Here is a 55,967-nt window from a genome sequence, read left to right on the forward strand (position 1 = left end):
AGCGCCGGCAGGACCTGCTTGTCGACGAATCGCTGATCGAAGCCTTCTACGATTCCATCGTGCCGGCCGACGTGATCGACCTGCGCGGCTTCGAGCGCTGGCGCCGCGACGCCGAGCGCGACAATCCGAAGCTGCTGCACCTGACACGCGAACAGCTGATGCGGCACGAGGCGGCCGGCGTCAGCAGCGAACGCTTCCCGGCGAAGATGGATCTGCTCGGCCAGCGCCTGAAACTCGAATACCGCCACGAGCCGAATGCGGCCGACGACGGCGTCACGCTGACCGTACCGCTGACGCTGCTGAACCAGATTCCGGCGGCGCGGCTGGACTGGCTGGTGCCGGGCCTGATCGAGGAAAAGGTGGTGCAGCTCGCGAAGACGATTCCGCCCAAGCTGCGTCACCGCATCCAGCCGATCAGCGGCTTCGTCGCCGACTTCCTCGCCCAGCCGCACGACCAGTCGGAGCCGCTGGTGAAGGTGCTGGCGCGCGCGATCGAGGTGTACGTGAGCCTCAAGCTGCCACCGGACGCGATCCGCGCCGAAAACCTGCCGGCGCACCTGATCATGAACATCCGCGTGATCGACGAGCACGGTCGCGTGCTCGGCCAGTCACGCAATCTGGCCGAGCTGCGCACGCGGCTGAAGGACGAGGTGGCGCGCCGCTTCGAGCAGGCGCGCATTGCGCTGCCGACGGTGTCGTCATCCGCAGCGCCGGTCGCGCCGCCTCCGAAAGACGTTGCGCCTGCGCAGCTGCCCGCTGCCGACAGCAAGGCAGTCAGCGCGCGCGGCAGCATGGCCGACGCACTGGCCGCGCTCGGCGCGCGCGACGCCGTTGCGAAAGCGCCGGTGCCGCCGCCGGCCGCGAAGAAGGGTCGCGCCGAGCCTGCACCGCAGGTGGCCCCGGCCGCTCAGGCGGCGGGCGAGGGCCGCTACACGAGCTGGGCCTTCGGCGAACTGCCCGAACTGATGGAGGTCGAGGTTGCCGGTCGCATGGTGATCGGTTTTCCGGCGCTGCAGGACGATGGCGACGCGGTCAGCGTGCGCGTGTTCGATACGCCGGAAGCGGCGCACGAGGTGCACCGCCGCGGCCTGCGCCGGCTGTTCGCGCTGGAGCTGCGCGACCAGGTCAAGTTCATCGAGAAAAGCCTGCCCGGCCTGCGCGACATGGCGATGCAGTTCATGAACCTGGGCAGCGAAGCCGAACTGCGCGCGCAGCTGGTCGCCGCCACGCTGGAACGCTGCTGCATGATGGAACCGTGGCCGCAGGACGCCGCCGCCTTCGCCACGCGGCGCGACGAAGCGCGGCCGCGCATATCGCTGGTTGCGCAGGAGATCGGCCGGCTGGCAGGCAGTGTGCTCACCGAATACGCCGCGCTGAACAAGAAGCTGATCGCGCTGAAGGCGCACCCCGACGCTGGCGCCGACATGCGCGCCCAGCTCGACGCGCTGGTCGGCAAGCACTTCATCGAGCGCACGCCTTTGGAGCGGCTGACCCACTATCCGCGCTACCTGAAGGCGATCGCGCTGCGCATCGACAAGTTGCGCGCTGACCCGGCGCGCGACGCGCGCGCGATGGCCGACTGGGCATCGCTCGCCACGCTGTGGGAGCGCGAGCGCATCGCCCGTGCGCGGGCGGGCGTGAGCGATCCCTTCCTCGATGAATTCCGCTGGCTGCTCGAAGAGCTGCGGGTGAACCTGTTCGCGCAGGAACTGCGCACGCCGGTGCCGGTCTCGGTCAAGCGGCTGCAGAAGATCTGGGAATCGCGCTCGCACGGGTGAGTCGGCGACGCTTCCGGATGTGGGCGGCTTCGATACAGACTGTTATCGCGAGCAAGCTCGCTCCCACGAAGTCCCGGCTTCGGTCTTTTGTGGGAGCGGCCTTGGCCGCGACTGGGCCGCTGCGGTCCGCCGGCTTCGGCACAGGCCGCAGTCGGGGTCAGAAGACCCCTCCCACAGAACCCGGGCACCGGCCTCGGATCGGGCGCGATCCCCGTGGGAGCGGCCTTGGCCGCGACGCGGCGGACCCTCATCCGCCGACCTCGATAACTGGAGATGTCCGAATGCCCGTCGATGACCGCCTGCGCACCTTGATCTCGGCTTTCGAGACGCTGACACCTGCCACCGTCGACACGCTCGCCGCGCTCTACGCCGATGACGCGCACTTCCGCGACCCGTTCAATGACGTGCGCGGTCGCTCCGCGGTGGCGCGCATCTTCAGCCACATGTTCGAACAGGTCGAGGCGCCGCGCTTCGAGGTGCACTCGGCGATGAGCGAGGGCGACGCGGCGTGGCTCGAATGGACCATGCACTTCGTCATGCGCGGTCGTGCGCAGGCCATCGTCGGCGCGACCCGGCTGCGCTTCGACGCGCAGGGCCGGGTGGCCGAACACCGCGACTACTGGGATGCGGCGCAGGAACTGTACGAGAAGCTGCCGCTGATCGGCAGCGTGCTGCGCGCCATCCGGCGACGTCTCGCCGCCGGATAGGCCAGCGCGACCTTACTGCTTCGGGCTGTTGTTGCCGCCGGCCGCGTCGAGGCGCCGCGCTTCTTCCGGACTGACGATTTCGAAGATCGCCACCACCTTGCGCACGCCCGAGGTCGAGGCGGCGACTTCCTTTGCGGCCTTCGCTTCGGTTTCGGTCAGCAGGCCCATCAGATAGACCTTGCTCATTTCGGTCACCACCTTGACGTGGTTGGCCTTGACCCGTTGCGAATCGAGGATGCGCGCCTTCACCTTGGAGGTGATCAGCGCGTCGTTCGAGCGCTGGGTCAGCGAGGACACGCCGGCGATCTCGGTTTCGTTGCTGACACCGCGCACGTTCGGCACCTCGCCGACGATGGCGGCGGCTTCGGCGCGCGTGGCTTCGTCGGCGACCTGACCGGTCAGCAGCACGTTGCGGTTGTAGCTGGTGACGCTGACATTGGCGCGGCTGCCGAGCTTTTCGCGCAGGCGGTTGCTGGCGCGCAGTTCGATGCCTTCGTCCTCGACCTGGGTACCGCTGGTGCGGCGGTCAAGCGCCGACATGACGGCAGTGCCGGCACCGGCGGCGACCACCGGGAAGCAGCCCTGCAATACGGGCACCGAAACGCCGATCAGGGCGGCCAGCAGCAGCGGGCGGGTGAAGGAAACGGTTTTGCGGGTTTTTGTCATCATTCGGTTCCTAGAAGCATGCAGTCGATGCCGTCGCACAGGCAGTGCAGGGTGAGCAGGTGAACTTCCTGTATGCGTGCCGTGCGTTCGGCCGGCACACAGATGTGGATGTCGCGATCGGTCAGCAGTTCCGCAATGCGCCCACCGCCGCGACCGGTCAGCGCGACCACGCGCATTTCGCGCTCATGCGCGGCGTCGATCGCGGCAATCACGTTGGCCGAGTTGCCGGAGGTCGAGATCGCCAGCAGCACGTCCTGCGGCTGACCGAGTGCCCGCACCTGCTTGGCGAACACCTGCTCGAAGCTGTAGTCGTTGGCGATGGCGGTCAGGATGGAGCTGTCGACGGTCAGCGCGATGGCGGCCAGTTCGGGGCGTTCGCGTTCGTAGCGGCCGACCAGTTCGGCGGCGAAGTGCTGGGCGTCCGCCGCCGATCCGCCGTTGCCACAGGCGAGTATCTTGCCGGTGGCCATCAGGCTTTCCACCATCAGCTCGACCGCGTCGGCAATCGGCGCGGCGAGGACTTCGGTGGACGAGAGCTTGGTTTGCGCGCTGTCGATGAAGTGCTCGGAAATGCGTGAAACCAGATTCATGAGAGCTCGCAGCGTTGGGTGTGGCCGGAGTGTACCAAGATCGGCCCGGCAGGCCGTCTTTGTGAAGCCTTCTTGCAGTCCGATACCTGCGCTTGCAATTCGGTCGGGGCGCGACGGCCCTCAGCGACGCAGTTCGATCCAGACGTCGACGCGCAGCCGTTTCCAGGGATCGGGGTCGGGCGTGAGCGCGCCGATGCGCGCGCTGAGCCGGGCGCCAGCGTCCATCTCGTCGGCCGCTTCGAAGTTGGCGGCCCGTGGCAGGTAGCCGATCATGACGCCGCGCCAGAGCACCTTTACCGCGCGTGTGTCATAGCGGTTGCCCGGTTCGCGCTCCAGCGTCAGCGCATCGCCCACCGTGAGCTGCGGCCACACTTCGGCCAGCCGGTGGTACTGCGCGCCGGCCAGCGGCGAGCGCTGTGCCAGCAGGCGCAGGCCGTCGGCCTGTGCGCCGACGCAGACGAGTGCAAGCAGGGCGCTACAGACCGAACGCATCACGTATCCAGTCGATGCTGGCGGCGTCGAGCGCTGACAGCGCGATCACGTCGAAGCGGGCAGGGCGGGCCTGTGCGCGGCGCCCCTGTTCGGCGAGCCAGTGCTGTGCGGCGCGGATCAGCCGCGCCTGCTTGACCGGGCCGACGCTGGCTGCGGCCCCGCCGAAGCGGCCGTCGCGCCGCATGCGCACCTCGACGAACACCAGCGTGTCGCCGTGTTCGCACACCAGATCGAGTTCGCCATCGCGCCAGCGCAGATTGCGGCCGAGCACACGCAGGCCCTTCGATTCGAGAAAGCGGGCCGCGAGTTGCTCGGCGGCAGCGCCCTGCTGCGCGCGGGCACTCATCGGCGCTTGTGGCGACCGGCAGCGACGCTCAGAATGGCGGGCCGCCTGCACTCCGCCGCCCGATGGACACGCCCGATCTTCCTGTTTCCACCCACGACGACACTCCATCCGAATTCAGGACATCGGCATTGTATGTCGTCGGCACACCCATCGGTCACCTGGGCGAACTGTCGGCGCGTGCCATCGGCGCGCTGCGTGCCGCCGACCTGATCGCCTGCGAGGACACGCGGGAGACCTCGCGGCTGGCGCGTCACCTCGGCCTGCGCGCGCAGTTGATCGCGGTGCATGAGCACAACGAACGCAGCGGCGCCGAACGGCTGATCGCGGCACTCGCCGACGGCAAGCGCGTGGCACTGGTGTCGGACGCCGGCACGCCGGCGGTGTCGGATCCGGGCGCGCGTGTCGTGCGCGCGGTGCAGGACGCCGGTTTCCGCGTCGTGCCGGTGAGCGGGCCCAGTGCGGCCGTGGTGGCGCTGTCGGCCAGCGGCCTGCTCGATGCGCAGTTCCGCTTCGTCGGCTTCCTGCCGGTCAAGTCGGCGGCGCGCCGCCGGATGCTGGAGTCGCTGCGTGACCAGGACTGCGCGCTGGTGTTCTATGAAGCGCCGCATCGCATCGTCGACTGCGTGGCCGACATCGCGGCGGTGATGCAGCCGGAGCGCGAACTCGTGATCGCGCGCGAACTGACCAAGCTGTTCGAACAGATCGTGCGCCTGCCGGTGGCCGAGGCGCCGGTCTGGCTGGCGGCCGACGCCAACCACCAGCGTGGCGAATTCGTGCTGCTGCTGTCCGGCGCGCAGCCGGAAGAGGGGCTGGATGCCGCCGCGCAGCGCACTCTGGACATCCTGCTCGACGAACTGCCGCCCAGTCGAGCGGTGAAGGTGGCGCAGGCCATCACCGGGGCACCGCGCAAGCTGCTGTACGACTACGCGATGGCACACGGCGTCGATGCTCCGCAGGACGACGAAGCCGACTGATCCGCCTGCGGTCGCCGCCGATCCGTGCCGGCGCCCCGCCGCGGTTGGGCCGGGGGACGACTATGCGGGATAATCGTGCGCTACACCCCGTCGGCGTGGCGCCGGCAGGGATCGCTGACTGGATTGGAACGCCCTTGAATCGACTGACCCTCACCCGCCCCGACGACTGGCACCTGCATCTGCGCGATGGCGCAGCCCTGACGGCGGTGCTGCCGGACACCGCGCGCCGCTTCGCGCGCGCCATCGTGATGCCGAACCTGCGCCCGCCGGTGACCACCGTGGCGCTGGCCGGCGCCTACCGCGAGCGCATCCTGGCGGCGCACGCAGCCACGCCGGGCCTGCCAGCGTTCGAGCCGCTGATGACGCTCTACCTGACCGACAACACCTCGCCGGACGAGATCGATCGCGCCTGTGACAGCGGCTTCGTCAAGGCGGTGAAGCTCTACCCGGCGGGCGCCACCACCAATTCTGATTCCGGCGTGACCGATGTGGCGCGCTGTGACGCCGCGCTGGCGCGCATGGCGGAACGCGGCCTGCCGCTGCTGATCCACGGCGAAGTGACCGATGGCGACGTCGATGTGTTCGACCGCGAGGCGGTGTTCATCGAGCGCGTGATGCGCCCGCTGCTGGCGCGTCACCCGGCACTGCGCGTGGTGTTCGAGCACATCACGACGAAGGACGCGGCGGAGTTCGTTGCCGCGGCCGGCGACAACATCGCGGCCACCGTCACAGCGCATCACCTGCTGATGAACCGCAATGCCATCTTCGCCGGCGGCGTACGGCCGCATCACTACTGTCTGCCGGTGCTGAAGCGCGAGGTGCATCGCCAGGCGCTGGTCGCCGCGGTCACCTCCGGCAACCGTCGCTTCTTCCTCGGCACCGATTCGGCGCCGCACGCCAAGGGCGCCAAGGAAGCCGCCTGCGGCTGTGCCGGCTGCTACACCTCGCACGCCGGCATCGAGCTGTACGCCGAAGCCTTCGACGCCGTCGGCGCGCTCGACCGGCTGGAAGCCTTCGCCAGCTTCAACGGTCCGGACTGGTACGGCCTGCCGCGCAATACGTCGCAGATCACGCTGGTCCGTGAGTCGTGGGAGGTCAAGGCCAGCCAGGAATTTGCCGATGGTGATGTACTGGTGCCGCTGCGCGCGGGTGAGCGCGTGGCCTGGCGAATCGAGTGAACCCATCCATGACACGACACCTGCGCCTTCTGCTGCTGCCGCTTGCGGGCCTGCTGGCCGGCTGCGAGATCGACAACGCGGCCTTCATGATCGAGGGCAAGGAACACGCCCTGATCATCAACCGCGAGAAGCCGTATTTCTGGAGCGACCAGTACGAACTGGCCGTGATCGTGTCGCGCATGCCCACCTGCCAGCGCCGCTTCGACATGAAGCCGGCGCGGCTCAACACCGCCGTCGTCACCGTGTTCGACGGCGGCGAGCCCAACCGCTACATCCTTCGTCAGGGCTCCAGCCGCTGGTATGCGGTGAACACCACCGACTGCGTGTTCTCGGTGATCGACAAGCCGGCGACCGAACCGCCGGCCATCGGCACTTTCCGCAAGAAGGACGAGCAGTTCACCTTCGTGCCGGTCAAGGCGGCGGCGAGCGGCTCCTGAGCGCGACGCTGGCAGGCCGCGTCGGCAGCGGGCCGCTGCACGCGGGCGTTCGTCATCTGCTGGCTCGCCTGCCCGGGGCCACGCCTCCACTGGCTGCGGAACTGGATGTGCTCGCCGCCGAGGTGGGGCGTCCGGTGACCCACCGCGGCCTGCCCATCTCCTTCGTTGCGGACGCGGCTGCGGAAGGCGGCTACGAAGCCCGCATCGCTGCCACCGGCCGTGTCGCCACCCGCGATGCAAACTGGCACGACCTGTTCAACGCGCTGGTCTGGCTGCGCTACCCGCGCATCAAGGCGGCGATGAATGCGCGCCACTGCATCGAGATCGAGAACCGCCCCGGCGGCGATCGTGGCCCGGTGCGTGACGCGCTGACCCAGTTCGACGAGGACGGGCTGGTGCTGGTGACCGACGATGCGGCGCTGATCGATGCACTGCGTTCGCACCGCTGGCGCGAGGCGCTGCTCGAGCGGCGCGGGTCGGTCGAACGGGCGGCGCTGCACGTGATCGGCCACGCCCTGATGGAAAAGGCGCTGGCACCGCACTTCGGCCTGTGTGCGAAAGCACTCTACATGCATGCAGACGAAGTGCCGTCGGGTCACGAAGCGCTCGACGGCTGGCTGGCCGGCCGTATCACCGGTGGGCGTTGGCCGATTTCGCCGCGCGACCTGAAACCCTTGCCGGTGCTCGGCCTGCCCGGCATGACTTCGGCGAATACCGATCCCGCCTACTTCGACGACACCCGCCAGTTCAGGCCGCTGCCGGCGATGCGACGGTAGCTCGATAGACGGTTGCGGCCTTCATCGCGAGCAAGCTCGCTCCCACGGGAAACTCCGCTCTGACGGCGGAGGGGACGTGCTTCTCGTGGGAGCGGCCTTGGCCGCGACGCGGCTTTGGCAAGTCGCCGGCTCCGGTGCAGGCTGCTATCGCGAGCAAGCTCGCTCCCACTGTCTTCGGCACAGGACCGGGCGAGGGATCTTTATGGGAGGCCGCCTTTGCTGCCGACAGCACCTCGAGCCGGCGCTGGGCACATGTCACCGCTGCTGTCGGGGTCAGAAGACCCCTCCCACAAGAACCCCCTCGCTGGCAACGGTTCGGGCGCATTCCCTGTGGGAGCGGCCTTGGCCGCGACGCGGCCCGTATAAGCCGCGGCCCTCGTTACAGGCCGCAATCGCGAGCAAGCTCGCTCCCACAAACCTCGCGGGCTCCAATTCCCGCCGCTAGCGCCGCGCCGTTACGGCCGCAGATCGGCGACGAATCTGCCCAGGCGTGACAGTCCTTCCGTCAGATCGTCGGTGGAGGCGGCGCAGGACAGGCGGACGTGGCGTTCCGGGTCGAGTTCGCTGAAGTCGCGTCCGGGTGTCAGCGCAACGTGGGCCTCCTGCAGCGCGCGCTGGCAGAAGGTCCACGCATCCAGCCCGGTGTGGCGCACGTCGAACCAGGCGTAGAAGGCGCCGTCCGGCGGCACGTCGACCGGCAGGCCGATGCCGGCCAGGCCCGCGATCACCTGTGCGCGGCGCCGTGCGAATTCACTGCGGCGCGCCTCGCAGACGGCGATCGACTCCGGCGTGAAGCAGGCCAGCGCGGCGAACTGCGCGGGCGTAGGCGGGCAGATGTAGAAGTTCTGCGCCAGCCGTTCGACCACCGGCACCATCGCCTCCGGTACCACGCACCAGCCGAGGCGCCAGCCGGTCATGCCGAAGTACTTGGAAAAGCTGTTGATGACGAAGGCGTCCGGATCGCTGGCGAGCACGGACTGCGCCGGTTGCCCCTGCACATCGGCGTCCTGCAGGTTCAGATAGATTTCGTCGATGATGCGCCATGCATCGTGGCGGCGCGCCCAGTCGCAGATCGCCGCGAGCTCGGCCGGCGGCACCGCGGTGCCGGTCGGATTCGACGGTGTGGCCAGCATGAGCCCGCGAGTGGCATCGCTCCAGTTCGCTTGCACGGTTGCCGCATCGAGCTGGTAGCGCGTAGCGGCGGTCGTCGGAACGAGTTTCACGCGTGCGCCGAAGCTGCCGAGAAACTGCCGGTTGCAAGGGTAGGACGGGTCGCCGACGATCACCTCGTCGCCCGGATCGACCAGCGCCGCGGTGACCAGCAGCAGTGCGGCGGAGGCGCCGGCGGTGACGACGATGCGCGAGGCGGGGATGTCGAGGCCGTGCATCTGCCGGTAGAAGCCGGCGATGGCCTGTCGCAGTTCGGGCAGGCCAAGCGCCGCCGTGTAGGGCATCGGGCGGCCGTCCATCAGATCGCGCATCGCGCGGATGACCGCCGGTGGCGCGCCGAAGTCGGGTTCGCCGATGTTCAGCTTGATCACGCGATGGCCCTGCGCTTCGAGTGCGGCAGCCTGCTTGCCGATCTCCATCGCGAAGAAGGGCGATATCGACTGAGCGCGTTGCGATGCTTTCATGCGACCCATCATCTCCACATGTAGTGCCTGCCTGTCGCAGCAAAGAAAAAGGCGGCCCGCGGGCCGCCTCCTTCATTGCCCGGCCGGGCTCAGGCGAGGCGGCCGTGGCACTGCTTGTACTTCTTGCCCGAGCCGCAGGGGCAGGGGTCGTTGCGACCGACCTTGGGGCCGGCGGCAGCCGGCTGCGCCGGCGCGTTGTTGCCGGCCGGTGGCGCCAGCGGGTCCACACCTTCGCCGGCCATCGACGGGTCGAAGTCGGCGTGGGTGAAACGCATGTTGTCGAGCGGCGGCGGTGTCGGTTCGCTTTCCTCGATCTGTTCGGGCGAGCGGATTTCGACGTTCATCAGCACGCGGGTGACTTCGCCGCGCACCTGATCGAGCAGGCTTTCGAACAGTTCGAAGGCTTCGCGCTTGTACTCCTGCTTCGGGTTCTTCTGCGCATAGCCGCGCAGATGGATGCCCTGGCGCAGGTGGTCGAGCGCGGCGAGGTGTTCACGCCAGTGACTGTCCAGACTCTGCAGCATCACGTTGCGTTCGAACTGGCTGAAGGAATCGCCACCGACCAGTGCGACCTTGACCGCGTACTGCTCGTCCGAAAGGTCCTGCGCGCGCTTGAGCAGATCTTCGTCGGCGAGGTTGGGCTCGGCCGACAGCCATTCCGCGAACGGCGTATCGATGCGGAACTCGGACAGGAAGGCGGCCTGGGCACCGGCCAGATCCCACTGTTCCTCGACGCTCTCGGTTGGCACGTACTGGCGGAAGGTGTCTTCGAGCACGCTGTGGCGCATCGCGGTGATGGTTTCCGAAATGTTCTCGGCTTCGAGCAGCGCGTTACGCTGTTCGTAGATCACCTTGCGCTGGTCGTTCGACACGTCGTCGTATTCGAGCAGCTGCTTGCGGATGTCGAAGTTACGCTGTTCGACCTTGCGCTGCGCCGACTCGAGCGAGCGATTCACCATCGCGTGCTCGATCGCTTCGCCCTCCGGCATCTTCAGCCGCAGCATGATGGCGTTCAGTCGTTCGCCGCCGAAGATGCGCATCAGCGGGTCTTCCAGCGACAGGTAGAAGCGCGACGAGCCCGGGTCGCCCTGGCGGCCGGAGCGGCCGCGCAGCTGGTTGTCGATGCGGCGCGATTCGTGGCGTTCGGTGCCGATGATGTGCAGGCCGCCGGCGGCGATCACCTGTTCGTGCAGGGACTGCCATTCGCTGCGCAGCTTCTCGACGCGCGCGGCGCGATCGGCGTCGCCCATGCTCTGGTCCTGCTCCAGCGCCTGCACCTGCTTCTCGACGTTGCCGCCGAGCACGATGTCCGTACCGCGACCGGCCATATTGGTGGCGATCGTGATCACGCCCGGGCGGCCGGCCTGGGCGACGATTTCCGCCTCGCGTTCGTGCTGCTTGGCGTTCAGCACCTGATGCGGCAGCTTTTCCTTGTTCAGGAGACCGGACAGCAGCTCCGAGCTTTCGATCGAGGTGGTACCGACCAGTACCGGCTGTCCCCGCTCGTGGCAGTCCTTGATGTCGGCGATCACCGCGGCGTACTTTTCCTTGGCCGTGCGATACACCAGGTCGTTCATGTCCTTGCGGATCATCGGCCGGTGGGTCGGGATCACCACGGTTTCCAGACCGTAGATCTGGTGGAATTCGTAGGCTTCGGTGTCGGCGGTACCGGTCATGCCGGCCAGCTTGCCGTACATGCGGAAGTAGTTCTGGAAGGTGATCGAGGCCAGCGTCTGGTTCTCGGCCTGGATCTGCACGCCTTCCTTCGCCTCGACTGCCTGGTGCAGGCCGTCGGACCAGCGGCGGCCCGGCATCAGACGACCGGTGAATTCGTCGACGATGATGATTTCGCCGTTCTGCACCACGTACTGCTGGTCGCGGAAGTACAGGTTGTGCGCGCGCAGGCTGGCGTAGAGGAAGTGCACCAGCGTGATGTTGGCCGGTTCGTACAGGCTGCGGCCGGCTTCGAGCAGGCCGTGCTGGACCAGGATCTCTTCCGCGTGCTCGTGACCTGCTTCGGTCAGCAGCACGGTATGCGCCTTCTCGTCGACCCAGTAGTCGCCCGGGCCGTCCTCGACCTCGCAGCGGGTGAGCAGCGGTGCGACCGCGTTGAGCTTCACATAGAGGTCGGTGTGGTCGTCGGCCTGACCGGAAATGATCAGCGGCGTGCGCGCCTCGTCGATCAGGATGGAGTCCACCTCGTCGACGATGGCGAAGTTCAGACCGCGCTGAACACGCTCGCCCTGCGAGTACACCATGTTGTCGCGCAGGTAGTCGAAGCCGAATTCGTTGTTCGTGCCGTAGGTGATGTCCGAGGCGTAGGCGGCCTGCTTCAGGTCGTGCGGCATGCGTGACAGGTTCACGCCGGTCGTCATGCCGAGGAAGCCGTAGAGCCTGCCCATCTGTTCGGCATCGCGGCTGGCGAGGTAGTCATTCACCGTCACCACATGCACGCCCTTGCCGGACAGCGCATTCAGATAGACCGGCAGGGTCGCGGTCAGCGTCTTGCCTTCGCCGGTGCGCATTTCGGCGATCTTGCCCGAATGCAGCATGATGCCGCCGACCAGCTGCACGTCGAAATGGCGCATGCCGTGCACCCGCTTGCTCGCCTCGCGCACCACGGCGAAGGCTTCGGGCAGCAGGTCGTCGAGGGTTTGCCCGTCGGCCAGACGCTGCCGGAACTCGGCGGTCTTGCCGGTGAGGGCTTCGTCACTCAATCCGGACAGTTCGGATTCCAGTGCGTTGATGCGGGCGATGACCGGACGGTATTTCTTCAGCAGGCGATCGTTGCGGCTGCCGAACAGCTTGGTGAACAGGGATGCAATCATCGAAGACAGAAGCCCGGCGCGGGCAAACCGATGTCGGAAAAGACGGCGATTCTAGCATGTGCCCGTTGGCAGCCCCGTGACGGCAGGGGCGCCGGGCCGGCGCTGCGGGAGGCTTGCCCGACGTGGCCCGCCTTCAGTGCGGGTGGGCGTCGACGGATGCCTGCCGCGCATTTGCGGGCAGCGCCTTGCGCGCCAGTTCGAGGAAACGGTTGGGGTTCTGCGCGACGTCCTTGACGCGCACTTCGAAGTGCAGGTGCGGGCCGGTCGAGCGACCGGTGCTGCCGACCTCGGCGATCTTCTGACCCCGCCGTACCAGGGTGCCGGGCGTGACCAGAAGCTTGCTGGCGTGCGCGTAGCGGGTGACCAGATCACGTCCGTGATCGATCTCGACCATATTGCCGTACTGCGGATGGAAACTGGCCGTGGTTACGACGCCCGCTGCCGCAGCGATGATGGGCGTTCCGACCTCGGCGACGAAGTCGACGCCCTCGTGCATCGCACGCGAGCCGTTGAAGGGATCGATACGCCAGCCGAAACCGGAGGCGTTCCAGGTGCCGCCGTTGACCGGCAGAGTGGATGGCACCAGAGACAGCGTGGCCTGATCGAGCAGCAGTTCCGATTCGATCACGCCGAGGTAGTCGTCCTGCTGCGCCAGTAGATCGGAGAAGTGCTTCATCTGCGCTTCGAGTTCGTCCGCCGACAGCGTGTTCTCGTTGATCAGCGGGCCACCGCGACCGGGCGGGGCGCTGTTGACGACCGGTTCGGGCGCCTTGACGCCGGCGAGCTTGGCCAGCCGGGTGCCCAGCGTGTCGAGCTGTATCAGCTGGGCCTGCATCTGGCCGAGCTTGACCGCCATCGTGTTCAGGTTCTCGCGCACGAACTGTTCGCTGCGCTGGATTTCCTCGTTGCGCGCTGCGGTGATGAGCTCGTCGATCACCGGCAGTCGCCACTCGCTGGCGTGCTTCAGCGTGATGAACGAGAACGCCGAGGCGAGCATGAAAACGAGTACGGTGAATGCGAACAGTGCGCCCGCGAGGTGCCACGGCCGGATGGTGATGGCCTTGGCGGTTGTCAGGCGGTCGGAAACCAGAATAATCTGCACATCCGCTCCCTAAGTCTTCTTATGTCTGCCCGCCGCCTGCACGACCATCTCAATGCACAGGACTCGCTGGCAAATCTGGCGTCACACGTCAGGCAGATCGCCCGCGTGCAGAGAGCCTACGAAAAATTCCTGCCAACCGAACTGACGGAGGTCAGTCGGGTGCTGAACGTGAAGCAGGGTGTCGTGGTGGTCAGCGCTTCGTCTGGCGCTGTTGCCCACCGGCTGAAGCAGTTGCTGCCCAGCGCAAGGCTGGCACTGCAGGAAAGTTGCGGCGAGGTTACCGAAGTCAGGGTGAAGGTGCAAGCATTTGATCCGCCTCGGATTACTGCGCCAGTCTCACCCCGGCCGGTCAGCGAATCGGCGCGTCGGGAACTGCTTTCCGGGGCTGCGGCGCTCGACCCGTCGAGCCCGCTGCGCAGCGCGCTGGAGCTGCTGGTCGCCCGCGCAAAGGCTAGAGGATGATCACGCGTTCCAGCAGGAACAGCGCAAGGATGCCCAGCGTGGCTATCACCGCGTAGCGGAGCAGCGTCCAGGCGAAATTCAGGTAACGCTGGTCACGCGTCAGCACATAGCCGAGAAACGATGCGCCGACGGTGATGATCAGCAGGATGCCGATCAGGCGCAGTATGAGCACGTGCCGCTCAGGCGAAGGCGGGCGCCGAGCCGGCGTCGTCCACCAGCGGACGGTACTGGTTCGATACCGCGGACGGCGTCTGTGCCGGCTGGTCGAAGCTCGCCCACTCCCAGGCACCTTCCTGTGCAAGCAAGGCATGCAGCAGCGCGTTGTTCAGCGCGTGGCCGGACTTGTGCGCGCTGAAGGCGGCAAGCAGCGGATGGCCGAGGATGTACAGGTCGCCGATGGCGTCCAGCACCTTGTGCTTGACGAACTCGTCGGCGTAACGCAGGCCGTCGCTGTTGAGTACGCGGTACTCGTCCATCACGATCGCGTTCTCCAGGCTGCCGCCCTGGGCGAGGCCGTTCTGTCGCAGGTACTCGACCTCGTGCATGAAGCCGAAAGTGCGCGCACGGGCGACGTCTTCGATGTAGGACTGGTGGGCGAAATCGACCTTGACCTGGGTGCCGGTGCGTTCGATCGCCGGGTGGCGGAACTCGATCGAGAATTCCAGGCTGAAACCTTCGTACGGGTCAAGACGCGCCCACTTGTCACCGTCCTTCACCTCGACCGTCTGCAGCACGCGGACGAACTTCTTCGCCGCTGCCTGCTCGACGATGCCGGCCTGCTGTATCAGATAGACGAAGGTGGAGGCCGAGCCGTCCATGATGGGCAGTTCGGGCGCGTCGACATCGACGAACACGTTGTCGACACCAAGACCGGCAAGTGCGGACATCAGGTGCTCGACGGTCGAGATCGTGGCGCCGTCACGACCGATGCAGGAGGCCAGCCGCGTGTCGCCGACGGCGTGCGGGTCGGCACGCAGTTCGACCGGCGGCGTCAGGTCGACACGCCGGAACACGACACCGGTATCGGCCGGAGCGGGGCGCAGTTCGAGATTGACCTTGAGGCCGGAGTGCAGACCGACGCCGGTGGCGCGGACGATTGAGCGAAGGGTACGTTGCCGGATCATGGCAGACAGGACGACTGAAAGCGAAAGTTCAAGTTTACCTCACCTCCGCGTCACGCCCCTGTAACAGGGCGTATCCGTCCGGCCGGGCGGCCGGACGGGTGCAGCACAGCCGGTATCAGTCCGCCTGCTTGCGCAGGAAGGCCGGAATATCCAGCGTTTCGACGCCGTTGGCGCGCATCGCTTCGACCGCGCTCGATGCGGTACGGCCGCCGCGGCCGCGCATCACGGCCGGGATGTCGAGGTGCGAATAGTCGGTGCCCATCGCGGCAGCCGGCATGGCGACGTCGTCGGTACCGGTGCGGATGATGGTCATCGGCGGCTTGCTGCTCATCGCGCGCGGGGCGCCGAGGCCGGTGGCGACCACGGTCACGCGCAGGCGGTCTTCCATCGAATCGTCGAACACCGTGCCGAAGATGACGTGGGCGCCTTCGGCGGCGAAGGCACGCACCGTTTCCATCGCGTCCTTCACTTCCTTCATCTTCAGCGAGCGGCTGGCGGTGATGTTGACCAGCACGCCACGCGCGCCGGACAGTTCGACACCTTCCAGCAGCGGGCTGGCGACAGCCTGTTCGGCAGCGATGCGTGCGCGGTCCATGCCGGCGGCTTCGGCCGAGCCCATCATCGCGCGGCCCATTTCACCCATCACCGTGCGCACGTCCTGGAAGTCTACGTTCACCAGGCCCGGGATGTTGATGATTTCGGCGATGCCGCCGACGGCGTTGCGCAGCACGTTGTCGGCGGCCTTGAAACCGTCTTCCAGGCTGGCGTCCTCGCCGAGCACTTCCATCAGTTTCTCGTTCAGGACGACGATGAGGGAGTCGACGTGGCGGGCGAGTTCGTCGATGCCGGATTCAGCGGCGCGCATCCGGTTTTCGTAATCGAAAGGCTTGGTGACGACGGCGACGGTCAGGATGCCCATCTCCTTCGCCACTTCCGCGACGATGGGGGCAGCGCCGGTGCCGGTGCCGCCGCCCATGCCGGCGGTGATGAACACCATCTCGGCACCGCGCAGCTGGTCGGCGATGTGTTCGCGGTACTCCTCGGCGGCGGTGCGGCCGACTTCAGGCTTGGCGCCGGCGCCGCGGCCGTTCTTGCCGAGCTGGATCTTGACCGGGGCGAGGTTGCGGGTGAGTGCCATGCCGTCGGTGTTGGCGGCGATGAATTCGACGCCGTTCACACCTTCACGGATCATGTGATCAACCGCGTTGCCACCGGCTCCACCAACGCCGATCACCTTGATCACCGCACCCACCGGTTCCTTGTCGAGAATCTCGAACATATCCGCCCTCCTGTTTTCCACGAACGCCTCCGAGCCTGAAGGCTCTTATGGCTACAAAACGCGCGCCACCACTAGATTTAGTGATTGCGCGCAAGTATACGACTAAACTTAGTGCAACGCATGCCGTAGATGCCGTTTGCGTCCCGAATTTCAGAAATTTCTTTCGAACCAGGAGCGCATGTTGGCCAGCACCTGACGTACGTTCCTCGTTTCGCGCGCAACCTGCCCGCGACGACGCTGCGCAGCGCCTTCCATCACCAGTCCGATCGCTGCCGCGTAACGCGGATGGCGCACCACGTCGGCGAGGTTGCCGCTGCATTCGGGCACGCCGACGCGCGACGGCAGGTGGAACACGTCCTCGGCCAGATCCGCCATGCCGCGCATGGTTGCGCTGCCGCCGGTCAGCACGACGCCGGACGACAGCAGTTCCTCGTAGCCGCTGCGTCGCAGCTCGGCCTGCACCAGTTCGAACAGTTCCGACACGCGTGGCTCGATCACGTCGGCCAGCGCCTGACGCGACATGCGGCGCGGGCCGCGGTCGCCAATGCCCGGCACTTCGATCATGTCCTCGGCGTCGGCCAGTGCCGACATCGCCACGCCGTAGCGCAGCTTGATGTCTTCCGCCTCGGCGGTCGGCGTGCGCAGGGCCATCGCGATATCGTTGGTGATCTGGTCGCCGGCGATCGGGATCACGGCCGTGTGGCGGATCGCTCCCTGGGTGAAGATGGCGATGTCGGTGGTACCGCCGCCGATGTCGATCAGGCAGACGCCCAGATCCTTTTCGTCCTCCGACAGCGTGGCCTGGCTGGAGGCCAGCGGCTGCAGCACGAGGTCCACCACTTCGAGGCCGCAACGGCGCACGCACTTGATGATGTTCTGCGCCGCCGACACGGCGCCGGTCACGATGTGCACGCGCACTTCGAGTCGCTTGCCGCTCATGCCTATCGGCTCGCGCACGCCGTCCTGGCCATCGATGATGAATTCCTGGGTCAGCGTATGCAGGATTTCCTGATCGGCCGGAATCGGCATCGCGCGCGCGGTTTCGACCACGCGTTCGAGGTCGAGCCGGGTGACTTCCTTGTCCTTGATGGCGACCACGCCATTGGAGTTGAAGCTGCGGATGTGGCTGCCGGCGATGCCGGTGAAGACTTCGCGCACCTTGCAGTCGGCCATCAGCTCGACCTCCTGGATCACGCGCGAGATCGAATCTACGGTGGCTTCGATATTGACCACGACACCCTTCTTCAGGCCCTGCGCCTCCTGGGTGGCGAGGCCGAGAATGTCGAGTCGCCCGTCGCTGCCAAGTTGTGCGACGACGGCCGAGATTTTCGACGTGCCGATGTCGAGGCCGACGATGAGGTCCTTGCTGTCTCTTGTCATGGTCTGTCCTGGTGTTCAGTGCTGCTCATTCGTATTGCGTAGCCGTTCGGGTAGCGCAGATCGGCGTAGATCACTTTCTGCGCGCCGCGGCGCAGGATTTCCGGCTGGGTATTGACGTAGCGCGCGAGCCGTTCGGCGATCGGCGACTTCTCCTCCTCGCGACCGAGCTCGAGCCGCGTTCCGTCGTCGAGCTGCAACTGCCAGGCCTGGCGGCGCGTCAGCACGAGCTTGTTGATCTGCCGCTCCATCGGCGCCAGCAGATCGCTCCATTCGAGGTGGCGGGCCAGCATGCTGGCCGAGTCCTCGTCCGGCCCGATGAACAGCGGCAGTGCCGCTTCGTGTTCGGCCACGAACAGTTCGCCCTGGGCATTGACCATGCGCGCCGGCACGTTCGGCGGCACCCACCAGCGTGCGACCGCAACGTGCTCCTCGATGTCGATTTCCAGCGAGCCGGGCCACACCCGGCGCACCGTGGCGTGGCGCACCCAGGGCAGGCTTTCGAACACGGTGCGTGCGCGCTCGATGTCGGTGGTGAGAAAGCTGCCGGTGACGGCGCGCCGCGCGGCGTCCTCGATCTGCGCGGCACTCACGTTGGCCGGTGCGCGCGTCAGCGTCACCGACTGCAACGGCAGCACCGGCATGCGGGTGACCATGATCACCAGCGCATAGCCGATCGCCGCACTCGCCAGCAGCAGGATCACATCGGCGATCATCGTCAGCGCGCGCGGGCTGTCCCACAGGCCGCCGTCGTCGCGGCGCTGCGTGGCCTTGTTGCGCGCTGAGGGCTTTTTAGCCAAGGCGGGCCGACTCCAGGATGCGCAGGCACAGTTCGCCGAACTCGATGCCGACCGCACGTGCGGCCATCGGCACCAAGGAGTGCGAAGTCATGCCCGGAGAGGTGTTGATTTCGAGCAGCCAGGGGCGGCCGTCCTCGCCCAGCATCAGGTCGGCGCGGCCCCAGCCGCGGCAGTCGATCAGCCGCGCAGCGCGCATCACCAGATCCTGGATCTCCTGTTCGAGGTCGGCGTCCAGCCCGCTCGGGCAGTGGTACTTCACGTCGTCGGTGAAGTACTTGTTCTGGTAGTCGTAGTTGCCCTGCGGCGCTTCGATACGGATCAGCGGCAGTGCCATGTCGCCGAGGAAGGGCGCGGTCAGCTCGCGGCCGCTGATGAACTGTTCTGCCAGCACCAGCGGATCGCAGCGCGCGGCCTTCTCGTAGGCGCCTTCGAGATCCTCGATGCGGGTGACCTTGGTGGCGCCGACGCTGGAGCCTTCGCGTGCCGGCTTCACGAACAGCGGCAATCCGAGTTCGTTCGCCACGGCGCGGAAATCGCTGCCGGCGTGCAGCAGCTTGTAGCGCGGCGTCGGCAGGCCGGCCGACAGCCACACCATCTTCGTGCGCCACTTGTCCATGCCGATCGCCGACGCCATCACGCCGCTGCCGGTATAGGGAATGCCGAGGCATTCGAGCGCGCCCTGTATCGTGCCGTCCTCGCCACCGCGGCCGTGCAGCGCGATGAAGGCGCGGTCGAAGCCGTCGCGCTTCAGTTCCCACAGGTCGCGCTCGGCCGGATCGAAGGCGTGGGCGTCCACGCCCTGTTCCTGCAGCGCGGCCAGCACCGCACTGCCCGACATGATGGAGATTTCGCGTTCGGCGGAGCTGCCGCCGAACAGCACGGCGACCTTGCCCAGTGCGGCGGTGTCGTGGGTACTCATTTCTGGATGTCCTGTGCGAATTTTGTGGGCAGTTGCCCGATGGAGCCCGCGCCCATGCCGAGCACGACGTCGCCGTCGCGTACCGTGTCGAGCAGGGTCTGCGGCAACTCGTTGATGTCTTCGACGAATACCGGTTCGACCTTGCCGGCGACGCGCAGCGCGCGCGCCAGCGCCCGGCCGTCGGCGGCGACGATGGGCGCTTCGCCGGCGGCATAGACTTCGGTCAGCACCACCGCGTCGGCGCCCGACAGCACGCGCACGAAGTCTTCGAAGCAGTCGCGGGTGCGCGTGTAGCGGTGCGGCTGGAAGGCCAGCACGATGCGCCGGCCGGGGTAGGCGCCGCGCGCCGCTTCGAGCGTGGCGGCCATTTCGACCGGGTGATGGCCGTAGTCGTCGACCAGCGTGAAGCTGCCGCCGGCCGGCAGCGCGATTTCGCCGTGCCGGGTGAAACGGCGGCCGACGCCCTTGAATTCGCCGAGCGCGCGGACGATGGCGTCGTCCGACACGCCGACCTCGTTGGCCACGGCGATCGCGGCCAGCGCGTTGCGCACGTTGTGCAGGCCGGGCAGGTTCAGCTCGACCGGAATGCGGGTGGTCGTGCCATTGACGCGTACTGCGTCGAAGATCATCCGGGTGCCGTCGGCCCGCACGTTCTCGGCGCGCACCTGGGCATTCGGATCGAGGCCGTAGCGGATGATCTGTTTCGGCACCTGCGGAATGATGTCGCGCACATTCGCATCGTCAGCGCACAGCACCGCGACGCCATAGAAGGGCAGACGGTTCAGGAAGTCGACGAAGGCCTGCTTCAGTTTCGAGAAGTCGTGGCCATAGGTGTCCATGTGGTCGGCGTCGATATTCGTCACGACCGACACGACCGGCGACAGGAACAGGAAGGAGGCGTCAGACTCGTCGGCTTCGGCCACCAGGAACTCGCCGGTGCCCAGGCGCGCATTGGCACCGGCCGAATTGAGCCGGCCGCCGATGACGAAGGTCGGGTCCAGTCCGCCTTCGGCCAGGCAGCTGGCAATCAGCGAGGTGGTGGTGGTCTTGCCGTGGGTGCCGGCGACCGCTACACCCTGCTTGATGCGCATCAGTTCGGCCAGCATCTGCGCACGCGGCACGATGGGAATCTGCCGCTCGCGTGCGCGTACGACTTCGGGGTTGTCGGCGCTGACCGCAGTCGAGGTGACCACCGCGTCGGCACCGGCGATGTTGTCGGCGGCGTGACCCTGCACCACGCGGGCGCCCAGCGCGGCGAGGCGGCGCGTGACCGCGTTGTCGGCGATGTCCGAACCGCTGACCACGTAACCCTGGTTCAGCAGGACTTCGGCGATGCCGCTCATGCCGGATCCGCCGATACCGATGAAATGGATGTGGCTGATCTTGTGTTTCATTTCTGTTGTCCTTGCGCGAGTGCTGCGCAGATGTCGGCCACCTGGGCGGTCGCGCCGGGGCGGGCGAGGGCGCGGGCGCGCTGCGCCATGTCGAGCAGGCGGGCGCGGTCGAGCGAACGGATGAAGGTGGCCAGCGCGCCGGCATTCAGCGCCGTCTGCGGCATCAGTTCGGCCGCTCCGGCGTCGGAGAGAAAGCGCGCGTTGCCGGTCTGGTGGTCATCGACCGCGTGCGGCAGCGGCACCAGCACCGAGGCGACGCCGGCTGCCGCCAGTTCGGCGACAGTGAGCGCGCCGGCGCGGCAGATGACCAGGTCGGCCTGCGCGTAGGCGCCGGCCATGTCCTGGATGAAGGGCTGCAGCGTGCCGCGGACGCCTGCCGCAGCGTAGGCTGCCTCGAGCGCCGGCATATTGCGTTCGCCTGCCTGGTGGATCACCTGCGGGCGCTCGGTTTCGGGAATCTGCGCCAGTGCCTGCGGCACCGTGTCGTTCAGCACCTGGGCGCCCAGGCTGCCGCCGACCACCAGGATGTTCAGCGGGCCGCTGCGACCAGCGAAGCGCTCGGCCGGTGACGGCAGCGCGGCGATGTCGGCGCGCACCGGATTGCCGGTCCACTCGGCTTTCGGCAGTGCATCCGGAAAGCCGCCGAGCACGCGGTCGGCGACGCCGGCCAGCACGCGGTTGGCCAGTCCGGCGACCGAATTCTGTTCGTGCAGCACCAGCGGAATGCCGCGCAGTGCGGCCATCATGCCGCCGGGGAAGGTGACGTAGCCGCCGAGGCCGAGCACCACCTGCGGCTTCACGCGGCCGAGCACGCCGAGCGCCTGCCAGAAGCCGCGCAGCAGATTGAGCGGCAGCATGAGCTTGCGCAGCAGGCCCTTGCCGCGCAGCGCGGTGAAGCGGATGCTCTGCAGTTCGTAACCGCGCGGCGGCACGATGCGCGCTTCCATGCCGTCTGCGTTGCCCAGCCAGACGATGCGCCAGCCGCGCGCGCGCAGTTCGTCGGCCACCGCGAGGCCCGGGTAGATGTGGCCGCCGGTGCCGCCCGCCATGATCAGCGCGGTGCCGCTCATCGACGGTTCTCCCAGTCGATGCGCAGCAGGATGGCCAGCGCGACGCAATTGACCAGGATGCCCGAGCCGCCGTAACTCATCAGCGGCAGCGTCAGCCCCTTGGTCGGCAGGATGCCCACGTTCACACCCATGTTGATGAAGGCCTGCACGCCGAACCAGATGCCGACGCCCTGGGCGACCAGCCCGGCGTAGGCGCGTTCGAGCAGCAGGGCGCGCCGGCCGATGGCGAAGGCACGGTGCACCACCAGCGCGAACAGGCCGATCACGGTTGCCACGCCGACCAGCCCCAGTTCCTCGCCGATCACGGCCAGCAGGAAGTCGGTGTGCGCTTCGGGCAGGTAGAGCAGCTTCTCGACGCTGCCGCCGAGGCCGACGCCGAACCACTCGCCACGGCCAAAGGCGATCAGCGAGTGCGTGAGCTGGTAGCCCTTGCCCAGCGGGTCGTTGTTGAACGGATCGAGAAAGGCGATGAAGCGGCCCCAGCGCAGTTCGTTGAAGCGGATGATCAGCGCGAAGCCGACCAGCGCCACCACGCCCAGCGAGAAGAACAGCTTGCCGTTGATGCCGCCGAGGAAAAGCATGCCGAAGGCGATCAGCACGATGACGACGAAGGCGCCGTAGTCGGGTTCGGCCACCAGCAGTGCGCCGACCAGCAGGATGACCAGGGTCATCGGCACGAAGGCGCGACGGAAGGAGTGCATCTCCGGCAGCCGGCGCACGATGTAGCTGGCCGCGTAGAGCACGGTGAACAGCTTCACCAGTTCGGACGGCTGCAGGTTCACCGGGCCCAGGTTGATCCAGCGGCGCGAGTTGTTCACCACGCTGCCGATGCCCGGAATCATCACCAGTACCAGCAGCACGATGCCGCCGAGGAAGAGCCACATCGACCACGCCTGCCAGGTGCGGATCGGCACCTGAAAGGCCATCAGCGCCGCAACGCCGCCGATGGCGAGGAACACCGCCTGGCGGATCAGGAAGAACTCCTGCTTGTTGCCGGTGAAGCGGCTGCTGTCGGCGACGGCGATCGACGCCGAGTACACCATGACAAGACCGATCAGCAGCAGCGCGACCGCCGGCCACAGCAGCCAGGGGTCGAGTTCGGCCGGTTTCGGCGACTCGCCGAAGCGCGACGAATCAAGTCGCATGCTGCCGCTCATGAGCGCGCTCCTTCGGCCGCGATGCGACGCGCTTCGGTGATGAACACCTCGGCGCGGTGTGCGTAGTTGCGGAACATGTCGAGGCTGGCGCAGGCCGGCGACAGCAGCACCGCGTCGCCCGCCTGCGCGGCGGCGAAGGCGGCGCGGGTGGCTTCTTCCAGTGTGGCGAAGCTGCGGTGAGAGACGCCGTGGGCGGTGAGCACTTCGGCGATGGCTGGCGCGTCACGGCCGATCAGCGCGCAGAAGCGCGCGTGGCGTGCGCATACCGGGCCCAGCGGGGCGAAGTCCTGTCCCTTGCCGTCGCCGCCGAGGATGATGGCCAGCGGTCGGCCAAGCCCTTCGATGGCTGCCACCGTGGCGCCGACATTGGTGCCCTTGGAGTCGTCGATGAAGCGCACGCCGCCAGCGTCCAGCACGGTTTCGACGCGGTGCGGCAGGCCGGTGAAGTCACGCAGTGCGCCGACGCAGCGGTCCAGCGGCAGGCCGATCGCCTCGCACAGCGCGAGCGCGGCGAGCGCGTTGTGTGCGTTGTGGCGGCCGGCCAGCTTCATGTCGTCAAGTGCCAGCAGCGGCTCTGCACCGCGCATCAGCCAGACGCCGTCGCGCTCGGCGAGGCCGTAGTCGCCGGCGGCCGGTGCACCGTCGCCGAATGCGATGACGCGCGCGCTGGCGCGGCGCATCGCCGCCACCCATGGGTCGTCGCGGTTCAGCACCTGCACCGTGTGCGCGCCGAAGATGCGTGCCTTCTCGGCCGCGTAGGCAGGCATGCCGCCCGGGTGACGGTCGAGGTGGTCCTGCGTCACGTTGAGTACGGTGGCTGCGTCGGCGTCCAGCGTGTCGGTCGTTTCGAGCTGGAAGCTCGACAGTTCGAGTACCCACGCGTCGGGCACCGTGCCGGCGTCGAGCACGCGCATCAAAGCGTCGAGTGCGGCCGGCGAAATATTTCCGGCCACCTCGGTGACCAGGCCGCAGGCGCGGCACAGCGCGCCGGTCAGCGTGGTGGTCGTGGTCTTGCCGTTGGTGCCGGTGATGGCGATCACCTTCGTACGCTCACGCCAGCCGAGGTCGCGCAGCGCGCGCGCGAACAGTTCAATTTCGCCGACCACTTCGATGCCGCGGCGTTTCGCCTCCTGTACGAGAGGTTCGTGCGGCGCCAGACCGGGCGACAGCGCGAGCAGCGCGATGCCGTCGAGCAGGCTGTGGTCGAACTGGCCGCAGCGCAGTTCAGCCGCCGGAATGTCGCGTGCCAGCGCCTCGACCCCGGGCGGCGCGGCACGGCTGTCGGCCACACGCAGCTCGGCGCCCTGGCGGGCGCACCAGCGTGCCATGGCCAGGCCGGATTCACCGAGGCCGAGGACGAGGACGTGGGTGCCGAGGAGACTCACTTCCGCGCCTCCATCGCGTCGCCCGCCGGGCCGCCCCAAGGGCGAGCGCAGCCCCCCCGGCGGGGGCGAGGCCAGGGTTTCGCTGCGCACGCGCAGCGCAGGCCGAGCGGGTCGGCTGTGCAAAGCCGACCCTGTGCGAACGAAGTGAGCGTGGGGGTCGTCATTTCCAGGCCGGATTCACCGAGGCCGAGGACGAGGACGTTGGTTCCGAGAAGGCTCATCAGCGCAGCTTCAGGGTGGAGAGGCCGAACAGAACCAGCATCAGCGTGATGATCCAGAAACGCACGACCACCTGTGTTTCCTTCCAGCCGCCCAGTTCGTAGTGGTGGTGCAGCGGCGCCATGCGGAAGATGCGCTTGCCGCCGGACCACTTGAAGTAGAGCACCTGGATCATCACCGACAGCGTTTCGGCAACGAACAGGCCGCCCATGATGAAGAGCACGATCTCCTGACGCACGATCACCGCCACGGTGCCGAGCGCGGCGCCCAGTGCCAGCGCGCCGACGTCGCCCATGAACACTTCGGCCGGGTAGGCGTTGAACCACAGGAAGCCGAGACCGGCGCCGCACAGCGCGCCGCAGAAGATGGCCAGCTCACCGGCGCCGGGAATGAAGGGCACCCCCAGATAGCGCGAGAACACCGCGTTGCCGGCGACGTAGGCGAAGATCGCGAGCGCGCCGCTCACCATTACGGCCGGCATCGTGGCGAGGCCGTCGAGGCCGTCGGTCAGGTTCACTGCGTGGCTGGTGCCGACGATGACGAAGTAGGTGAGCACCATGAAGCCGATGGCGCCGAGCGGGTAGGCCACGGTCTTGAAAAAGGGCACGATCAGTTCGAGCTGGGCCGGTACCTGGGCGGTCAGACCGAGGTACACCGCCGCCCCGGCGGCGAACACCGAGGACCAGAAGAACTTGGGCTTGGCCGGCAGGCCCTTCGGGTTGCGATGCACCACCTTGCGCCAGTCGTCCACCCAGCCCACGGCGCCGAAGCCCAGCGTGACGACCAGCACCACCCAGACGTAGCGGTTCGACAGGTCGGCCCACAGCAGCGTGGTGACACCGAGCGCGATCAGGATCAGGGCGCCGCCCATGGTCGGCGTGCCGGCCTTGGTCAGATGCGATTTCGGGCCGTCGTCACGCACCGCCTGGCCGATCTTGTACTCGGTCAGCTTGCGGATGAGCATCGGGCCGAACATCCAGCAGATGGCCAGCGAGCTCATCATCGCCAGCACGGCGCGCAGCGTGATGTAGTTGAAAACGTTGAATGCGCGGATGTCCTGCGCCAGCCAGCGGGCAAGTTCAAGAAGCATGGTTGTCCTGTCCGGTGTGTGCGAGCAGCGCCTCGGCGACGCGTTCCATGCGCATGAAGCGCGAACCCTTCACCAGCACCGTGGTGCGGGCGTCGAGCTGCGGACGCAGCGCGTCGGCGATCGAGGCGTGATCGGCGTAGTGGAGGGCGCCGGTGCCGAAGGCGGCGACGGCGTGCGTGGTGGCTTCACCGAGCGCGTGCAGCGCGTCGATGCCGCGTTCGCGCGCATAGGCGCCCGCTTCGCGGTGGAATTCGGGGCCCTGGTCTCCGACCTCGCCCATGTCGCCGAGCACCAGGATGCGCCGGCCTGATGCGGAGGCGAGTACGTCGATGGCGGCGCGCACGGAATCGGGGTTGGCGTTGTAACTGTCGTCGATCACCGTGCTGCCGGCCAGTCCGACGCGTACCTGCTGGCGGCCCTTGACGCCTTCGAAGCGGTTCAGCGCCCACACCACGGCGGCCATGTCGGCACCCGCAGCCAGCGCGGCAGTTGCGGCGCACAGCGCGTTGCGTGCGTTGTGCAGGCCGGGCACGCGCAGCACGATGCGGGCGGTGCCGAAGGCGCCGCGCAGGTCGAGGCGGTAGCCCAGGCCTTCCGGCGTGGCGGTGGCGAACACTTCGGCGGCGTGGTCGAGACCGAAGCGCAGCACGCGCCGTGCCGCGTTGCGGCCGCACCAGTAGCCGGCGAAATCGTCGTCGGCATTGACCACGGCGATGCCGTCCGCACCGAGTGCATCGAACACGTCGCCGTTCTCGCGTGCAACTTCGGCCACGCTGTTCATGAATTCGAGGTGTTCGCGCTGGGCGTTGTTCACCAGCGCGACGGTCGGCCTCGCCATGCCGGCCAGCCACGCGATCTCGCCGGGATGGTTCATGCCCATCTCGATCACCGCCATGCGGTGCGTCGCGCGCAGGCCGAACAGCATCAGCGGCACGCCGATGTCGTTGTTCAGATTGCCGCGCGTGGCCAGTACCGCGACATCCGGATTCCAGCCCACGCTGACCGCGTGCGCACGCAGGATGGCGGCGATCATTTCCTTCACCGTCGTCTTGCCGTTGCTGCCGGTGACGCCGATCAGCGGCAGCGTGAAGCGGTTGCGCCAGGCGCGGGCGATGTCGCCCAGTGCGGTGCGGGTATCGGCGACACGGATCAGCGTGCCCGTGGTGTGCGCGCAGTCGGCGGCGATCACCGCGGCGGCGGCACCGGCTGTCTGCACGTCGGCGATGAAGTCATGCGCGTCGAAGCGTTCGCCGCGCAGCGCGACGAACAGGTCGCCGGCCTTCACCGCGCGGCTGTCGGTCGAGAAACCGGCGATGTCGACGTCGGGCCCGCTCAGCGTGCCGCCGCAGGCCGCAGCGACGTCGGAGGCCTTCCACAGTGCGTTCATTGCACGCCTCCGCGGGCGGCGAGGGCGGCAGCGGCCTGGTCGGCGTCGGACCAGGGCGTGCGCACGCCCATGCGTTCCTGATAGTGCTCGTGTCCCTTGCCGGCGATCAGCACGACGTCGCGTGCGTCGGCGGTGCTGATGGCGGCGCGTATCGCGAGCGCGCGATCGACCTCGCGCAGCACGTCGGCACAGGCCGGCAGCCCGGCGGCGATGTCGTCGAGGATGGCATCCGGGTTTTCGCTGCGCGGATTGTCCGAGGTGATCCAGGTGCGGGCAGCGTGTTCGTAGGCGACGGCGCCCATCAGCGGCCGCTTGCCTGGATCGCGGTCGCCGCCGCAGCCGAACACGCACAGCAGTCTGCCGCGCCGTGCTTCGGCCACCGGCTGCAGCGCGCGCAGAGCCTGCTCCAGTGCGTCCGGCGTGTGTGCGTAGTCGACCACGACCAGCGGCTCGCCATGGCCGCCGAGCCGCTGCATGCGGCCGGGCGGCGGCAGCAGTTGCCCGGCGACGCGTGCGGCATCGGCCAGCGATACGCCGGCATGCAGCAGGCTGCCGGTGACGGCGAGCAGGTTCTGGATGTTGAAGCGACCGACCAGGGCGGCGTCGACATGCGCCCGCTCGTTGCCGTGCTCGATGTCGAAGCGCAGGCCGTACGCCAGATCGGCGTTGTGGGCGCGCAGTCCGTGCACGCCGGGCGGAAGCTCGGCGTCGAGCGCGCAGCCGGTGACCGGCAGCCGCGCGGCGACTTCGCCGGCCAGCGAGCGGCCGAAAGCGTCGTCGGTATTGATCACCCCGGCACACAGGCCGGGGTGGGAGAACAGGGTGGCCTTCGCGGCCGCGTAATGCTGCATGTCCGGGTGATAGTCGAGGTGGTCGCGGGTCAGGTTGGTGAACACTGCGGTGTGGATCCGGACGCCGTCGATGCGTCCCTGGTCGAGGCCGATCGACGACACTTCCATCGCGCAGGCGCTGGCGCCCGCAGCACGCAGGTCGGCCAGGGTCTGGTGCACGCTGACCACGTCCGGCGTGGTGTTGAGCGATTCCGACAGCTGGCCGGGCAGACCGCTGCCCAGCGTGCCGATGACGCCGCAGCGGGTGCCGAGCAGATCCATGGCCTGGGCGACCCACTGACTGACCGAGGTCTTGCCGTTGGTGCCGGTGATGCCGATCACGTGAAGTGCGGAGGAGGGGCGGTCGAGCAGATCGTCGGCGAGCGCGCCGGCGTGACTGCGCAGCGAAGCGACCTCGATCACCGGCACTGCGGCGGCTGTCGGCGCACCGCCCGCTTCGCACAGCACCGCGCAGGCACCGCGCTCGATGGCGGCGTCGATGAAGCGACGGCCGTCGGTGCGTTGGCCGGGCAGGGCGAAGAAGAGGTCGCCCGCCTGCACCTGACGCGAATCGGCGCGCAGCGCGCGCGGCACGACGCCGCGGCGCGACAGCGTGTCGCGCACGCGGGCGATGACGGCGGAAGCGCTGACGGTGCTCACCAGCCCTCCTTGCCGGTGGCGCTGTTGCGCGCCATCTGCAGCACCGGTACCGGTGCGTCCGGCGGTACGCCGGTGGCGCGCAGCGTGGCGTTCATGATGTCGGAGAACACCGGGGCGGCGACCTGACCGCCGTAGTGCATGCCGTTGGACGGTTCGTCGATCATCACCGCAACGATGTAGCGGGGGTCGGACACCGGCGCGAAGCCGACGAAGGACGCGATGTACTTGTTCGCGTAGCTGCCGCCTTCGAGCTTGTGTGCGGTACCGGTCTTGCCAGCGACGCGATAGCCCGGAATCTGTGCCTTCGGCGCCGTGCCGCCGGCGCCGGCGGCCATTTCGAGCATGCGCCGCACTTCGCGCGCGGTCTGTGCCGAGAACACCTGCAGGCCGTTGATCGGCGGCGTGTCGACGCGGGTCAGCGACAGCGGGATCAGGTCGCCGTCGCGGGCGAATACGAGATAGGAGCGCGCCATCTGCATCAGCGTGACCGACATGCCGTGGCCGTATGACATCGTGGCCTGCTCGACCGGCTTCCAGCTGCTTGCCGGGCGCAGGCGGCCACCGGCTTCGCCGGGGAAACCGAGGCGCAGTGGCGAGCCGAAGCCGAGCTGATCGTAGGTCTGCCACATTTCGGACGGTTTGAAGGTGCCGGCGATCTTGGCCACGCCGATGTTCGACGACTTCTGGATCACCTCGGCCAGACTGAGCGTGCCGTGCGGGTGTGCGTCGCCGATCGAGTGACGGCCGAACGTGAGCTTGCCGGCGCAATCGACTGGCGTGTCGAAGGTGTAGCGGCCGCTTTCCAGCGCCATCGCGGCGATGAAGGGCTTGATCGTCGAACCCGGTTCGTAGGTGTCGGTGAAGGCGCGGTTGCGCAGCGGCGGGCCGGACAGCTGTTCGCGGTTGTTCGGGTTGTAGGTCGGCCAGTTGGCCAGCGCCAGCACTTCGCCGGTGCGCGAATCGACCACCACCGCGCTGCCCGCGCGTGCCTTGTGTTCGCTGACCGCCTGCTTGAGCCGGCTGTGCACCAGGAACTGCAGACGGGTATCGATGGCCAGCCGCACGTCGCCGCCGTCGCGCGGCGGCGCCAGCACTTCGACGTCCTCGACCACGTTGCGGCGGGCGTCGGTGATCACGCGTCGCGAACCGACCTTGCCGGTGAGCGGACGGTTCATCGCCAGTTCGATGCCTTCGAGACCGTTGTCGTCCATGCCGGTGAAGCCGACCACGTGCGCGCTGACCTCGCCGTGCGGGTAGTAGCGGCGGTATTCGGGTTCCGAGCGGATGCCCGGCAGCTTCAGTGCCAGCACCTGTTTCGCGACGTCCGGTGGCACCTGCCGCTTCAGGTAGCTGCGCCCCCGGTTTTCCGGAATCTTGCGCGCGACCTCGCGGTGATCCATGCCGAGCAGATCCGCCAGCTGGCGGATCTGCGCCGGCGTGAGCTTCTCGGCGCCGATGTCGCGCGGATTGGCCTTGGCATCGGTACGCGTCGGGCGCGATTCGGCGACGATGGCCGACACCTGGGTGCTCATTGCCAGCACCTGCTCGTTGCGGTCGAGCACGCGGCCGCGCGAAGCCGGCGTCGGCAGTACGCGCGAGAAGCGTTCCTCGCCCTTGCGCTGATAGAACTCGTCGTTGACCACCTGCAGCCAGAAGGCGCGGGCAACCAGACCGCCGAACAGCGCCATCATGACCACCAGCATCAGGCGGGCGCGCCAGGCGGGCAGCAGTTCGGCGAGCAGCGGGTTGTGGGCGAACTTCATTGTCCGGCCTCGGATGGGTCGATGACGATGACGCGATCGCGTTCCGGCGCGCGCATCTTGAGCTTGGATTCGGCCAGGCTGGCGATGCGCGCGTGCGCCGCCAGCGAGCCCTGTTCGATCTGCAGCTGACCCCACTCGGTTTCGAGCACCCGCATGCGGGTGAGCTCGCGCTCGAGTTCGGTGTGCAGCGCGCGCGAGCGGTGCTGCGACGACACCAGCGCGATGGCGCTGATGACCAGCGTGGCGATCAGTACGAAGTTCAGGCGCAGCACGTCAGGCCACCTTCTCGGCCACGCGCAGCGTGGCGCTGCGCGCGCGCGGATTGCGCGCGACTTCGTCGTTGCCGGCGCGGAAGCGGCCGATCAGTTTCATCGTCGGCTTAGGCAGCTGGTCGGCGCGCAGCGGCAGGTTGCGCGGCGGCTGCGGCGGCGAGGCCTGGTCGGCCATGTAGCGCTTGACGATGCGGTCTTCCAACGAGTGGAAGGAAATCACCGCCAGCCGGCCGCCCGGTCGGAGCGCGGCCAGCGCCTGCGGCAGCACTAGCGAAAGCTCTTCAAGCTCCTGATTGATGAAAATCCGTAGAGCTTGAAAGCTGCGCGTCGCCGGATGCTGGCCCGCCTCGCGCGTGCGGACAGCGGCCGCCACGATCTGGGCAAGCTGGTATGTGGTGTCGACAGGCCGCTCGCTCCGAGCAGCAACAATCGCCTTTGCAATCGCTGAAGCAAACCGTTCTTCGCCATAGTCCCTGATGACCTCCCTGATGTCTGCTTCGTCGGCGCGGGCGAGCCACTGCGCCACTGTTTCGCCCCGGCTGGTGTCCATGCGCATGTCCAGCGGTGCGTCCTGCCTGAAACTCATGCCGCGCGCCGCTTCGTCGAGCTGCGGTGACGACACGCCGATGTCGAGCAGCACGCCATCCACGCCGTGCACGCCCAGTTGTTCGAGTACTGCACCCATTTCCGCAAAGCGCGCGTGCACCAGCGTGAAGCGCGGGTCGGTAATGGCCTGACCGGCGGCGATGGCCGACGGATCGCGGTCGAGCGCGATCAGCCGGCCACCCGGACCCAGGCGCGCGAGCAGCGCGCGGCTGTGCCCGCCGCGACCGAAAGTGCCATCGACGTAGACGCCATCGGGACGCACCGCCAGTGCGTCGAGCGCCTCGGCGAGCAGTACGGGGATGTGTTCCATCTCAACCCCGCCCGAACTTCTGCGAGGAAGGAAGCGCCGACCCCTCGGAGGGCAGCGAACGGAGTGAGCGTGGGGGCACGAGCGCCGCCCGCCGGGCCGTCCCAAGGGCGAGCGCAGCCCCCTCGGGGGGCAGCGAACGGAGTGAGCGTGGGGGCACCATTCTCAGAGCCTGAAGGAACTGATGACTTCAGACGGCAGGGGCACTGCGCCTTCGCGGGCGTCGCGCGCAGCCGCCTCGGCGTTCCAGCGGCCTTCGTCCCACAGTTCGAAGCGGTTGCCGCGGCCGACCAGCATGACGCCCTTGGTCAGGCCGGCGCGTTCGCGCAGGTCGGCGCCGAGCAGCAGGCGGCCGGCGCGATCGATGGATTCGTCGCGCGCATTGGCGGTGAAGCTGAGCTTGAAATCGTTGCTGGCCTGATCGAGGTCGGGCAGCTGGTCGAGGCGGGCGAGCAGAGCCTCGAATTCGGGCAGCGGGTAGAGAAGGATGTGCTCGCGGGTGCGCGCCGTCATCACGATCTCGCCCTCGCACATGTCCATCAGCTTCTTGCGCGGACGAGCGGGGATGACGATGCGGTGCTTGTCATCCATGGTGAGGCGGGTCGTCCCGTAGAACATGCGCGTGCCCGTGTAAGCCCGTCAGCAGCGACGGGCTGGAGTGGCGGTCAGAGTCGTCTTTCCCACAATCACTCCACTTTTTATCCAATATTGCTCCACTTTAGCCATCAAGCAGCGGGTGGTCAATAGCTGGAATGCGCCAAATCTATTTCTGCAACAAGGACTTAGCGGTAATATTCCACAAAGTCGTGAAATAAAAACCCTTTGTTTTTAATGGGATAGAAAATGAACTGAATGTGCGGTGTGAACAGATGCCCGCGCCATGCCGCTTCGTGGGGCGAAGTGGACGAAAGTGGGGCGGGTGTGCAGCCGAGTGGGGGAAATGCGGGAGGCTGGCCGGGCAGGAGTGGAAGTCCGCCTGTAAGCCGGGTTCTGTTGTGCGCGAACGCACCGGCAACCATTCATCTGGGCGACGTGTTACCACGCCGCTCGAGCAGCCTACCCGGAAGCGACGCGAGCCGCGTCATGGCTTCCCTATTTGGCCTTGCCCCGGATGGGGTTTTGCATGCCGTGCACGTTGCCGCACACGCGGTGGGCTCTTACCCGGCGTTGCCGCCCGCCCGAAGGCGCACCATTTCAACCTTGCCTGTGCCTTGCGGCCATCGGCGGTATGTTTTCTGTTCCACTTTCCGTCGCCTTGGGCCGCGCTTTCACGCGGCTTGCTGCGCCCGGCCGTTAGCCGGCATCCTGCTCTGCGGGGCCCGGACTTTCCTCCGCGCTTGCGCGCCGCGGTTGCCCGGCGGACTTCCGGCGCGGATTCTACCGCACCGCAACCTGCCGCCCCGGACGATCAGGCGTTGACCGGCTCGGCCGCGGCCTTGTGCAGCGCCGCGAACGTGTCGGCGTCCACCGCCGCGCTGAACAGGAAGCCCTGGAACTCGTCGCAGCCCTGCTGCAGCAGGAAGTCGCGCTGCGCCGTCGTTTCGACGCCCTCCGCCACGACCGAGCGCTGCAGGCTGTGCGCCAGCGCGACGATGGCGCGGGCGATCGAACAGGCGTCCGCTTCGTCAGGCAGGTCGGCGACGAAGGCGCGGTCTATCTTGATGCAGTCGATCGGGAAGCGCTTCAGGTAGGCGAGCGACGAGTGGCCGGTGCCGAAATCGTCGATGGCAATGCGCACGCCAAGCGCGTTGAGCGCGTGCAGCAGTTTGACCGAACGCTCGGGGTGATCCATCAGCAGGCTTTCGGTGATTTCCAGTTCAAGCGCGTCGGCTGCCATGCCGCTGTGTTCGAGCACGCGGCCGACCTGGTCGGCAAAGCCGCGATCGGCCAGCTGACGGGCCGACACATTGACCGACACACTGATCGGCGGCAGCCCGGCCTGGAGCCAGGCGGCGTTCTGGCGGCAGGCGGTTTCGAGCACCCACAGGCCGATCTGCACGATGAGGCCGGTTTCTTCCGCCATGCCGACGAACTGGCCCGGCGACAGCAGGCCGCGCTGCGGGTGCTGCCAGCGCAGCAGCGCTTCGCAGCCGACGATGCGTGCCGTGCCACCAGCGACGCGTACCCGCGGCTGGTAATGCACGACCAGTTCGCCGCGTTCCAGTGCTTGGCGCAGGTCCGCCTCCAGCGCCAGCTGCTGCGACGAGCGCCTGCTCATGTACACCGAGTAGAACTCGTACTGGTTCTTGCCCTTTTCCTTGGCGCGATACATCGCGAGGTCGGCGTTCTTGCGCAGGGCCTGCACGTCTTGTCCGTCGGTCGGGTACTGACTGATGCCGATGCTGGCGGTGACCGAGTAATCGCGTTCGTCGATGGCGATCGGACGGCCGATCTGTTCGAGCACCTTCTGCGCAACGGTGGCCGCCTCGCTGTTGGCTTCGATGCCTTCGATCAGCACGACGAACTCGTCGCCGCCCAGGCGGGCGACGATGTCGGTGTCCCGCAGCGAGGCGCGCAGGCGCTGCGCCACCTCGACCAGCACCAGATCGCCGGCGTCGTGGCCCAGCGTGTCATTGATGATCTTGAAACGGTCGAGGTCGATGAACATCAGCGCGAGCCGTGTGTCCAGCGCATGGGCGGCGACCAGCGCGCGCTGCAGTTCGATCTGGAACAGGGCGCGGTTGGGCAGGCCGGTCAGTTCGTCGTAGTGGGCGAGCTGGCGAACGCGCTCTTCCGCGTCGCGGCGTTTGGATACGTCCATCACCGTGCCGTCGATGATGACCACCTCGCCGCTGGCGTCGCTGACCGGATTGCCGCGCTCATGTATCCAGCGCTGACCGCGGCCCGGGACCTGGATGCGGTACTCGGCCTCATAGGGCCGGCCCTCGCTGCGCGCCGCCTTCCACGCCGCTTCGATGCGACCGCGGTCGGCATCGGCGATGCGGTCGAGATAGTCGCCCCATGCGGGCATCCAGCCGCCGTCGTCGCCTCCGAGCATGCGCCGCGCCTGGTCCGACCACTCGGTCTGTCCACGATCGACGCGGTGCGACCAGCTGCCCACTTCGGCCAGACGCTGCGCCTCGCGCAGGCTGGCTTCACTCGTGCGCAGATCGAGTTCGACCTGCTGCGACTCGCGCAACATGCGTCGCGTCAGCATCACGCCGACGACCAGCGACAGGCTGCTGACCACCAACATTGCCACGTTGAGGCCGCGGTGTATGCGGCGCGAAATGTCGCCGAGTGTCCACGAGAAGCGGACGGCCACCGACTCCAGCGTGGCATTGAGCTGGCGTACGCGCAGCGTCAGTACCGCGCGCTCGTCCGCCGTCAGGCTGCCGGCGCTGATCTGGCCGTGGGCGACGCGCGCTACCGCATCGATCTCGCCGATCAGCCGGTCGCCTTCGGTCCACAGATCGATCGCCTCGCGCATCGGTGGCGCCCAGCGGAACCAGACGAACAGGCGGATCAGGCTGGGCACGTCGCCCGCGTCGTTGCCGCCATCGAGGAAGCCTTGAGCTGCGGCAGCGCGGTCTGGGTCCGGCCGGTCGAGCGCTTCGCGTGCCCGGCGGTCGCCGAGCGTGATGCCGATGTTGCGGCGGTAGTCCGCGTAGTCGGCCTGGTCGCCCGAGGCGACGTAGTCGAGCAGGTGCATCACCGCCGCCTTCTGCCCCTTGCTCCACAGGCTCTCGCCGCTGACATAGGCGCGGGCGCCGGACATGATTTCCATGCTCAGCGCGGCCAGCGCCAGCAGTAACAGCACGATGGCGATCAAGGGCCACAGCAGGAACAGACGATTACCCGGCGACAGGCTGCGCGCGTTCGCATCCATGCGGGGGCGTAGGCGTCTGTCGTTCGGGATCTGTTTCGGCTGCGGGGTGTCGGCGGACGGCAAATGCGCCTCCTGCATGTCCTGATTCTGACGGGCAGTCTAGCGCGCAGGCGCTTCGGCGCGCATCGTGCATGGTGATTTCATGCGCTGGACCCGGCTGCAGTCCGTGATGCCTTTCACATCGTCCGGCCATTCCGGCCAAGGCTCAAGATTCGCCGGTCGGCGGCCGTTCAATACAGGTCGCCCGAACCCCGCTGACCTTCCCGTGCCGATGAGCTCGCTGTGCCATCTCGGTCGCCATGTCGCCCGCCACTGGCTGGCCTACCTGCTGCTTGCACTGACAGCCGGACTGCTGGCGGCCGATCTGTCTCACCTTTTCGGCGCCGCGGTGCACGCGCGCTCGGCGGGGTCCGGCGTCGCGCTGACGCTGGTGCCGACCCTGATCGCCTGCGTCGCGCTGTGGGCGGCCGGGACGAGGTTGGACACCACACGGCGCGAACTCGATCACCTGCACGGCGTTCTCGAACGCGCGCAGACGCTCGGACGCACCGGCACCTGGGAGCACGAGGCGGGGGCTTTCGACTGGTCGCCGCGGGCGCTTGCCATTCTTGGGCTGGACGCAACCCGCGTGCGTGGTTTCGACGATCTGCTCGGTCATGTTGCCGTCGAGGACCGGGGGCAGCTTGAGCGGGCTTGGCGCGCCGCGCTGGCCGGTGCGCGTCACCGGACCGAAGTCTGTCTGACCGACGGCCGGGGCGAGGTGCGCCGGGTGCTGTTCGAGGGCCGTCTGGAGTCGGGACAGGAGGGCGACGCGCCGCGCCTGGCCGGCATCGTCCAGGACATGAGCGAGCCTTACCGGATGCAGGGCGAGTTGCGACGCGCGATGCGCTATCAGCGGGCGCTGCTCGACAATTTCCCCTTCATGGTGTGGCTGAAGGACCGCGATCTGCGCTTCCTGGCCGTCAACCGGCCGCTGGCCGAGGCCGGCGGGCTGGCCCACCCGGACGATGCGCGCGGCCTCGACGACGACGATCTGTGGCCGACCGAGCAGGCGATCGCCTATCGTGTCGAGGACATCGAGGTATTGCAGAGCCGCGCACCGAAGTATTCGGAGTCGGTCATCGACAGCGGTGATCGGCGTCACTGGTTCGAGGCATGGACGGCGCCGGTGCTGGACGAGGACGGCGGCCTGCTGGGCACGGTCGGTTACGCGCGCGACATCAGCGAGCGCAAGCGCGTCGAGGCCGCGCTGGCGCGCAGCCGCGATCAGTTCGCGATGCTCGGCCGGCTGCAGGCCCGCTTCATCGCCGGCGAGCCGGCGGATGCGGTGTTCGCCGGCATGCTCGACATCCTGTGCGAGCTGTCCGGCTGCGACGACGGCTTTCTCGGCGAGGTTGCCCGCGACGCGAACGGCACGGCGCACATCGGCCTGCTGGCCTGCCGCGAGACCGACTGGCTCAGCGAGCGCGCCGACCTGATCGAAGGCGTGCTGAAGGCGGGTGGCCGCAGCTGCGTGTCCGGCAGCATCGTCGCCGCCGGTGCCGACTCGGCTGCCGGGCGCGGGTTGCTCTGCATCGCCGTAACCCGTGGCGAACTGCTGACCGGCCTGATCGGTCTGGCGGCGAGCGATGGTCGGATCGACGACGACCGTCTGGCCAGCGTGCAGGGCGCGGCGAGCACCTTCGGGCTCATTCTCGAAGCCGGTTTGCGCGAACGGGCGCGTCAGCATGCCGAAGCCGAACTGATGCGCCACCGCGACCGGCTGACCGAGCTGGTCGAGATGCAGCTGAAGGACAGCGCTGCCGCTCAGCGCACGGCCGAACTGGCAAATGGCGCGAAGAGCGCCTTCCTCGCCGGTGTGTCGCACGAACTGCGCACGCCGATACACGCCATTCTGGGCTTCGCCCGCATCGCGTTGCGCGGTCGACCTCCGTTGTGCGACGTCACTCGCCATCGCTTCGAGGTGATCCGTGAAAACGGCGAACGGCTGCTGGCTCAGGTCGATGAACTGCTCGACCTGTCGCGCCTCGGCGCCGGCACGCTGTGCCTTCAGCGCAGCCTGTGTGCGCCGCGCGAGCTGCTTGACGAGGCCTTGCGTGCCTGCGCCGGCGGACAGCAGATCAGCGTGACGCTGCAGGTCGGCGACGACAGGATGATCGACGCCGATCCGGTACGGCTGCAGCAGGCTCTGCGTACCTTGCTCGAACACGCGCTCCGCCGCTCGTCGGCGGGCAGCCCGGTCGGCGTGCTCGTGTCGCCCACGTCGCGTGACGGATACAGCGGCGTCACGGTCAGTGTGCGCAGCAAGGGACTGCGCATGACGGAAGCGGAGCTGGACAGCCTGTTCGATCCGTTCGGACCTGCCGCGACGCAGCGTCCGCCAGGCGGTGGAACCGGCGCCGGCCTTGCCATCTGCCGCGAAATCGTCAGCCTGCACGGCGGCCGGGTGGAGGCCCGCGCGGCGGATGCGACCGACGCGGCCGAAACCTCGCTCCAGATCGATGTCTGGCTGCCGGCCGCCTCGTGCGACGAGGTGGAGCGCCTCAGTGGCGGCCGAGCAGCGTCCGTGCGGCCTGATCTCCCCACCACGCCGCCTCTTCGAACAGCGACAGACCGCTGACATCCGCGTGGGCGTGCAGCACGCGCCCGCCGCGGTCACGCAGCGCGCGCGCCGGCGCGTCGATGAAGCCCGGTTGCGGTATCGCCATCGCGTGCGCGCGCAGCACCAGTTCGACCGCCCGGATGCGCCGACGCCAGCGGGCGTCGTAGGCGAGGTCGAGGTCGGCGAGAGCGAGGTCCAGCAGTGCCGCGTCGTCAGCCGAAGCCAGCCAGCGGCGTGCCTCGGCTGCGTCTGTCCAGCCCGACTGGTAAGCAGTGAATACGGTTGCCGGTGGCCGAGCGACACGGGTGAGCTGGTGGGTCGCGACCACGTAACCGAGGCCGCGACCTTCGTGCACTACGTTGTCCCAGGCCAGGTCGACGCCAGGTCGCTCGTGTGGAAAGCCATCGAGCAGCACGTTGGCGACCAGCCAGGGCGCGGTTGGCGGCAGCGCTTCGCGTGGCAGGCTGGCGGTCAGTTCGGGGTCGATCCGGTGGGCGACGTGCAGCGGCATCGCGCAGATCGCGTGCCCGGCCTGCAACAGCAGGCTGCGTCCGTCAGGCGCGAGTACCGTGATGTTCACCGCGCTGCGACCGCCGCGCAGCTGGACGGCGTGTCCGGCCACAGTCCGCGTGTTGCCGAGTCGCGCGCGCAGGCCGGCGGTCAATGCCGACAAGCCTTGCGGCCACGTCAGTACCGTGCCGGCTTCCGCGTTGCGGGCTTCGCCGCGCCGGCTGCAGAAGTAGTGCAGGCCGGCCCAGGCCGAGATCTCGCCGGCCGGCGCACCGTAGTCGTCGCGCATCGCGTAGTCGATGTAGCGGCGCAGCGCCAGGTGGCGATGCGACTGCGCGTCGAGCCAGGCTGCGAAGCTGACGCGGTCGAGCGCACGCAGTGCGACGTCTCGCGAACAGGCGGCCAGCGGCACGGTGAAGGCGAACAGGCCGTCGGTGCCGCGGCGCGCAGCCCAGTCGCGCATCGCCGCCTCGAAGCGGTCGGCTGCGGCGACGTCGTCCGCCGTCGAACGCGGCAGCAGGCCTTCGTGCCAGAGGCCGCCCGCGAACGTGCGTTCGGCGGCCGGATGGACCAGAACCTGTTCGTCGTACTCGGGCGCGGCGGCGCCCGGGGCGCCGTACAGCACGCCGAGATCGGCCAGCATGTCGCGCACGTGAGTCGCCTCGCGGCCGGGCAGCGGCAGGTAGTGCGCACCGCGCGGGCAGGCGATGCCGCCGAGCGCGCCCGCGGCCGCATTGCCGTCGGGCTCCGGACCGTCGACCAGCACCACGTCGCGCTGCCCTTCGCGCGCCAGTCGCCAGGCGGCGGTCAGCCCGGCAACGCCGGAACCGAGAATGGCGACCGCGCAGCGCAGTTCGCCGGATGGCGTTGGCAGCGCGGCCGTGTCGCGCAGAGCGTGGCCCTCGCGCATGCCCGGCCGCAGCACGCTGATCGCGGGCGGCGTGCGCACATCGCCGCAGGCGGCGAACAGCGGCAGACTGGCAGCCGCGGTCAGGAAGCTGCGTCGCTTCATCGCATCTGCCGCGACCAGTCTTCTTCGAAGTAATGCACCAGCATCTGCGTGTTCAGCCGGTTCGGCTCGACCGCCGGCGCGCGCATGTCGGGCGGGAAGTCGAACATCTGCGCCAGCGTGGGTGCGTCGAGATGGCGCAGTCCGGCAGGCAGGGCGAGCGGTGGCCGGTAGCCTGCGTCGCGGCCGGCGATGATGAAGCCCCAGTCGCCGAAGCTGGGCACGCTGGCGTGATAGGGCGCGGTGTGCAGGCCGGCCTCGCGCAAGGTGGCGTCCACGCACCAGTAGGCGCGCGGCGCGTACCAGGGCGAGGTGGACTGCACGACGATCAGTCCGCCGGGTGCCAGATGGCGCGCCATCAGGCGGTAGATCGGTACCGCGTACAGCTTGCCCAGCGCGTAGTGCGACGGGTCCGGGAAGTCGGCGACGATGAGGTCCCAGCCGGGAGCGGGCGCGGTCTCCAGCCACTGTGCGGCGTCGGCATTGACGGTGCTCACGCGCGCGTCGCGCAGTGCGTAGGCATTCAGCGCGGCCAGATCGTCGGTGTCGCGGAACAGGCGGGTCATCGCCGGGTCGAGTTCGACCAGCGTCACCTGCTCGACCTGTGGGTACTTCAGCACTTCGCGCACCGCCAGACCGTCGCCGCCGCCCAGCACCAGCACGCGCTTCGCGTGTGGCAGCGCGGCCAGTGCCGGGTGCACCAGCGCTTCGTGGTAGCGGTGCTCGTCGCGGGTGGAGAACTGCAGGTTGCCGTTCAGGTAGAGCCGGGTGTCGTCCTGCCAGCGGGTGAGCACGATGCGCTGGAAGGGCGTGGTTTCCTGATGAACGATGACGTCGCCGTAGAGGCCGGCCTCGGCCGCATCGGTCAGCTTCTGCGCCCAGGCCAGTGCGCCAAGCAGCACCGCCAGCACCAGCCAGCCGCGCAGCATCAGTGCGCGCGCCTGTGGCAGTTCGGCGCGGTAGCGGTGGGTCACCCATAGACCGATGCCGGCGTTGAGCAGGCCGAATACCACCGCCGTGCGCGCCAGTCCGAGCAGCGGTGCGAACACCAGCGGGAACAGTAGTGACACCGCCAGCGCACCGAGATAATCGAAGGTGAGCACCTTGCTCACCAGCGCCTCGAAAGCCTGCTTGCGCTGGTGCAGCAGGCGCATCACCAGAGGGATTTCCATGCCCACCAGCACTCCGATCAGCAGCACGATGGCGTACAGCGACACGCGGAAGGGGCTGCCGGCCCAGGCATAGATCAGGAACAGCGCGCAGGCCGACAGGCCGCCGAGCAGGCCCACCATCAGTTCGATGTCGATGAAGCGCGCCAGCACGACCTTTTCGTCTACATACTTCGACAGGTGGGAGCCGATGCCCATGGCGAACAGGTAGGCGCCGATGATGGTCGAGAAGCGCAGCACCGATTCGCCCAGCAGATAACTTGCAAGCGCACCGGCAATCAGTTCATAGGCCAGTCCGCATGAGGCGACGACGAAAACCGCGACGATGAGCCCGGGGTGGTGTGAGCCAGCGTCCGTGCCGGGTGTCGCGGTGCCATGCAGATCGGGTTCAGGGCGGGATTGCGGCGGCATGGGGCAGCGGCTAGAGTGCGTGCGCACAGACCACGGAGAAGGTTGGAGACGCGCAATCATGCCGCAACTGCCGGTCGATCAGTTCTACCTCTATCTGAAGCACCTGCTGTCCGGGCTGATCATGGTCGGCCTGTTCGCAGCCGTCTATGTGCGCTTCACGCCCTTCCACGAAATGCCGCTGATCCGCCGCGGCTGCACCGCTGCCGCGCTGTCGCTGGCCGGCGCCATCGTCGGCTTCTCGCTGACCGTGGCATCCAGCATTCTGCACAACGACCACTACCTGATGTTCGTCGCCTGGGGCACGCTGGCGGCGGTGGTGCAGGTGGCGGCCTATCTGCTGATCGAGCGCAGCCTGCCGGAAATGAAGGCGGCAATCGAAGCGAACAATATGGCGATGGGTGCGCTGATGGGCACGGTGTCGCTGGTGGTCGGCGTGATCAATGCCGCCTGTCTTTCCTGAGATGAAGGCCCCCACGCTCACTGCGTTCGCTGCCCCCCGAGGGGGCTGCGCTCGCCCTTGGGGGCGGCCCTGCGGGCGGCGCGGGCCCCGTTCAGGCGTCGTTGTAAGGTGACGAACAGTGGAACAACTGAGAGGAGTCGACGATGGGTATCGGTGATTTCATCAAGAAGCAGTTCATCGACGTACTGCAGTGGAACGAGGACGGCGACGGGGTGCTGGCCTGGCGCTACCCGATGCAGGACTTCGAAATCCAGTACGGCGCGAAGCTGACGGTGCGCGAGTCGCAGATGGCGGTGTTCGTCAATGAAGGCAAGGTGGCCGACGTGTTCGGACCCGGCCTGCACACGCTGAACACGAATACGCTGCCCATCCTCACCTACCTGCAGAACTGGGACAAGCTGTTCCAGTCGCCCTTCAAGAGCGACGTCTACTTCTTCAGCACCCGCCTGCAGCTCGGCCGCAAGTGGGGCACGCCGCAACCGGTCACGGTGCGCGACAAGGATTTCGGCATGGTGCGGCTGCGCGCCTTCGGCATGTACTCGTACAAGCTGGCCGACCCGAAGAAGTTCTTCACCGAAATAAGCGGCACGCGCGACACCTACACGGTCGACGACCTCGAAATGCAGCTGCGCAATCTGGTCGTGTCGACGATGAGCAGCACCCTCGGCAATTCCGCTGCGCCCTTCCTCGACATGGCGGCCAATCTGGGCGTCATGTCGGACGCGGTGAAGGCGGCGATGACGCCGGTGTTCGAGCGCTACGGCGTGGCGATCGACAATTTCGCGGTCGAGAGCATCTCGCTGCCGGAAGAACTGCAGAAGGCACTCGACACCCGGATTTCGATGGGCATGGTCGGCAATATGGCCACCTACACCCAGTACCAGACCGCCAACGCGATTCCGCTGGCCGCGCAGAACGAGGGCGGGCTGGCCGGCATCGGCGCGAGCCTCGGTGCCGGCCTCACGATGGGGCAGGTGATGACCGAGGCGATGCGCAACGCACAGGCCGGTGCGCCGGCTGCGCCCGCGGCAGCGACCGATGCGCCCGAGGTCCGTCTGGGCAAGCTGAAGTCCTTGCTCGACGGCGGGCTCATCACGCAGGCCGACTATGACACGGCCAAGGCCGAAGTGATCAAGCAGATCACCGGCGGCTGAACGTCCGCATGGCGATGTATCAGGTGGCCTGCCCCGGCTGCGGGGCACCGGTCGAGTTCCGTTCGGCCGCTTCGCGCATGGCAGTGTGCGGCTATTGCCGCACCACGCTGCTGCGCGACGCCGACGCGGTGCGCGACATCGGCAAGCAGGCGGCGCTGATCGAAGACCACTCGCCGGTGCAGATCATGACCAGCGGCCAGTACGCCGGTCAGGGTTTCACCGTGGTCGGCCGCATCCAGCTGCGCTACGAGCACGGCGTGTGGAACGAGTGGTATCTGCTGTTCGACGACGGCAGCAGTGGCTGGCTGGGCGATTTCGCCGGTCAGTTCGTCATTGCGCGGCCGGACGGCGATGCGGTGGGGCCACCGCTGTTCGACAAGGTCGAGCCGGGCAACCGCTGGTCGCACGGGGGCACCTTCTGGCATGCGTCCGACATCCGCAAGGCGGAGTGCGTCGCGGCCGAGGGCGAACTGCCGTTTCCGGTCGATGCGCGCTGGGTGGCGCGAGTGATCGACTACCGCCATCGCGACGAATTTCTGACGCTGGACTATTCCGATCTGCCGCCGGTCTGCTACCGCGGGCGTGCCGTGTCGCTGGCCGGTCTGTACGCCCAGCGTCTGCGTGATGTGGACGCCGTCGCGGCGCGCGCAGGGCGGCTGCAGGGCGGTGTGGCCACGCTCATTTGCCCGGCCTGTGGCGCGCCGGCCGCGGTGGTGCCCGGTGCTACCCAGCACCTCACCTGTCCGTCCTGCCGGTCGCAGATTTCGCTGGCGGCCGGTCAGGCCGAAGTGATCAGCCGTCAGGCGGCGGACGAACGCGCGGTCAGCGCCACCCTGCAGGCGGGCGAAACGCTGACCATCGAAGGTCTGGCCTGGCGGGTGATGGGCTGGCTGCGCTGCGGCGTGCCGGCCGACGCGTCTGAACCGGAGTGGTTCGAATACCTGCTGTACGCGCCGCAGGCCGGATTCTCCTGGCTGGTGGAAACCCGCCAGGGCTGGCAGCGCGCCCGCGTACTGAACGCCTGGCCCGAGAGCTTCACCGCCACCGCGGCGACGCTGGGCGGCAAGGCCTTTGTGCGTCGCTACCTCTATGTGGCGGAAGTACGTCAGGTGGTGGGTGCCTTTCCGTGGCGGGCGCATGCCGGCGACCGCACGGAGATCGGTGAATACGTGCAGGGCGACCGGGTGCTCAATCTGGAGCGCAGTGAGCACGAGATGGGCTGGTCGCTGGCCGAACCGGTGTCGCTGGATCAGGTTGCCAGCTGGGCGGGCCGCAGGCTGGCGTCCATCGCACCGGCGCCCGCCGGCCTGAACACGGAAAAGCCGATGCTGCTCGATGCGGCGGGCAAGGCCACGCTGAAGCCGCTTGCCTGGACCTTCACCGGCCTGATCGGCCTGCTGAACCTGCGCTACATCCTGCCCTTCAACTTCGATGCGCTGGTGGTGACCGGCATTGCGCTCTATCTGCTGTGGCTGCCGCTGACCGTGAAGGAATTCGACTGACCATGCGGGTGTTCTACGGCATCTACGCGCTCGTGCTGCTGCTGATCAGCCTGGCCATCAATGCAGACGACGACGGTGGCGGTCGTTCGCGCTCGTACTCGTCCGGCTCCGGATCGGGTTCGTCCTGGGGCTCGGGGCATAAATGAGCGTGCCGCCGATAGGCCTGCACGTGCTGCTCGACCTGTATGGCGTCGAGCCGGCCCGGCTTGAGGATTGCGCGCGGATCGAAGCCGTGTTGAGCGAGGCGGCCCGCGTCGCCGGCGCCCGTGTGCTCGGCGCGCGCTTTCACCCATTTGGCCCCGGTCAGGGCGTGACCGGCGTGCTGCTGCTGGCCGAGTCGCACATCAGCATCCACACCTGGCCGGAACACGGCTACGCCGCGGTGGACGTGTTCATGTGCGGCGAGGCCGAGGCGATGACCGCCGCCACGCTGATCGGCGAACGCCTGCGCGCCGGGCGCATCGATGTGCGCGAGTGCGCGCGCGGCCTGAGCGGCGAAAGGCATGCTGGTTAATGCGCGCCGTTTCCGGTCTGCACCGGCGAGCGGGTAAACTGACGGGCTGGCTTATAGACAAGGCCCTGCCTCGATGCTCAGACTGACCGAAATAAAACTCCCGCTCGATCACCCGGAAGAAGCGCTGCGCGCCGCCGTGCTGGAAAGGCTGCGAATCGCCGATGCCGATCTGCTGTCCGTTCATGTGTTCCGCCGCGGCTACGACGCCCGCCGTCGCTCGGCCATCCACCTGATCTACACGCTGGACGTCGAACTGCGCGACGAGGCGGCGGTGCTGAGGGCGCAGAAGCCGTCACCGCACCTGCAGCCGACGCCGGACACGCGATACCGGTTCGTTACCCACGCGCCCGACGGCCTGAGCCGCCGGCCGGTGGTGATCGGCATGGGGCCGTGCGGCATCCTCGCCGCGCTGTTGCTGGCGCAGATGGGATTCCGCCCCATCGTGCTGGAGCGGGGCAAGGCGGTGCGCGAGCGCACCCAGGACACCTGGGGCCTGTGGCGCAAGCGGGTGCTCAATCCGGAGTCGAACGTGCAGTTCGGCGAGGGCGGCGCCGGTACCTTTTCCGACGGCAAGCTCTACAGCCAGATCAAGGACCCGAAGCATTACGGCCGCAAGGTGCTGACCGAATTCGTCAAGGCCGGCGCGCCGGACGAAATCCTCTACGTGAGCAAGCCGCACATCGGCACTTTCCGGCTGGTCGGCATGGTCGAGAAGATGCGCGCGGAGATCGAGTCGCTGGGTGGCGAAATCCGCTTCCAGGCGCGGGTCGAAGACCTCGTCATCGAGGACGGCGCAGTACGCGGCGTCAAGCTGGCCGACGGCAGTGAGATCGCCACCGACCACGTGGTGCTGGCCATCGGCCACAGCGCGCGCGACACCTTTGCCATGCTTTACGAGAAGGGCGTCTACGTCGAGGCCAAGCCGTTTTCGGTGGGCTTCCGCATCGAGCATCCGCAGAGCCTGATCGATCGCGCGCGCTTCGGCGACTTCGCCGGTCATCCGGTACTGGGCGCGGCCGACTACAAGCTGGTGCATCACGCGAAGAACGGCCGCTCGGTCTACAGCTTCTGCATGTGTCCGGGCGGCACCGTGGTCGCCGCGACCTCGGAAGAGGGTCGCGTGGTCACCAACGGCATGAGCCAGTATTCGCGCAACGAACGCAATGCCAACGCCGGCATCGTGGTCGGCATTTCGCCCGAGCAGGACTACCCCGGTCATCCGCTGGCCGGCATCGACCTCCAGCGTTCGCTGGAATCCCGTGCTTTCGAACTGGGTGGCGGCGACTACAGCGCGCCCGGGCAACTGGTCGGCGATTTCGTCGCCGGCCGGCCATCGAAGGCGCTGGGCACCGTCGAGCCGAGCTACAAGCCGGGCGTCACGCTGGGCAGCCTCGCCACCGCTCTGCCCGAGTATGCGATCACGGCGATGCGCGAGGCCTTGCCGGCATTCGACCGGCAGATCAAGGGTTTCGCGATGCATGACGCAGTGCTGACCGGTGTCGAGACGCGGACCTCGTCGCCGATCCGCATCAAGCGTGATCCGGTCAGCTACCAGAGCCTGAATACGCGCGGCCTCTATCCGGCGGGCGAGGGGGCGGGCTACGCTGGCGGCATCCTGTCGGCGGCCGTCGATGGCATCGAGGTGGCCGAGGCGGTCGCGTTGAGCATGGTTGCGGGGGCCGCCTGACGGCAGTTCCGCTCATTCGCCCGGACGATCCGGATCAGGCGCCAGTATCGAAGAAGTGCAGCACGCGCTGCGGCAGCCAGTCGAGCCGGCCCTTCGGCGCGCCGCTGACATAGCCGACGTGGCCGCCCTGCGCGGTGTATTCCGGTCGCACGTCGGACGACAGCAGATCAGGTGTGGCGAGCGACCAGGCGGGCACCATCGGATCGTTCAGCGACTGCAGCAGCAGCAGCGGCGTGCGCACCGCCTTCAGCAGCGGGCGTGATGCACAGCGCGTCCAGTAGTCGTCGGCGTCACGGAAACCGTGGATCTGCGAGGTGACCGCGTCGTCGAAGGCGCGGATCGAATTGCAGGCGGCGATGGCCGCCTCGTCCAGCAGGCCGGGGAAACGCTGCGCCTTGAGCAGCGCGCGCGGTTTCATCGTGCGCAGGAAGTAGTGCGTGTAGACGCGGTTGAAGCCCTCGTCCAGCGCGCGGCCGGCGGCGCCCAGGTCAACCGGTGCGCAGACCGAGGCGGCGGCGGTAAGCCACTTCGACGCCGCCTGCCCCTGTTCACCCAGCCATTTGCACAGCACGTTGCCGCCCAGCGACACGCCGACGGCGTACACCGGTCGGCCTTCGTTGCGCGGTACGACGCGCGGCAGCAGCCAGTCGAGTTCGGCGCTGTCGCCCGAGTGGTAGGCGCGCAGCAGCCGGTTCGGCTCACCCGAGCAGCCGCGCGCGTGGACGACTGCGCCGTTCCAGCCGCGCGCGGCCAGCGCATGCATCAGCGCCTTCGCGTAATGACTGCCGGAACTGCCTTCGAGCCCGTGAAAGAGCAGCACCAGAGGTTGTCCGGCCTGCCGCGGCAGCCAGTCGATATCGACGAAATCGCCGTCCGGCGTGTCGAGGCGTTCGCGTACGAGCGTCGGCATGGCCTGCGGGATGAAGCGCGGCCAGATGGTCTGTGCGTGGCCGCCGGGCAGCCACGATGCCGGACGGAAGGGCGGCGGGGCGGTCACGCCGGGCGCGGTGTCAGTGAAGAATCTTCGGCGCGTCGCCGACGTCGTGCGCGGCAGGCAGCGGCGATGCGTGGTGCAGCACCATATGCCAGCCGAGCGGCCCGCGTGCGTAGACGTTGGTCACCGCAAGCAGCGGCCGCGGCTGGCGCTCGCCCGCCACGGTGACCGTTTCCTGCACGCTGTGGATGGCCTGCAGCGCGCCCTGGATGACCAGCGCATTGCCGATGCGCACATCCGCGTGCGCGGCGGCGAAGCTGCGCCGCCACGCTTCGCGCACCGCCTCGTAGCCGCTGGCGCGCTGGCAACCGGCGAGGATGCACACGATGTCGTCCTCGTCGGCCCACACGGCCATCATGCCTTCGATGTCACCGCGGTTACGCGCGTCGTAGAAGGCGGTTTCCGCCTCCTGGGCCGACGCGAAGAAGGTCTTGCGCTGGACTTCCATCCGCGCGCCGCTCAGTGGCCGGCGATCGCCGGACCGTGGTAGCTGTAGCGGGTACCGCAGTACGGACAGGCGGCCTGCCCGGTCTTGGTCACGTCGAGGAAGACGCGCGGGTGGCGCGCCCACAGCGGCGCACCGGGGAGCGGGCAATGCAGCGGAAGGTCGTTCGCGCTGACTTCGATTTCGCGTGCGTGGTCGCGGCTGGAATCGTTACCGGCTTGGGTCATTTCAATGTGCTCCGGGCAGGGAGAGGGCGCGCAGGCGCCGCGGAACGGGAAAGGTGCGCGGCAAGGGCCGCGCACCGGTTCAGATCCTGGTGAGCCAGCGATGGTATTCCGGCGCGCGGCCGTTCACCACGTCGAAGAAGCGGGCCTGGATCTTCTCGGTGACCGGGCCGCGGCTGCCGGCACCGATGATGCGGCCGTCCAGTTCGCGGATCGGCGTCACCTCGGCGGCGGTGCCGGTGAAGAAGGCTTCGTCCGCGGTGTAGATGTCGTCGCGGGTCAGGCGCTTGGACACGACCTGGTAGCCCAGTTCGGCGGCGATCTCGATCACCGACGCACGCGTGATGCCGACCAGTGCCGATGCGATTTCCGGTTCGTAGATCTTGTTGTCCTTGATCACGAACAGGTTTTCGCCCGCGCCTTCGGCGACGAAACCATCGACGTCAAGCAGCAGCGCTTCGTCGTAGCCGTGTTCGGTCGCTTCCATATTGGCGAGGATGGAGTTCGCGTAGGTGCCGGAATACTTGGCGCGGCACATCGACACATTGACGTGATGGCGCGAGTAGGACGAGGTCTTCACGCGGATGCCGCGCTTCAGGCCGTCCTCGCCAAGGTAGGCGCCCCAGGGCCAGGCGGCGATCGACACGTGCACCGAAGCGCCGCGGGTCGAAATGCCCATCTTTTCTGAGCCGAAGAAGGCGATCGGACGGATGTAGCAGGATTCCAGCTTGTTGGCGCGCACCACTTCGAGCTGCGCTTCCATCAACTCTTCGCGGCTGTACGGCATCTTCATCATGTAGATGTGCGCCGAATTGAACAGCCGGTCGGTGTGTTCCTTGAGACGGAAGATGGCGGTGCCGATTTCCGTGTTGTAGGCGCGTACGCCCTCGAAGACCGCCAGACCGTAGTGCAGCGAGTGCGTCAGTACGTGCGTGGTGGCCTCGCGCCAGGGCACCATCTTGCCGTCGTACCAGATAAAACCGTCGCGGTCGGCCATCGACATGGGAAACACTCCAGAGATTGCGGTAAACCAACGATTTTAGCCGAAGCCGGCCGTTCGGCGGCGGTCCTGGCGTGCCCGCCGCGTTAAAATCGCCGCATGAGCGAACGCATCTGGAAACCCAACGTCACGGTGGCCGCGCTGATGGAAGACCGCGGCCGCTTCCTGATGGTGGAAGAGCACACCTCCGGCGGACTCATGCTGAACCAGCCCGCCGGTCATCTCGAAGAGGGCGAATCGCTGGTCGAGGCCTGTGCCCGCGAGGCCATGGAAGAGACGGCCCACCCCTTCGAGCCGCGCGAACTGGTCGGCGTGTACCAGTGGCGGCGACCGGACGGCGAAGTGACCTATCTGAGATTCGCCTTTGCCGGCGACGCCGGAGAGCAGATCGCCGGGCGCGCGCTGGACGACGGCATCGTCCGTGCGATCTGGATGACGCCGGCCGAGATCGAAGCCAGTCGCGCCCGGCACCGCAGTCCGCTGGTGTGGGCCTGCGTGCAGGACTGGCTGGCCGGCGTCCGTTTGCCGTTGACGGTCGTGCGGCATTTTTCCTGATGCGTCGTGCCGCTTGCCTGCTGACGCTGCTGCTGAGCGTGACGGCCGCACGCGCGGATCACGCGACCGCCCTCGACGTCTGCTTCAACTACAGCTGCCTGACGACGCAGACCGTGCTCTACAGTGAGGCGCACATCAGTTCGCTGCGCAATGAAATGCAGCTGGCGAACGATGCGGCGGAAGAGCGGCTGCGGCTGCAGGATGCCATCGCCCGCATGTACCGCTGGGCGGGCGAACAGACGCCCATTCACGTCGACCGCGCTGGCGATTTCCTCGACGACGGCGCTTACGGGCGCATGGACTGCATCGATCATGCGCACACCACGGAGCGCATGCTGGAAGCGCTGCAGGCGGCTGGCGCGCTGCGCTTCCACCGCGCAGCCGGCATCGAGCGGCGACGCAGCTGGCTCATCATGCAGCACTTCAGCGCGACAATTGAACAGAACGACGGTGGTGGCCGCTGGGCGGTCGACACCTGGTTTCGCGACCACGCCGAGCCGGCGGTCGTGATGGACATCGAAACATGGAAGGATGGGGGTTACCCGGATGAATGAGGCACTGGCGGGTATCGCACCCGGAAATGGCGAAACCGTCGTCGTCGGCATGTCCGGCGGCGTCGATTCGTCGGTCTCGGCGCTGCTGCTGAAGCAGGCCGGCTACAAGGTGGTCGGCCTGTTCATGAAGAACTGGGAAGACGACGACACCGACGAATACTGTTCGACGCGGCAGGACCTGATCGATGCCGTATCGGCGGCCGACGTGATCGGCATGGACCTCGAAGTCGTCAATTTCTCGGCCGAGTACAAGGACCGCGTGTTTGCCAGCTTCCTGCGCGAGTACCAGGCCGGCCGCACGCCGAATCCTGACGTGCTGTGCAACGCAGAGATCAAGTTCACCGCCTTTCTCGACCACGCGATGCAACTGGGTGCGACCCGCATCGCCACCGGCCACTACGCGCAGGTCAGGGAGTTCGACGGCAGCTTTCAGCTGCTGAAGGGCGAGGACGGTACCAAGGACCAGAGCTATTTCCTGCACCGGCTGAACCAGGCGCAGCTGTCGCGCACGATGTTCCCTGTGGGTCATCTGTACAAGCGTGACGTGCGTCGCATCGCAGCCGACGCCGGGTTGGCGAACGCGGCGAAGAAAGATTCCACCGGCATCTGTTTCGTCGGCGAGCGGCCGTTCCGCGAGTTCCTGCAGCGCTATCTGCCGGTGACGCCGGGCGAGATCCGTGATCTCGACACCGAGCGCGTGCTCGGCCGGCACGATGGGCTGATGTATCACACGATAGGCCAGCGCAAGGGCCTGGGCATTGGCGGCCTGAAGGGCATGGCGGACGACGCCGGCGAGCACGAAGCCTGGTACTCGGCGCGCAAGGACATGGAGAAGAACGTGCTCTACGTCGTGCGTGGCCATGACCACCCGGCCCTGCTGTCGGGCAGCCTGGTGGCGAGCGATCTGTCCTGGGTGTCGGGACGCCCGCCGCACACGCACTGGGTGTATGCGGCGAAGACGCGCTACCGCCAGCCGGACGCGCCGTGCAGCATCGACGCGGTGGATGCCGAGCGCTGCGAAATCGTGTTCGCCGAGCCCCAGTGGGCGGTGACGCCGGGGCAGAGCGTCGTCGTCTACGAGAGCAAGGTGTGCCTCGGCGGCGGCATCATCACCGGGGCGACGCCGGCGGCCTGAGCGCCGCCTTCGAGGTCCGGCGGCGCGGTGCGCCGGACCGTTGTCGCTTACTCGTGCGGCACCGTGTCGGCCAGCGAGGGGCGCTGCATCAGTTTTTCCTGCAGGCGGGCGAGATTGGGATGGGCGGCGCGCCAGTCCAGCTCGGGCATGCGGAAATCGAGGTAACCGAGTGCGCAACCGACCGCGATGTCGGCCAGCGAGATGCCGTTTCCGTGGCACCAGGCCCCGTCGCCGAGGTCTTCCGCCAGGGCGACCAGCGCGCGATCGATCTTGACGCGGTGGCGGGCGATCCAGCCCGCGCTGCGTTCGTCGTCCGGGCGGCGGCGCTCAAGCACGATGGTCACTGCGGCGTCGGTCATGCCGTCGGCCAGCGCCTCCCAGCGCTTGACCAGCGCGCGTTCGCGCGCGGTCGACGGCAGCAGCTTGTTGTTCGGCGCCACACCGTCGAGGTATTCGACGATCACGCGCGAATCGAACAGGCGGGTGTCGTCATCGAGCAGCAGCACCGGAATCTTGCCCAGCGGGTTCAGATCGGGCACGCCGCTGTTGTCCACCCAGGGCGAGTCGATCACGAATTCGCAATCGATCTTCTTTTCGGCGAGCACGACGCGCGTCTTGCGCACGTAGGGGCTGGTGAGGGAACCGACGAGTTTCATGGACAGCACCGTTTGACGACGTCGGAATTATAGCGTCCCGCTTACGGTGGCCACGCCGGAGCCACCGTAAGCACATGATAAAATTCGTGCTGCGTTGCACGACGTGTGTGCGTCGGGCAATTCCTTTCCCTTCTTTCCGCAGGTTTCCTCATGAGTGCCCACACCCTTTCCGCGCTGTCGCCGCTGGACGGCCGCTACGCTGCCAAGCTCGACCCGCTGCGCGGCCATTTCAGCGAGTACGGCCTGATCCGCAATCGCGTCCGCGTCGAGATCGCCTGGCTGCGCGCGCTGGCCGCCAGCCCGCAGATCGCCGAGGTGAAGGCTTTCTCGCAGGCCACGCTGGACGAGCTCGATACGGTCATTCGCGACTTCGGTGTCGATGACGCTGCCGCGATCAAGACCATCGAGGCGCGCACCAATCACGACGTGAAGGCGATGGAGTACTGGCTGAAGGAACGCCTGGCGAAGAATGCCGAAGTGACCGGCGTGTCCGAATTCATCCACTTCGCCTGTACCTCGGAAGACATCAACAACGTGTCGCACGCACTGATGCTGAACGAGGCGCGCACCGAGGTGCTGCTGCCTGCACTCGACGCGGTGATCGAGCGTCTGCGCGGCATGGCGCACGAACTGGCCGACGTTCCGATGCTGTCGCGCACGCACGGCCAGCCGGCCAGCCCGACCACGCTGGGCAAGGAAATGGCCAATATCGCCGCGCGCCTGATGCGCGCCCGCGCGCGCATCGCCGCGGTCAGCCTGACGGCCAAGTTCAATGGCGCCGTCGGCAACTACAACGCCCACCTGTCCGCCTACCCGGATGTCGACTGGCCGCAGTTCAACCGCGAATTCATCGAATCCTTCGGCCTCGAATTCAACCCCTACACGATCCAGATCGAGCCGCACGACGCGATGGCCGAACTGTTCGACGCGATGGGCCGTGCCAACACCATCCTGCTCGACGCCGCACGCGATTTCTGGATGTACATCTCGCTCGGCTACTTCAAGCAGAAGCTGAAGGAGGGCGAGATCGGCAGTTCCACCATGCCGCACAAGGTGAACCCGATCGACTTCGAGAACGCCGAAGGCAATCTGGGCCTGGCCAACGCGGTGCTGCGCCACCTGTCGGAAAAGCTGCCGGTGTCGCGCATGCAGCGTGACCTGACCGACTCGACCGTGCTGCGCAATATGGGCGTGGCCTTTGGCTACAGCGTGCTGGCGCTGGATTCGCTGTCGCGCGGTCTGGGCAAGCTGCTGGCCGAACCGGCCGCGCTGGCAGCTGACCTCGACGCCTGCTGGGAAGTGCTGGCCGAGCCGGTGCAGACGGTGATGCGCCGCTACGGCATCCCCAATCCGTACGAACAGCTGAAGGAACTGACGCGCGGCCGCGGCATCACGCGCGAAGGCCTGCAGGCCTTCATTGCCAAGCTCGATCTGCCGCAGGCCGAGCGCGACCGTCTGCTGGCGATGACGCCGGCGAGCTATATCGGCGACGCGGCCCGTCTGGCCCGCGCCATCTGATCGATTGCGGAGAAACGAAGATGAGTTTTGCGGAAACCCTGAAGACGCTGCCCGGCGTGTCTCACCTGTCGGCGCTGCAGCTTCTGGATGCGGCCGGTGAAGTGGTCGCCACCATCGAGAACAAGCCGGGCCAGGCTGGCTCGCTGGCGGTCTACAACCACCTCGCGCAGCTGCACGGTGCCATCACGCCGGATGCGGCGAAGCAGGCGCTCGACATCTACGCCGAGCACACCGTCGATGCCAGGGCCAACCCGGGCAAGCACCCGAACATAGACCGCCTGATCGCGCTGATCGAGAACGGCCAGACCCTGCGCGTGAAGCAGGTGTTCGCCCAGCCCTGATAGGAACGGGCAGACAAAAAGAAACCCGGCCGCGGCCGGGTTTCTTTTTTGGGTGCAGGGTCTGTGCTCAGACCACCGCTTCCTGCTTCTGCTTGACCGGTTTGGCCAGCTGCTCGCGCTTGACGCCCAGCCACATGACCAGCGGGCTGGCGACCAGCACCGACGAGTAGATGCCGAAGCAGATGCCGATGGTCAGCGCGACTGCGAAGTAGTGCAGCGCCTCGCCACCGAACAGCAGCATCGACAGCACCATCATCTGCGTCGAACCGTGGGTGATGATGGTGCGCGAGATCGTGCTGGTGATCGCGTGGTCCAGCACTTCCGGCACGCTCATCGTGCGCTTGCGTGCATTGCGAAACACTTCGCGCACACGGTCGAACACCACCACCGATTCATTCACCGAATAGCCCAGTACGGCGAGCACCGCAGCCAGCACCGGCAGCGAGAATTCCCACTGGAAGGCGGCGAAGAAGCCGAGGATGATGACCACGTCGTGCAGGTTGGCGATGATGGCCGACACCGCGAAGCGCCACTCGAAGCGCATCGCCAGGTAGATCATGATGCCGATGATCACCAGCATCAGCGCCAGCGAACCGTCGGCGGCCAGTTCCTTGCCGACCTGCGGGCCGACGTACTCGACGCGGCGCAGTTCGGGCTTCGCGCCTTCACCGGCCGACAGTGTGGCCATCACCTGCTGGCTCACCTTGGCCGAGTCGCTGTCCTTGACCAGCGGCAGACGGATCAGCACGTCGCGTGCGGTGCCGAAGTTCTGCACCTGCGGGTCACTGAAGCCGCTGTCGGTCAATGACTTGCGCACCGCGTTCAGATCGGCCGCCTCGCTGTAGGCGACTTCCATCAGCGTGCCGCCGGTGAACTCAACCGACAGGTGCAGGCCGCGCGTGGCGAGAAAGAACACCGCGAGCAGGAAGGTCACCAGCGAAATGACGTTGAACACCAGCGCATGGCGCATGAAGGGGATGTCGCGCCGGATACGGAAGAATTCCATGGCTGTTCAGCTTTCCTTGTATGCGGTTCAGGCGCCTGCGCCCGGTTTCCAGACGGTGCCGATCGACAGCTTCTCGAGCTTGCGGGCACGGCCATAGACCATGTTCACCATCGCGCGCGATACCACCACGGCACTGAACATCGAGGTCAGGATGCCGAGGCAATGCACGACGGCGAAGCCGCGCACCGGGCCTGAGCCGAAGATGAGCAGCGCAAGGCCGGCAATCATGGTGGTGACGTTGGAGTCGAGAATGGTCGCCCAGGCGCGCTCGTAGCCGGCGGTGATCGCCGCCTGCGGGCTGACACCGAGGCGCAGTTCCTCGCGGATGCGCTCGTTGATCAGCACGTTGGCGTCGATCGCCATGCCCAGCGTCAGCGCGATGGCGGCAATGCCGGGCAGTGTCAGCGTGGCCTGCAGCAGCGACAGCAGCGCGATCAGGAACAGCAGGTTGGCGGCCAGCGCGGCGGACGAAATGAAGCCGAACACCATGTAGTAGCCGATCATGAACACGGCGATCGCGAGGAAGCCCCACATCGTCGAGTTGAAGCCCTTGTCGATGTTCTCGGCGCCGAGCGAGGGGCCGATCACGCGTTCCTCGATGATGTCCATCGGCGCAGCCAGCGCGCCCGAGCGGATCAGGATGGCCAGCGTATTGGTTTCCTGCGGGCTGAACTGGCCGGTGATCTGGAAGCGGTCGCCAAACTCGCCCTGAATGGTCGCCACCGAGATCGCCTCGCCGCGGCCCTTCTCGAACAGCAGGATGGCCATCATCTTCTTCAGGTTCTCGCGGGTCACCGTGCGCATGATGCGGCCGCCGGTCGAATCGAGCTTCACGGCGACGGCCGGGCGATTGGCGTCGTCGAACGAGGACTGCGCGGTTTCGAAGCGCTCGCCGGTCAGGATGACCTGCTTCTTCACCGGCACCTGGGTCACGATGCCGTTGCGCGCGCGCTCGGGATAGACCTCAAGGCCGTCCATATTCCCGCTGAGCATCGCCTCCTGGTCGACCAGGCGCACTTCGAGCGTAGCGGTGCGGCCGATCAGGTCCTTGGCCTTGGCCACGTCCTGCACACCGGGCAGCTG

At 67.5% G+C, this 55,967-nt stretch carries 53 protein-coding genes and 1 other RNA gene (2 of these 54 only partly in view); 19 read left to right on the forward strand and 35 right to left on the reverse strand.

The annotated features are described in order from the left end of the window. Positions 1-1,778, forward strand: the 3' end of a protein-coding gene (gene hrpA, locus METRZ18153_RS0105065) for an ATP-dependent RNA helicase HrpA (protein WP_029143561.1). It extends 2,353 nt beyond the left edge of the window; 1,778 of the gene's 4,131 nt are visible here — the last part of the coding sequence; the start codon falls outside the window, past its left edge; its stop codon occupies positions 1,776-1,778. 281 nt (positions 1,779-2,059) lie between these two features. Next, entirely contained in the window at positions 2,060-2,485 is a 426-nt protein-coding gene (locus METRZ18153_RS0105070) for a nuclear transport factor 2 family protein (protein WP_020163704.1), read from the forward strand. A gap of 12 nt (positions 2,486-2,497) precedes the next feature. Here the strand turns inward: METRZ18153_RS0105070 and METRZ18153_RS0105075 are convergent, their stop codons facing one another. From METRZ18153_RS0105075 to METRZ18153_RS0105090, 4 genes are all read right to left on the reverse strand, one after another. Next, positions 2,498-3,151: a BON domain-containing protein gene (locus METRZ18153_RS0105075; protein ID WP_029143562.1), complete on the reverse strand. Its 654-nt coding sequence runs from the start codon at positions 3,149-3,151 to the stop codon at positions 2,498-2,500. After that, on the reverse strand, positions 3,151-3,741 hold the full coding sequence (locus METRZ18153_RS0105080; protein WP_020163706.1) for a phosphoheptose isomerase: 591 nt from the start codon (positions 3,739-3,741) through the stop codon (positions 3,151-3,153). Before METRZ18153_RS0105080 ends, METRZ18153_RS0105075 begins: the two co-directional genes overlap by 1 nt. Positions 3,742-3,861: 120 nt before the next feature. Next, positions 3,862-4,233 carry an HIRAN domain-containing protein gene (locus tag METRZ18153_RS0105085; protein ID WP_020163707.1) on the reverse strand — a complete coding sequence of 124 codons (372 nt, stop codon included), beginning with the start codon at positions 4,231-4,233 and terminating at the stop codon, positions 3,862-3,864. Next, complete coding sequence (locus tag METRZ18153_RS0105090) at positions 4,217-4,579, reverse strand: YraN family protein (protein WP_020163708.1); 363 nt, start codon at positions 4,577-4,579, stop codon at positions 4,217-4,219. The genes METRZ18153_RS0105085 and METRZ18153_RS0105090 overlap by 17 nt, the downstream gene beginning before the upstream one ends. A gap of 128 nt (positions 4,580-4,707) precedes the next feature. Between METRZ18153_RS0105090 and rsmI the strand changes: the two genes are divergently transcribed. The 4 genes from rsmI to METRZ18153_RS0105110 all read left to right on the forward strand — a co-directional run bounded on the left by rsmI (position 4,708) and on the right by METRZ18153_RS0105110 (position 7,944). Continuing rightward, positions 4,708-5,553 (forward strand): 16S rRNA (cytidine(1402)-2'-O)-methyltransferase, encoded by an 846-nt coding sequence (gene rsmI, locus METRZ18153_RS0105095; RefSeq protein ID WP_020163709.1) that lies wholly within the window; start codon positions 4,708-4,710, stop codon positions 5,551-5,553. Between the two features lie 134 nt (positions 5,554-5,687). After that, positions 5,688-6,731 carry a dihydroorotase gene (pyrC, locus tag METRZ18153_RS0105100; RefSeq protein WP_020163710.1) on the forward strand — a complete coding sequence of 348 codons (1,044 nt, stop codon included), beginning with the start codon at positions 5,688-5,690 and terminating at the stop codon, positions 6,729-6,731. Positions 6,732-6,739: 8 nt separating this feature from the next. Continuing rightward, a complete protein-coding gene (locus METRZ18153_RS0105105) occupies positions 6,740-7,168 on the forward strand; it encodes a hypothetical protein (RefSeq protein WP_020163711.1) in 429 nt (142 codons plus the stop codon). Between the two features lie 107 nt (positions 7,169-7,275). Beyond that, the gene (locus tag METRZ18153_RS0105110; RefSeq protein ID WP_020163712.1) at positions 7,276-7,944 is read left to right on the forward strand and encodes a DUF3025 domain-containing protein; all 669 of its coding nucleotides are present in this window, start codon (positions 7,276-7,278) and stop codon (positions 7,942-7,944) included. 455 nt (positions 7,945-8,399) lie between these two features. Here the strand turns inward: METRZ18153_RS0105110 and METRZ18153_RS0105115 are convergent, their stop codons facing one another. The 3 genes from METRZ18153_RS0105115 to METRZ18153_RS0105125 form a co-directional block, all read right to left on the reverse strand. Next, the gene (locus METRZ18153_RS0105115) at positions 8,400-9,578 is read right to left on the reverse strand and encodes an aminotransferase class I/II-fold pyridoxal phosphate-dependent enzyme (protein WP_020163713.1); all 1,179 of its coding nucleotides are present in this window, start codon (positions 9,576-9,578) and stop codon (positions 8,400-8,402) included. Between the two features lie 89 nt (positions 9,579-9,667). After that, the gene (gene secA / locus METRZ18153_RS0105120; RefSeq protein ID WP_020163714.1) at positions 9,668-12,406 is read right to left on the reverse strand and encodes a preprotein translocase subunit SecA; all 2,739 of its coding nucleotides are present in this window, start codon (positions 12,404-12,406) and stop codon (positions 9,668-9,670) included. A gap of 133 nt (positions 12,407-12,539) precedes the next feature. Continuing rightward, positions 12,540-13,508: a M23 family metallopeptidase gene (locus METRZ18153_RS0105125; protein ID WP_020163715.1), complete on the reverse strand. Its 969-nt coding sequence runs from the start codon at positions 13,506-13,508 to the stop codon at positions 12,540-12,542. Positions 13,509-13,529: 21 nt separating this feature from the next. Here METRZ18153_RS0105125 and METRZ18153_RS0105130 point away from each other — a divergent pair, with 21 nt between their 5' ends. Beyond that, positions 13,530-13,970, forward strand: a complete 441-nt coding sequence (locus tag METRZ18153_RS0105130; protein WP_020163716.1) for a DciA family protein — start codon at positions 13,530-13,532, stop codon at positions 13,968-13,970. On the opposite strand, the gene METRZ18153_RS0105135 is transcribed toward METRZ18153_RS0105130, so the two are convergent. From METRZ18153_RS0105135 to METRZ18153_RS0105225, 19 genes are all read right to left on the reverse strand, one after another. Beyond that, on the reverse strand, positions 13,960-14,142 hold the full coding sequence (locus METRZ18153_RS0105135) for a hypothetical protein (protein WP_020163717.1): 183 nt from the start codon (positions 14,140-14,142) through the stop codon (positions 13,960-13,962). The two genes, METRZ18153_RS0105130 and METRZ18153_RS0105135, sit on opposite strands and share 11 nt — an antisense overlap. A 7-nt stretch (positions 14,143-14,149) precedes the next feature. Continuing rightward, entirely contained in the window at positions 14,150-15,094 is a 945-nt protein-coding gene (gene lpxC / locus METRZ18153_RS0105140) for a UDP-3-O-acyl-N-acetylglucosamine deacetylase (protein ID WP_020163718.1), read from the reverse strand. Between the two features lie 115 nt (positions 15,095-15,209). Next, complete coding sequence (ftsZ, locus tag METRZ18153_RS0105145; protein WP_019919300.1) at positions 15,210-16,373, reverse strand: cell division protein FtsZ; 1,164 nt, start codon at positions 16,371-16,373, stop codon at positions 15,210-15,212. Between the two features lie 150 nt (positions 16,374-16,523). After that, a complete protein-coding gene (gene ftsA / locus METRZ18153_RS0105150; protein ID WP_019919299.1) occupies positions 16,524-17,753 on the reverse strand; it encodes a cell division protein FtsA in 1,230 nt (409 codons plus the stop codon). Beyond that, complete coding sequence (locus METRZ18153_RS0105155; RefSeq protein ID WP_019919298.1) at positions 17,750-18,550, reverse strand: cell division protein FtsQ/DivIB; 801 nt, start codon at positions 18,548-18,550, stop codon at positions 17,750-17,752. The genes ftsA and METRZ18153_RS0105155 overlap by 4 nt, the downstream gene beginning before the upstream one ends. Further along, complete coding sequence (locus METRZ18153_RS0105160; RefSeq protein ID WP_019919297.1) at positions 18,543-19,469, reverse strand: D-alanine--D-alanine ligase; 927 nt, start codon at positions 19,467-19,469, stop codon at positions 18,543-18,545. Before METRZ18153_RS0105160 ends, METRZ18153_RS0105155 begins: the two co-directional genes overlap by 8 nt. Next, positions 19,466-20,863 (reverse strand): UDP-N-acetylmuramate--L-alanine ligase, encoded by a 1,398-nt coding sequence (gene murC / locus METRZ18153_RS0105165; RefSeq protein ID WP_020163719.1) that lies wholly within the window; start codon positions 20,861-20,863, stop codon positions 19,466-19,468. Before murC ends, METRZ18153_RS0105160 begins: the two co-directional genes overlap by 4 nt. Further along, a complete protein-coding gene (gene murG / locus METRZ18153_RS0105170) occupies positions 20,860-21,933 on the reverse strand; it encodes an undecaprenyldiphospho-muramoylpentapeptide beta-N-acetylglucosaminyltransferase (protein WP_020163720.1) in 1,074 nt (357 codons plus the stop codon). The genes murC and murG overlap by 4 nt, the downstream gene beginning before the upstream one ends. Then, entirely contained in the window at positions 21,930-23,090 is a 1,161-nt protein-coding gene (gene ftsW, locus METRZ18153_RS0105175; RefSeq protein WP_020163721.1) for a putative lipid II flippase FtsW, read from the reverse strand. Before ftsW ends, murG begins: the two co-directional genes overlap by 4 nt. Then, the gene (gene murD, locus METRZ18153_RS0105180; protein WP_020163722.1) at positions 23,087-24,475 is read right to left on the reverse strand and encodes a UDP-N-acetylmuramoyl-L-alanine--D-glutamate ligase; all 1,389 of its coding nucleotides are present in this window, start codon (positions 24,473-24,475) and stop codon (positions 23,087-23,089) included. The genes ftsW and murD overlap by 4 nt, the downstream gene beginning before the upstream one ends. Positions 24,476-24,695: 220 nt before the next feature. Then, positions 24,696-25,784 (reverse strand): phospho-N-acetylmuramoyl-pentapeptide-transferase, encoded by a 1,089-nt coding sequence (gene mraY, locus METRZ18153_RS0105190; protein ID WP_020163724.1) that lies wholly within the window; start codon positions 25,782-25,784, stop codon positions 24,696-24,698. Then, on the reverse strand, positions 25,774-27,171 hold the full coding sequence (locus tag METRZ18153_RS0105195; protein ID WP_020163725.1) for a UDP-N-acetylmuramoyl-tripeptide--D-alanyl-D-alanine ligase: 1,398 nt from the start codon (positions 27,169-27,171) through the stop codon (positions 25,774-25,776). Before METRZ18153_RS0105195 ends, mraY begins: the two co-directional genes overlap by 11 nt. Then, complete coding sequence (locus tag METRZ18153_RS0105200; protein WP_020163726.1) at positions 27,168-28,661, reverse strand: UDP-N-acetylmuramoyl-L-alanyl-D-glutamate--2,6-diaminopimelate ligase; 1,494 nt, start codon at positions 28,659-28,661, stop codon at positions 27,168-27,170. The genes METRZ18153_RS0105195 and METRZ18153_RS0105200 overlap by 4 nt, the downstream gene beginning before the upstream one ends. Continuing rightward, on the reverse strand, positions 28,658-30,424 hold the full coding sequence (locus METRZ18153_RS0105205) for a peptidoglycan D,D-transpeptidase FtsI family protein (protein WP_020163727.1): 1,767 nt from the start codon (positions 30,422-30,424) through the stop codon (positions 28,658-28,660). Before METRZ18153_RS0105205 ends, METRZ18153_RS0105200 begins: the two co-directional genes overlap by 4 nt. Then, a complete protein-coding gene (gene ftsL / locus METRZ18153_RS0105210; RefSeq protein WP_020163728.1) occupies positions 30,421-30,696 on the reverse strand; it encodes a cell division protein FtsL in 276 nt (91 codons plus the stop codon). Before ftsL ends, METRZ18153_RS0105205 begins: the two co-directional genes overlap by 4 nt. Position 30,697: 1 nt before the next feature. After that, positions 30,698-31,612 carry a 16S rRNA (cytosine(1402)-N(4))-methyltransferase RsmH gene (rsmH, locus tag METRZ18153_RS0105215; protein WP_020163729.1) on the reverse strand — a complete coding sequence of 305 codons (915 nt, stop codon included), beginning with the start codon at positions 31,610-31,612 and terminating at the stop codon, positions 30,698-30,700. A gap of 162 nt (positions 31,613-31,774) precedes the next feature. After that, a complete protein-coding gene (mraZ, locus tag METRZ18153_RS0105220; protein WP_020163730.1) occupies positions 31,775-32,227 on the reverse strand; it encodes a division/cell wall cluster transcriptional repressor MraZ in 453 nt (150 codons plus the stop codon). A 345-nt stretch (positions 32,228-32,572) separates the two neighbouring features. Then, positions 32,573-32,975: RNase P RNA component class A (gene rnpB / locus METRZ18153_RS20425), an RNA gene on the reverse strand. Positions 32,976-33,017: 42 nt separating this feature from the next. Further along, positions 33,018-35,438 carry a putative bifunctional diguanylate cyclase/phosphodiesterase gene (locus tag METRZ18153_RS0105225; protein WP_020163731.1) on the reverse strand — a complete coding sequence of 807 codons (2,421 nt, stop codon included), beginning with the start codon at positions 35,436-35,438 and terminating at the stop codon, positions 33,018-33,020. 271 nt (positions 35,439-35,709) lie between these two features. Between METRZ18153_RS0105225 and METRZ18153_RS0105230 the strand changes: the two genes are divergently transcribed. Beyond that, complete coding sequence (locus METRZ18153_RS0105230; RefSeq protein ID WP_029143564.1) at positions 35,710-38,058, forward strand: PAS domain-containing sensor histidine kinase; 2,349 nt, start codon at positions 35,710-35,712, stop codon at positions 38,056-38,058. Here METRZ18153_RS0105230 and METRZ18153_RS0105235 read toward each other — a convergent pair. Further along, positions 37,982-39,562, reverse strand: coding sequence for an NAD(P)-binding protein (locus METRZ18153_RS0105235; protein WP_020163732.1), 1,581 nt, complete (start codon positions 39,560-39,562; stop codon positions 37,982-37,984). The genes METRZ18153_RS0105230 and METRZ18153_RS0105235 overlap by 77 nt on opposite strands. Then, a complete protein-coding gene (locus tag METRZ18153_RS0105240; RefSeq protein ID WP_020163733.1) occupies positions 39,559-41,139 on the reverse strand; it encodes a polyamine aminopropyltransferase in 1,581 nt (526 codons plus the stop codon). The genes METRZ18153_RS0105235 and METRZ18153_RS0105240 overlap by 4 nt, the downstream gene beginning before the upstream one ends. Before the next feature lie 58 nt (positions 41,140-41,197). On the opposite strand from METRZ18153_RS0105240, the gene METRZ18153_RS0105245 reads away from it, so the two are divergent. The 6 genes from METRZ18153_RS0105245 (at position 41,198) to METRZ18153_RS0105270 (ending at position 46,456) form a co-directional block, all read left to right on the forward strand. Further along, entirely contained in the window at positions 41,198-41,599 is a 402-nt protein-coding gene (locus tag METRZ18153_RS0105245; protein WP_020163734.1) for a DUF350 domain-containing protein, read from the forward strand. Between the two features lie 143 nt (positions 41,600-41,742). Next, complete coding sequence (locus METRZ18153_RS0105250) at positions 41,743-42,753, forward strand: SPFH domain-containing protein (RefSeq protein ID WP_020163735.1); 1,011 nt, start codon at positions 41,743-41,745, stop codon at positions 42,751-42,753. A gap of 8 nt (positions 42,754-42,761) precedes the next feature. Continuing rightward, positions 42,762-44,255 (forward strand): DUF4178 domain-containing protein, encoded by a 1,494-nt coding sequence (locus tag METRZ18153_RS0105255; RefSeq protein ID WP_020163736.1) that lies wholly within the window; start codon positions 42,762-42,764, stop codon positions 44,253-44,255. A 2-nt stretch (positions 44,256-44,257) separates the two neighbouring features. After that, positions 44,258-44,401 (forward strand): hypothetical protein, encoded by a 144-nt coding sequence (locus METRZ18153_RS20960; RefSeq protein ID WP_018228375.1) that lies wholly within the window; start codon positions 44,258-44,260, stop codon positions 44,399-44,401. After that, the gene (speD, locus tag METRZ18153_RS0105265; protein ID WP_020163737.1) at positions 44,398-44,769 is read left to right on the forward strand and encodes an adenosylmethionine decarboxylase; all 372 of its coding nucleotides are present in this window, start codon (positions 44,398-44,400) and stop codon (positions 44,767-44,769) included. Before METRZ18153_RS20960 ends, speD begins: the two co-directional genes overlap by 4 nt. Positions 44,770-44,842: 73 nt before the next feature. Then, positions 44,843-46,456 carry an NAD(P)/FAD-dependent oxidoreductase gene (locus METRZ18153_RS0105270; RefSeq protein ID WP_020163738.1) on the forward strand — a complete coding sequence of 538 codons (1,614 nt, stop codon included), beginning with the start codon at positions 44,843-44,845 and terminating at the stop codon, positions 46,454-46,456. 34 nt (positions 46,457-46,490) lie between these two features. Here METRZ18153_RS0105270 and METRZ18153_RS0105275 read toward each other — a convergent pair whose 3' ends face one another. The 4 genes from METRZ18153_RS0105275 to METRZ18153_RS0105290 form a co-directional block, all read right to left on the reverse strand. After that, entirely contained in the window at positions 46,491-47,453 is a 963-nt protein-coding gene (locus METRZ18153_RS0105275) for a hydrolase (protein ID WP_020163739.1), read from the reverse strand. Positions 47,454-47,466: 13 nt separating this feature from the next. Beyond that, positions 47,467-47,898 carry a YybH family protein gene (locus METRZ18153_RS0105280; RefSeq protein WP_019919274.1) on the reverse strand — a complete coding sequence of 144 codons (432 nt, stop codon included), beginning with the start codon at positions 47,896-47,898 and terminating at the stop codon, positions 47,467-47,469. An 11-nt stretch (positions 47,899-47,909) separates the two neighbouring features. Further along, a complete protein-coding gene (locus tag METRZ18153_RS0105285) occupies positions 47,910-48,122 on the reverse strand; it encodes a zinc-finger domain-containing protein (RefSeq protein WP_018228380.1) in 213 nt (70 codons plus the stop codon). A gap of 79 nt (positions 48,123-48,201) precedes the next feature. Then, entirely contained in the window at positions 48,202-49,122 is a 921-nt protein-coding gene (locus METRZ18153_RS0105290; RefSeq protein WP_019919273.1) for a branched-chain amino acid transaminase, read from the reverse strand. A gap of 96 nt (positions 49,123-49,218) precedes the next feature. On the opposite strand from METRZ18153_RS0105290, the gene METRZ18153_RS0105295 reads away from it, so the two are divergent. Genes METRZ18153_RS0105295 through mnmA form a run of 3 tightly spaced genes read left to right on the forward strand, consistent with a single transcriptional unit; the run spans position 49,219 to position 51,363 of the window. Next, positions 49,219-49,674 carry an NUDIX hydrolase gene (locus tag METRZ18153_RS0105295; RefSeq protein ID WP_020163740.1) on the forward strand — a complete coding sequence of 152 codons (456 nt, stop codon included), beginning with the start codon at positions 49,219-49,221 and terminating at the stop codon, positions 49,672-49,674. After that, positions 49,674-50,228 carry a hypothetical protein gene (locus METRZ18153_RS0105300; protein ID WP_020163741.1) on the forward strand — a complete coding sequence of 185 codons (555 nt, stop codon included), beginning with the start codon at positions 49,674-49,676 and terminating at the stop codon, positions 50,226-50,228. Before METRZ18153_RS0105295 ends, METRZ18153_RS0105300 begins: the two co-directional genes overlap by 1 nt. Then, positions 50,221-51,363, forward strand: a complete 1,143-nt coding sequence (gene mnmA, locus METRZ18153_RS0105305) for a tRNA 2-thiouridine(34) synthase MnmA (RefSeq protein WP_020163742.1) — start codon at positions 50,221-50,223, stop codon at positions 51,361-51,363. The genes METRZ18153_RS0105300 and mnmA overlap by 8 nt, the downstream gene beginning before the upstream one ends. 47 nt (positions 51,364-51,410) lie before the next feature. Here mnmA and METRZ18153_RS0105310 read toward each other — a convergent pair whose 3' ends face one another. After that, positions 51,411-52,019: a glutathione S-transferase gene (locus METRZ18153_RS0105310; protein ID WP_029143567.1), complete on the reverse strand. Its 609-nt coding sequence runs from the start codon at positions 52,017-52,019 to the stop codon at positions 51,411-51,413. A gap of 150 nt (positions 52,020-52,169) precedes the next feature. Between METRZ18153_RS0105310 and purB the strand changes: the two genes are divergently transcribed. Together purB and METRZ18153_RS0105320 are read left to right on the forward strand one after the other, a co-directional pair. Next, on the forward strand, positions 52,170-53,537 hold the full coding sequence (purB, locus tag METRZ18153_RS0105315) for an adenylosuccinate lyase (RefSeq protein WP_020163744.1): 1,368 nt from the start codon (positions 52,170-52,172) through the stop codon (positions 53,535-53,537). 20 nt (positions 53,538-53,557) lie between these two features. Beyond that, entirely contained in the window at positions 53,558-53,878 is a 321-nt protein-coding gene (locus tag METRZ18153_RS0105320) for a DUF2322 family protein (protein ID WP_020163745.1), read from the forward strand. Positions 53,879-53,945: 67 nt separating this feature from the next. Here METRZ18153_RS0105320 and secF read toward each other — a convergent pair whose 3' ends face one another. Both secF and secD read right to left on the reverse strand, forming a co-directional pair. Continuing rightward, the gene (gene secF / locus METRZ18153_RS0105325; RefSeq protein ID WP_019919266.1) at positions 53,946-54,884 is read right to left on the reverse strand and encodes a protein translocase subunit SecF; all 939 of its coding nucleotides are present in this window, start codon (positions 54,882-54,884) and stop codon (positions 53,946-53,948) included. A 27-nt stretch (positions 54,885-54,911) separates the two neighbouring features. After that, positions 54,912-55,967: the 3' portion of a protein translocase subunit SecD gene (gene secD, locus METRZ18153_RS0105330; RefSeq protein WP_020163746.1), read on the reverse strand. The gene runs 795 nt beyond the window's last position; 1,056 of the gene's 1,851 nt are visible here — the last part of the coding sequence; its start codon lies off the right edge, out of view; its stop codon occupies positions 54,912-54,914.

The sequence above is a fragment of the Methyloversatilis discipulorum genome (genome assembly GCF_000385375.1).
Classification (GTDB): Bacteria; Pseudomonadota; Gammaproteobacteria; order Burkholderiales; family Rhodocyclaceae; genus Methyloversatilis; species Methyloversatilis discipulorum_A.

Coding starts and splice junctions, on each gene's coding strand:
- mraZ (WP_020163730.1), bottom strand. CDS start 32,227: ATGTTCTACGGGACGACCCGCCTCACCATGGATGACAAGCACCGCATC.
- METRZ18153_RS0105270 (WP_020163738.1), top strand. CDS start 44,843: ATGCTCAGACTGACCGAAATAAAACTCCCGCTCGATCACCCGGAAGAA.
- METRZ18153_RS0105310 (WP_029143567.1), bottom strand. CDS start 52,019: ATGAAACTCGTCGGTTCCCTCACCAGCCCCTACGTGCGCAAGACGCGC.
- mraY (WP_020163724.1), bottom strand. CDS start 25,784: ATGCTTCTTGAACTTGCCCGCTGGCTGGCGCAGGACATCCGCGCATTC.
- METRZ18153_RS0105240 (WP_020163733.1), bottom strand. CDS start 41,139: ATGCCGCCGCAATCCCGCCCTGAACCCGATCTGCATGGCACCGCGACA.
- METRZ18153_RS0105250 (WP_020163735.1), top strand. CDS start 41,743: ATGGGTATCGGTGATTTCATCAAGAAGCAGTTCATCGACGTACTGCAG.
- mnmA (WP_020163742.1), top strand. CDS start 50,221: ATGAATGAGGCACTGGCGGGTATCGCACCCGGAAATGGCGAAACCGTC.
- secF (WP_019919266.1), bottom strand. CDS start 54,884: ATGGAATTCTTCCGTATCCGGCGCGACATCCCCTTCATGCGCCATGCG.
- METRZ18153_RS0105130 (WP_020163716.1), top strand. CDS start 13,530: ATGTCTGCCCGCCGCCTGCACGACCATCTCAATGCACAGGACTCGCTG.
- speD (WP_020163737.1), top strand. CDS start 44,398: ATGAGCGTGCCGCCGATAGGCCTGCACGTGCTGCTCGACCTGTATGGC.
- METRZ18153_RS20960 (WP_018228375.1), top strand. CDS start 44,258: ATGCGGGTGTTCTACGGCATCTACGCGCTCGTGCTGCTGCTGATCAGC.
- ftsW (WP_020163721.1), bottom strand. CDS start 23,090: ATGAGCGGCAGCATGCGACTTGATTCGTCGCGCTTCGGCGAGTCGCCG.
- METRZ18153_RS0105080 (WP_020163706.1), bottom strand. CDS start 3,741: ATGAATCTGGTTTCACGCATTTCCGAGCACTTCATCGACAGCGCGCAA.
- METRZ18153_RS0105085 (WP_020163707.1), bottom strand. CDS start 4,233: ATGCGTTCGGTCTGTAGCGCCCTGCTTGCACTCGTCTGCGTCGGCGCA.
- METRZ18153_RS0105105 (WP_020163711.1), top strand. CDS start 6,740: ATGACACGACACCTGCGCCTTCTGCTGCTGCCGCTTGCGGGCCTGCTG.
- METRZ18153_RS0105075 (WP_029143562.1), bottom strand. CDS start 3,151: ATGACAAAAACCCGCAAAACCGTTTCCTTCACCCGCCCGCTGCTGCTG.
- METRZ18153_RS0105290 (WP_019919273.1), bottom strand. CDS start 49,122: ATGTCGATGGCCGACCGCGACGGTTTTATCTGGTACGACGGCAAGATG.
- lpxC (WP_020163718.1), bottom strand. CDS start 15,094: ATGATCCGGCAACGTACCCTTCGCTCAATCGTCCGCGCCACCGGCGTC.
- METRZ18153_RS0105235 (WP_020163732.1), bottom strand. CDS start 39,562: ATGAAGCGACGCAGCTTCCTGACCGCGGCTGCCAGTCTGCCGCTGTTC.
- METRZ18153_RS0105225 (WP_020163731.1), bottom strand. CDS start 35,438: ATGGATGCGAACGCGCGCAGCCTGTCGCCGGGTAATCGTCTGTTCCTG.
- METRZ18153_RS0105255 (WP_020163736.1), top strand. CDS start 42,762: ATGGCGATGTATCAGGTGGCCTGCCCCGGCTGCGGGGCACCGGTCGAG.
- METRZ18153_RS0105195 (WP_020163725.1), bottom strand. CDS start 27,171: ATGAACGCACTGTGGAAGGCCTCCGACGTCGCTGCGGCCTGCGGCGGC.
- METRZ18153_RS0105070 (WP_020163704.1), top strand. CDS start 2,060: ATGCCCGTCGATGACCGCCTGCGCACCTTGATCTCGGCTTTCGAGACG.
- secA (WP_020163714.1), bottom strand. CDS start 12,406: ATGATTGCATCCCTGTTCACCAAGCTGTTCGGCAGCCGCAACGATCGC.
- rsmH (WP_020163729.1), bottom strand. CDS start 31,612: ATGGAACACATCCCCGTACTGCTCGCCGAGGCGCTCGACGCACTGGCG.
- METRZ18153_RS0105300 (WP_020163741.1), top strand. CDS start 49,674: ATGCGTCGTGCCGCTTGCCTGCTGACGCTGCTGCTGAGCGTGACGGCC.
- ftsZ (WP_019919300.1), bottom strand. CDS start 16,373: ATGTTCGAGATTCTCGACAAGGAACCGGTGGGTGCGGTGATCAAGGTG.
- METRZ18153_RS0105090 (WP_020163708.1), bottom strand. CDS start 4,579: ATGAGTGCCCGCGCGCAGCAGGGCGCTGCCGCCGAGCAACTCGCGGCC.
- METRZ18153_RS0105295 (WP_020163740.1), top strand. CDS start 49,219: ATGAGCGAACGCATCTGGAAACCCAACGTCACGGTGGCCGCGCTGATG.
- murG (WP_020163720.1), bottom strand. CDS start 21,933: ATGAGCGGCACCGCGCTGATCATGGCGGGCGGCACCGGCGGCCACATC.
- METRZ18153_RS0105205 (WP_020163727.1), bottom strand. CDS start 30,424: ATGAAGTTCGCCCACAACCCGCTGCTCGCCGAACTGCTGCCCGCCTGG.
- ftsA (WP_019919299.1), bottom strand. CDS start 17,753: ATGACAAGAGACAGCAAGGACCTCATCGTCGGCCTCGACATCGGCACG.
- METRZ18153_RS0105160 (WP_019919297.1), bottom strand. CDS start 19,469: ATGAGTACCCACGACACCGCCGCACTGGGCAAGGTCGCCGTGCTGTTC.
- murC (WP_020163719.1), bottom strand. CDS start 20,863: ATGAAACACAAGATCAGCCACATCCATTTCATCGGTATCGGCGGATCC.
- METRZ18153_RS0105115 (WP_020163713.1), bottom strand. CDS start 9,578: ATGAAAGCATCGCAACGCGCTCAGTCGATATCGCCCTTCTTCGCGATG.
- METRZ18153_RS0105230 (WP_029143564.1), top strand. CDS start 35,710: ATGAGCTCGCTGTGCCATCTCGGTCGCCATGTCGCCCGCCACTGGCTG.
- METRZ18153_RS0105285 (WP_018228380.1), bottom strand. CDS start 48,122: ATGACCCAAGCCGGTAACGATTCCAGCCGCGACCACGCACGCGAAATC.
- METRZ18153_RS0105280 (WP_019919274.1), bottom strand. CDS start 47,898: ATGGAAGTCCAGCGCAAGACCTTCTTCGCGTCGGCCCAGGAGGCGGAA.
- METRZ18153_RS0105320 (WP_020163745.1), top strand. CDS start 53,558: ATGAGTTTTGCGGAAACCCTGAAGACGCTGCCCGGCGTGTCTCACCTG.
- purB (WP_020163744.1), top strand. CDS start 52,170: ATGAGTGCCCACACCCTTTCCGCGCTGTCGCCGCTGGACGGCCGCTAC.
- METRZ18153_RS0105245 (WP_020163734.1), top strand. CDS start 41,198: ATGCCGCAACTGCCGGTCGATCAGTTCTACCTCTATCTGAAGCACCTG.